General features: G+C 61.2%; 47 protein-coding genes, 4 tRNA genes, 2 pseudogenes and 1 CRISPR repeat array (2 of these 54 running past the window's edge). Of the genes and pseudogenes, 37 read left to right on the top strand and 16 right to left on the bottom strand.

Annotated features, from left to right (window positions below; translation table 11 throughout):
* Together NOV21_RS08630 and NOV21_RS08625 are read left to right on the top strand one after the other, a co-directional pair.
* Positions 1 to 208: the 3' end of a magnesium transporter CorA family protein gene (locus tag NOV21_RS08630; RefSeq protein ID WP_283170643.1), read on the top strand. 749 nt of this gene lie to the left of the window's left edge; only the last 208 of its 957 coding nucleotides appear in the window; the start codon falls outside the window, past its left edge; the stop codon is at positions 206 to 208.
* 106 nt (positions 209 to 314) lie between these two features.
* Positions 315 to 1,268, top strand: a complete 954-nt coding sequence (locus tag NOV21_RS08625) for an alcohol dehydrogenase catalytic domain-containing protein (protein WP_283170642.1) — start codon at positions 315 to 317, stop codon at positions 1,266 to 1,268.
* Positions 1,269 to 1,309: 41 nt separating this feature from the next.
* Here NOV21_RS08625 and NOV21_RS08620 read toward each other — a convergent pair whose 3' ends face one another.
* Positions 1,310 to 1,747, bottom strand: coding sequence for a universal stress protein (locus NOV21_RS08620; protein ID WP_283170641.1), 438 nt, complete (start codon positions 1,745 to 1,747; stop codon positions 1,310 to 1,312).
* 396 nt (positions 1,748 to 2,143) lie between these two features.
* On the opposite strand from NOV21_RS08620, the gene rpsL reads away from it, so the two are divergent.
* The 12 genes from rpsL to cas2 all read left to right on the top strand — a co-directional run bounded on the left by rpsL (position 2,144) and on the right by cas2 (position 15,419).
* The gene (gene rpsL, locus NOV21_RS08615; RefSeq protein ID WP_283170640.1) at positions 2,144 to 2,518 is read left to right on the top strand and encodes a 30S ribosomal protein S12; all 375 of its coding nucleotides are present in this window, start codon (positions 2,144 to 2,146) and stop codon (positions 2,516 to 2,518) included.
* A gap of 40 nt (positions 2,519 to 2,558) precedes the next feature.
* Positions 2,559 to 3,029: a 30S ribosomal protein S7 gene (gene rpsG, locus NOV21_RS08610; RefSeq protein ID WP_283170639.1), complete on the top strand. Its 471-nt coding sequence runs from the start codon at positions 2,559 to 2,561 to the stop codon at positions 3,027 to 3,029.
* Between the two features lie 12 nt (positions 3,030 to 3,041).
* The gene (fusA, locus tag NOV21_RS08605; RefSeq protein ID WP_283170638.1) at positions 3,042 to 5,150 is read left to right on the top strand and encodes an elongation factor G; all 2,109 of its coding nucleotides are present in this window, start codon (positions 3,042 to 3,044) and stop codon (positions 5,148 to 5,150) included.
* 43 nt (positions 5,151 to 5,193) lie between these two features.
* Entirely contained in the window at positions 5,194 to 5,502 is a 309-nt protein-coding gene (gene rpsJ, locus NOV21_RS08600) for a 30S ribosomal protein S10 (RefSeq protein WP_158049766.1), read from the top strand.
* A 15-nt stretch (positions 5,503 to 5,517) separates the two neighbouring features.
* Positions 5,518 to 6,138 (top strand): 50S ribosomal protein L3, encoded by a 621-nt coding sequence (gene rplC, locus NOV21_RS08595; RefSeq protein WP_283170637.1) that lies wholly within the window; start codon positions 5,518 to 5,520, stop codon positions 6,136 to 6,138.
* Positions 6,139 to 6,162: 24 nt separating this feature from the next.
* Complete coding sequence (gene rplD / locus NOV21_RS08590; RefSeq protein WP_283170636.1) at positions 6,163 to 6,786, top strand: 50S ribosomal protein L4; 624 nt, start codon at positions 6,163 to 6,165, stop codon at positions 6,784 to 6,786.
* Complete coding sequence (gene rplW / locus NOV21_RS08585; RefSeq protein ID WP_283170635.1) at positions 6,786 to 7,070, top strand: 50S ribosomal protein L23; 285 nt, start codon at positions 6,786 to 6,788, stop codon at positions 7,068 to 7,070. The genes rplD and rplW overlap by 1 nt, the downstream gene beginning before the upstream one ends.
* A 243-nt stretch (positions 7,071 to 7,313) precedes the next feature.
* On the top strand, positions 7,314 to 7,943 hold the full coding sequence (locus tag NOV21_RS08580) for an adenylate kinase (RefSeq protein WP_283170634.1): 630 nt from the start codon (positions 7,314 to 7,316) through the stop codon (positions 7,941 to 7,943).
* 925 nt (positions 7,944 to 8,868) lie between these two features.
* Positions 8,869 to 10,089, top strand: coding sequence for an IS110 family RNA-guided transposase (locus tag NOV21_RS08575; RefSeq protein WP_283170633.1), 1,221 nt, complete (start codon positions 8,869 to 8,871; stop codon positions 10,087 to 10,089).
* A 284-nt stretch (positions 10,090 to 10,373) separates the two neighbouring features.
* The gene (gene cas9, locus NOV21_RS08570) at positions 10,374 to 14,162 is read left to right on the top strand and encodes a type II CRISPR RNA-guided endonuclease Cas9 (protein WP_283170632.1); all 3,789 of its coding nucleotides are present in this window, start codon (positions 10,374 to 10,376) and stop codon (positions 14,160 to 14,162) included.
* An 11-nt stretch (positions 14,163 to 14,173) separates the two neighbouring features.
* Positions 14,174 to 15,100, top strand: coding sequence for a type II CRISPR-associated endonuclease Cas1 (gene cas1 / locus NOV21_RS08565; RefSeq protein WP_283170631.1), 927 nt, complete (start codon positions 14,174 to 14,176; stop codon positions 15,098 to 15,100).
* A complete protein-coding gene (gene cas2, locus NOV21_RS08560; protein ID WP_346428534.1) occupies positions 15,087 to 15,419 on the top strand; it encodes a CRISPR-associated endonuclease Cas2 in 333 nt (110 codons plus the stop codon). Before cas1 ends, cas2 begins: the two co-directional genes overlap by 14 nt.
* Before the next feature lie 281 nt (positions 15,420 to 15,700).
* Here cas2 and NOV21_RS08555 read toward each other — a convergent pair whose 3' ends face one another.
* The gene (locus tag NOV21_RS08555) at positions 15,701 to 16,987 is read right to left on the bottom strand and encodes an IS256 family transposase (RefSeq protein ID WP_283170630.1); all 1,287 of its coding nucleotides are present in this window, start codon (positions 16,985 to 16,987) and stop codon (positions 15,701 to 15,703) included.
* A 146-nt stretch (positions 16,988 to 17,133) separates the two neighbouring features.
* A CRISPR array of direct repeats spans positions 17,134 to 18,260; the repeat unit is 36 nt; unit sequence GTTGAGAATCAGTCTCCATTCATTGCGTTATACTTA.
* A gap of 587 nt (positions 18,261 to 18,847) precedes the next feature.
* On the opposite strand from NOV21_RS08555, the gene NOV21_RS08550 reads away from it, so the two are divergent.
* The 6 genes from NOV21_RS08550 (at position 18,848) to nifJ (ending at position 28,242) form a co-directional block, all read left to right on the top strand.
* Positions 18,848 to 19,987, top strand: a complete 1,140-nt coding sequence (locus tag NOV21_RS08550) for an ABC transporter substrate-binding protein (protein WP_283170629.1) — start codon at positions 18,848 to 18,850, stop codon at positions 19,985 to 19,987.
* A gap of 23 nt (positions 19,988 to 20,010) precedes the next feature.
* Complete coding sequence (locus NOV21_RS08545; RefSeq protein WP_283170628.1) at positions 20,011 to 21,033, top strand: FecCD family ABC transporter permease; 1,023 nt, start codon at positions 20,011 to 20,013, stop codon at positions 21,031 to 21,033.
* The gene (locus tag NOV21_RS08540; RefSeq protein ID WP_283170688.1) at positions 21,033 to 21,815 is read left to right on the top strand and encodes an ABC transporter ATP-binding protein; all 783 of its coding nucleotides are present in this window, start codon (positions 21,033 to 21,035) and stop codon (positions 21,813 to 21,815) included. The genes NOV21_RS08545 and NOV21_RS08540 overlap by 1 nt, the downstream gene beginning before the upstream one ends.
* A gap of 74 nt (positions 21,816 to 21,889) precedes the next feature.
* Positions 21,890 to 24,067 carry a cytochrome C oxidase Cbb3 gene (locus tag NOV21_RS08535; RefSeq protein WP_283170627.1) on the top strand — a complete coding sequence of 726 codons (2,178 nt, stop codon included), beginning with the start codon at positions 21,890 to 21,892 and terminating at the stop codon, positions 24,065 to 24,067.
* Between the two features lie 4 nt (positions 24,068 to 24,071).
* Positions 24,072 to 24,551, top strand: a complete 480-nt coding sequence (locus tag NOV21_RS08530) for a very short patch repair endonuclease (RefSeq protein WP_283170626.1) — start codon at positions 24,072 to 24,074, stop codon at positions 24,549 to 24,551.
* A 139-nt stretch (positions 24,552 to 24,690) separates the two neighbouring features.
* The gene (gene nifJ, locus NOV21_RS08525) at positions 24,691 to 28,242 is read left to right on the top strand and encodes a pyruvate:ferredoxin (flavodoxin) oxidoreductase (protein ID WP_283170625.1); all 3,552 of its coding nucleotides are present in this window, start codon (positions 24,691 to 24,693) and stop codon (positions 28,240 to 28,242) included.
* An 829-nt stretch (positions 28,243 to 29,071) separates the two neighbouring features.
* On the opposite strand, the gene NOV21_RS08520 is transcribed toward nifJ, so the two are convergent.
* Together NOV21_RS08520 and NOV21_RS08515 are read right to left on the bottom strand one after the other, a co-directional pair.
* Positions 29,072 to 30,304 (bottom strand): aspartate aminotransferase type Ic, encoded by a 1,233-nt coding sequence (locus tag NOV21_RS08520; RefSeq protein WP_283170624.1) that lies wholly within the window; start codon positions 30,302 to 30,304, stop codon positions 29,072 to 29,074.
* A 93-nt stretch (positions 30,305 to 30,397) separates the two neighbouring features.
* Positions 30,398 to 32,014, bottom strand: a complete 1,617-nt coding sequence (locus NOV21_RS08515; protein ID WP_283170623.1) for a sodium/proline symporter — start codon at positions 32,012 to 32,014, stop codon at positions 30,398 to 30,400.
* Between the two features lie 329 nt (positions 32,015 to 32,343).
* On the opposite strand from NOV21_RS08515, the gene NOV21_RS08510 reads away from it, so the two are divergent.
* The 10 genes from NOV21_RS08510 to rplA all read left to right on the top strand — a co-directional run bounded on the left by NOV21_RS08510 (position 32,344) and on the right by rplA (position 36,708).
* Positions 32,344 to 32,427 (top strand) — tRNA-Tyr (locus NOV21_RS08510).
* Between the two features lie 3 nt (positions 32,428 to 32,430).
* Positions 32,431 to 32,506, top strand: a tRNA-Thr gene (locus NOV21_RS08505).
* A 9-nt stretch (positions 32,507 to 32,515) separates the two neighbouring features.
* Positions 32,516 to 32,592: transfer RNA gene (locus tag NOV21_RS08500), tRNA-Met, on the top strand.
* Between the two features lie 119 nt (positions 32,593 to 32,711).
* Positions 32,712 to 33,914 (top strand): elongation factor Tu, encoded by a 1,203-nt coding sequence (gene tuf, locus NOV21_RS08495; protein WP_283170622.1) that lies wholly within the window; start codon positions 32,712 to 32,714, stop codon positions 33,912 to 33,914.
* Between the two features lie 116 nt (positions 33,915 to 34,030).
* Positions 34,031 to 34,180, top strand: a complete 150-nt coding sequence (gene rpmG / locus NOV21_RS08490) for a 50S ribosomal protein L33 (protein WP_283170621.1) — start codon at positions 34,031 to 34,033, stop codon at positions 34,178 to 34,180.
* Between the two features lie 12 nt (positions 34,181 to 34,192).
* Positions 34,193 to 34,268, top strand: a tRNA-Trp gene (locus NOV21_RS08485).
* A gap of 90 nt (positions 34,269 to 34,358) precedes the next feature.
* Positions 34,359 to 34,784, top strand: a complete 426-nt coding sequence (gene secE, locus NOV21_RS08480) for a preprotein translocase subunit SecE (protein WP_283170620.1) — start codon at positions 34,359 to 34,361, stop codon at positions 34,782 to 34,784.
* Positions 34,785 to 34,790: 6 nt separating this feature from the next.
* The gene (gene nusG, locus NOV21_RS08475) at positions 34,791 to 35,327 is read left to right on the top strand and encodes a transcription termination/antitermination protein NusG (protein WP_283170619.1); all 537 of its coding nucleotides are present in this window, start codon (positions 34,791 to 34,793) and stop codon (positions 35,325 to 35,327) included.
* A 111-nt stretch (positions 35,328 to 35,438) separates the two neighbouring features.
* Positions 35,439 to 35,936 (top strand): 50S ribosomal protein L11, encoded by a 498-nt coding sequence (gene rplK / locus NOV21_RS08470; protein ID WP_283170618.1) that lies wholly within the window; start codon positions 35,439 to 35,441, stop codon positions 35,934 to 35,936.
* A gap of 58 nt (positions 35,937 to 35,994) precedes the next feature.
* Entirely contained in the window at positions 35,995 to 36,708 is a 714-nt protein-coding gene (rplA, locus tag NOV21_RS08465; protein ID WP_283170617.1) for a 50S ribosomal protein L1, read from the top strand.
* Positions 36,709 to 37,139: 431 nt separating this feature from the next.
* Here rplA and NOV21_RS08460 read toward each other — a convergent pair whose 3' ends face one another.
* From NOV21_RS08460 to NOV21_RS08415, 10 genes and pseudogenes are all read right to left on the bottom strand, one after another.
* Entirely contained in the window at positions 37,140 to 38,213 is a 1,074-nt protein-coding gene (locus NOV21_RS08460) for a lysylphosphatidylglycerol synthase transmembrane domain-containing protein (protein ID WP_283170616.1), read from the bottom strand.
* Between the two features lie 47 nt (positions 38,214 to 38,260).
* Positions 38,261 to 39,283 (bottom strand): glycosyltransferase family 2 protein, encoded by a 1,023-nt coding sequence (locus NOV21_RS08455; protein ID WP_283170615.1) that lies wholly within the window; start codon positions 39,281 to 39,283, stop codon positions 38,261 to 38,263.
* A gap of 144 nt (positions 39,284 to 39,427) precedes the next feature.
* Positions 39,428 to 41,233, bottom strand: a complete 1,806-nt coding sequence (locus NOV21_RS08450) for a hypothetical protein (RefSeq protein ID WP_283170614.1) — start codon at positions 41,231 to 41,233, stop codon at positions 39,428 to 39,430.
* 248 nt (positions 41,234 to 41,481) lie between these two features.
* The gene (locus tag NOV21_RS08445; RefSeq protein WP_283170613.1) at positions 41,482 to 42,102 is read right to left on the bottom strand and encodes a 4Fe-4S binding protein; all 621 of its coding nucleotides are present in this window, start codon (positions 42,100 to 42,102) and stop codon (positions 41,482 to 41,484) included.
* A gap of 9 nt (positions 42,103 to 42,111) precedes the next feature.
* Positions 42,112 to 42,534 carry a 4Fe-4S dicluster domain-containing protein gene (locus NOV21_RS08440; protein WP_283171796.1) on the bottom strand — a complete coding sequence of 141 codons (423 nt, stop codon included), beginning with the start codon at positions 42,532 to 42,534 and terminating at the stop codon, positions 42,112 to 42,114.
* A gap of 18 nt (positions 42,535 to 42,552) precedes the next feature.
* A pseudogene (locus tag NOV21_RS08435) lies at positions 42,553 to 42,696 on the bottom strand (hypothetical protein); the annotation flags it as partial.
* Positions 42,697 to 42,807: 111 nt separating this feature from the next.
* Positions 42,808 to 43,515 (bottom strand): TorD/DmsD family molecular chaperone, encoded by a 708-nt coding sequence (locus NOV21_RS08430; RefSeq protein ID WP_283170611.1) that lies wholly within the window; start codon positions 43,513 to 43,515, stop codon positions 42,808 to 42,810.
* Between the two features lie 14 nt (positions 43,516 to 43,529).
* Positions 43,530 to 44,456 carry a hypothetical protein gene (locus tag NOV21_RS08425; RefSeq protein ID WP_283170610.1) on the bottom strand — a complete coding sequence of 309 codons (927 nt, stop codon included), beginning with the start codon at positions 44,454 to 44,456 and terminating at the stop codon, positions 43,530 to 43,532.
* A 19-nt stretch (positions 44,457 to 44,475) separates the two neighbouring features.
* A complete protein-coding gene (locus tag NOV21_RS08420) occupies positions 44,476 to 45,018 on the bottom strand; it encodes a hypothetical protein (protein ID WP_283170609.1) in 543 nt (180 codons plus the stop codon).
* Positions 45,019 to 45,049: 31 nt separating this feature from the next.
* Positions 45,050 to 45,925 (bottom strand): hypothetical protein, encoded by an 876-nt coding sequence (locus tag NOV21_RS08415; protein WP_283170608.1) that lies wholly within the window; start codon positions 45,923 to 45,925, stop codon positions 45,050 to 45,052.
* A gap of 146 nt (positions 45,926 to 46,071) precedes the next feature.
* Here NOV21_RS08415 and NOV21_RS08410 point away from each other — a divergent pair, with 146 nt between their 5' ends.
* Positions 46,072 to 47,268, top strand: coding sequence for a 4Fe-4S binding protein (locus tag NOV21_RS08410; RefSeq protein ID WP_283170607.1), 1,197 nt, complete (start codon positions 46,072 to 46,074; stop codon positions 47,266 to 47,268).
* Between the two features lie 29 nt (positions 47,269 to 47,297).
* Here NOV21_RS08410 and NOV21_RS08405 read toward each other — a convergent pair.
* Positions 47,298 to 47,483 (bottom strand): annotated as a pseudogene (locus NOV21_RS08405) (helix-turn-helix domain-containing protein); the annotation flags it as partial.
* Positions 47,484 to 47,540: 57 nt separating this feature from the next.
* A complete protein-coding gene (locus NOV21_RS08400) occupies positions 47,541 to 49,001 on the bottom strand; it encodes a hypothetical protein (protein WP_283170606.1) in 1,461 nt (486 codons plus the stop codon).
* Positions 49,002 to 49,245: 244 nt separating this feature from the next.
* On the opposite strand from NOV21_RS08400, the gene NOV21_RS08395 reads away from it, so the two are divergent.
* From NOV21_RS08395 to secA, 6 genes are all read left to right on the top strand, one after another.
* Positions 49,246 to 51,372: a molybdopterin-dependent oxidoreductase gene (locus tag NOV21_RS08395; protein ID WP_283171795.1), complete on the top strand. Its 2,127-nt coding sequence runs from the start codon at positions 49,246 to 49,248 to the stop codon at positions 51,370 to 51,372.
* A gap of 19 nt (positions 51,373 to 51,391) precedes the next feature.
* Positions 51,392 to 52,981, top strand: a complete 1,590-nt coding sequence (locus NOV21_RS11285) for a molybdopterin dinucleotide binding domain-containing protein (RefSeq protein ID WP_346428537.1) — start codon at positions 51,392 to 51,394, stop codon at positions 52,979 to 52,981.
* On the top strand, positions 52,982 to 53,644 hold the full coding sequence (locus tag NOV21_RS08385) for a 4Fe-4S dicluster domain-containing protein (protein ID WP_283170604.1): 663 nt from the start codon (positions 52,982 to 52,984) through the stop codon (positions 53,642 to 53,644).
* A gap of 3 nt (positions 53,645 to 53,647) precedes the next feature.
* Positions 53,648 to 54,652 carry a dimethyl sulfoxide reductase anchor subunit family protein gene (locus NOV21_RS08380; protein ID WP_283170603.1) on the top strand — a complete coding sequence of 335 codons (1,005 nt, stop codon included), beginning with the start codon at positions 53,648 to 53,650 and terminating at the stop codon, positions 54,650 to 54,652.
* Between the two features lie 47 nt (positions 54,653 to 54,699).
* Complete coding sequence (locus NOV21_RS08375) at positions 54,700 to 55,182, top strand: S-ribosylhomocysteine lyase (protein WP_283170602.1); 483 nt, start codon at positions 54,700 to 54,702, stop codon at positions 55,180 to 55,182.
* A gap of 233 nt (positions 55,183 to 55,415) precedes the next feature.
* Positions 55,416 to 57,671, top strand: the 5' portion of a protein-coding gene (gene secA / locus NOV21_RS08370; protein WP_283170601.1) for a preprotein translocase subunit SecA. It continues 579 nt past the right edge of the window; only the first 2,256 of its 2,835 coding nucleotides appear in the window; it begins with the start codon at positions 55,416 to 55,418; its stop codon lies beyond the right edge, outside the window.

Raw genomic sequence — 57,671 nt, 5'->3', positions numbered from 1 at the left:
CGTCATCAACAATAATCTGAACACCGTCATGCGGACCCTCACGGTGGTCACCATCGTGCTCGCCATTCCCACGATATTGTTCAGCTTCTACGGCATGAACGTCGAAGGGCTGCCGATAGCCTATACTTGGCTGTTCCCCCTGATCCTGTCGCTCGTGCTGATGGTGGTCGCCATCATCTTCTTCCGTCGCAACAAACTGTTCAGATAGCCTGGGGACGAGCGCGAGGAGGCGCCGTCCGGAAGGTGCCATGGGGCCTGCCATCCCCGCGGGCGCTTGCGGCCGGGCGGCGAATCCCCGATGAAAGGATGCAACTATGAAAGGGTGGCTGTTCACCGAGGCCGGAGTGGAGCCGAGGCTCATCGAGAAGGAGGACCCCCACGCCGTGCCGGGCGAGGTCGTCATCGACGTGAAGGCGGCAGGGCTGTGCCATTCCGACGCCGCGGCGCTCGAGGATGCAGGCTGGATGAGCAGCATCCAAGCGGCGCCGTGCATCTTCGGACGCGAATGCGCCGGCGTCATCGCCGAGGTGGGGGAGGGCGTCACCCGGTGGAATGTCGGGGATCGCGTGGGCGTCAATCCCACCAACGCAGCCACGGGGGAGGCCATAGGATACCATCGCGACGGCGGATACGCCACGAAATGCCTGGTGCCGCAGGAGCAGCTGGTCGCCCTGCCCGATTCGGTGAGTTTCGTGCAAGGCGCCGCGGGCGCCGACGCCGGCTGCACGAGCTACCATGCGCTCTTCACCGTCGGCGAGGCAAAGCCAGGCATGAAGGTCGGCATCATCGGCATCGGCGGCCTCGGGCAATTCGCCGCCCAGATGGCGGTCATCCGCGGATGCGAGGTCTACGCGGCCGATGTGAGTGGGGAGGCGCGCGACCTTGCGCGTAGGATCGAGTGCGCGAAGGTGTGCTCAGACGTGCGCGATATGGCCGGCGACGCTCCCGAGCTGATCATCGACTACGCGGGCTTCGGGAGCACCACGGCGGGCGCGATCGAGGCGGTAGCCGACATGGGCACCGTGGTCGTCGTCGGGATGGGCGTCCTCGAGAGCACGATCAACACGTATTTGCTCATCACCAAGCAGATACGCCTGCTCGGCTCGATGAGCGGCGATAACGTCGACCTCGAGGGCGTGTACAAGCTCTTCGGCACGGGACGGCTGCGGCCGCAGCTCACGGAGGTGGGCTTGGAAGAGGTGGGCGAGGGCCTGAAGAGGCTGAGGGCGGGCGAGGTCAAAGGCCGCCTCGTCGCAGTCATCGATTAGCGCCGGCGCGCGGCTGGCAGACGCCCGCGCGTTCGCCTACGTTACTTCACGACCAGCACGTCGCACTGCTGGGTGCGGATGAGGTGGGTGCTCACGCTGCCGACGAACGCGTAGCGGATGCTCGAAAGCCCGCGTGCGCCGCAAACCACCAAATCGGGGGAGAAGGGAGCGATGAGCAGGTTGTCCAATGTGTCGATGATGCTGCCCGCCTCGACGGCGACCTCGACGCTGGGGATGCCGTCGTTGCTCTTCGCCTCCTCGAGCATATCGCCGAGCTCCCGCGTGATGCGCTCCTTGGCGTGCTCGCACAGATCGTAGAAGTTCACGGCGCTCGCCTCGCTGGGAACGGCATCGACCACATGTCCGAAGCGCAGCGCCGCATGGTTGTCTGCGGCGAGGGCGATTGCCTTGCGGGCGATGTCTACCTGTGCGGCCGAGCCGTCAAGTGCTGCGAAGATCCGCTTGTATTCAGAGGACATGGCGTGCATCCCTTCTTCGATGTGGTGATATGCGTATTGTAGCAATTTCGCGGGGAAGTGGCGTGGAATGCGGCTTGACGGGCATTGCTTTTCGCCGACGGTCGAGGATGTGCCTCCCCGTTGTTTGAAGATTTCGGGGAGGACATGTCGCAGAAGCGTGTATGCTTGTCCATCCAATGCTCTGACCTGGGATCTCGTGATTGAAAGGGAATAGATACGCCCGGATGCGTGGCGTTTGACGCTCCCATATCGCGGTGCTAAAGTACCACTTCGCGTCCCGAGAGGGGCGCTTGCTTTCGCGTGCGCAGCAGCTGAACGCACTCGTAAGTGCCAAGGTTAAAGGCTGGAACCGCGGCGGGCCCGACCGCCTGCCGTTGAAACAAGAAGGAGTGAATCTTGCCTACTATTAACCAGCTGGTCCGCAAGGGCCGCCATTCCCATGTCGAGAACAAGAAGACCCCGGCGCTGAAGGGCAATTCCCAGAAGCGCGGCGTGTGCACGCGCGTGTACACCACCACCCCCAAGAAGCCGAACTCCGCGCTGCGCAAGGTCGCGCGCGTGCGTCTGGTCAACGGCATGGAAGTCACCGCCTACATCCCGGGCGAGGGGCACAACCTGCAGGAGCACAGCATGGTGCTCATCCGCGGCGGCCGCGTGAAGGACCTCCCCGGCGTGCGCTACAAGGTCATCCGCGGCGCCCTTGACTGCGCTGCCGTCAACGACCGCCGCCAGGCGCGTAGCCGCTATGGCGCGAAGAAGCCCAAGAACTAAGCAGTAGACCCGATCGAAGAGAAGTAAGGAAGGAAGCTTTATGCCGCGTCGTGCAGCAGCTACCCGCCGTGAAGTGCAGGCGGATGCCGTTTACAACAATCGGCTGGTCACCCAGCTCATCAACAAAATCCTGCTGAATGGCAAGAAATCCACCGCCGAAGGCATCGTCTACGGTGCGTTCGACATCGTCGCCCAGAAGACCGGCGACGATCCCCTGGCCGTCTTCAAGAAGGCAATGGACAACGTGCGCCCCACGCTGGAGGTGAAGCCCAAGCGCGTCGGCGGCGCCACCTACCAGGTGCCCATGGAGGTCAACTCCCGCCGCGCCCAGACGCTCGCCATCCGCTGGCTGGTCGATTTCAGCCGCAAGCGCAAGGAGCACACCATGAAGCAGCGCCTCGCCGCCGAGATCATGGACGCCGCCGAGAACCAGGGCGCTTCCGTGAAGCGCCGCGAGGATCTGTACAAGATGGCCGAGTCGAACCGTGCGTTCTCGCACTATCGCTTCTAAGGCAGGTTCGGAATGGCTAAAAAGCAAGACGTGCTGAAGGATACGCGCAACATCGGCATCATGGCCCACATCGACGCGGGCAAGACGACGACGACCGAGCGCATCCTTTATTACACGGGCAAGACCCATAAAGTCGGCGAGGTGCACGATGGCGCCGCGACGATGGACTGGATGGTTCAGGAGCAGGAGCGCGGCGTGACGATCACGTCCGCGGCCACCACGTGCTTCTGGAAGAAGGATGGCGAATCCTACCGCATCCAGATCATCGACACCCCGGGCCACGTCGACTTCACCGCCGAGGTCGAGCGCTCACTTCGCGTGCTCGATGGCGCTGTCGCCGTGTTCGACGCGGTCGCCGGCGTGCAGCCGCAGTCCGAGACCGTATGGCGCCAGGCTGTGCGCTACAACGTCCCCCGCATCGCCTTCATCAACAAGTACGACCGCGTGGGCGCGGACTTCATCCACGCCATCCAGACCATGCGCGAGCGCTTGGGCGCCAAGGCCGTCGCGGCGCAGCTGCCCATGGGCGCCGAGGACCAGTTCTGGGGCCTCATCGACCTGGTCACCATGGAGGCGTGGGACTTCAAGGCCGACGAGAAGGGCATGACCTACCCCGAGAAGATGGATGCCATCCCCGACGAGTTCAAAGACGATGCCGAGATGTACCGCACCGAGCTCCTCGAGGCTGCCGCCGACTACGACGACGATCTGATGGAAAAGCTCCTGATGGAAGAAGAGGTCACGGTCGACGAGGTCAAGGCCGCCATCCGCAAGGGCGTGCTCGCCAACGAGCTCAACCCCGTCTTCGTGGGCAGCGCCTACAAGAACAAGGGCGTGCAGGAGCTGCTGGACGCCGTGGTCGACTACCTGCCCAGCCCGCTTGACATCCCGGCCATCGCCGGCGTGAACCCGGACACCGGCGAAGAGGAAGACCGCAAGCCCGACTTCAACGAGCCGTTCAGCGCGCTGGCCTTCAAGATCATGACCGACCCGTTCGTGGGCAAGCTCACCTACCTGCGCGTGTACTCCGGCCAGCTCGATGCCGGCAGCTACGCCCTGAACGCCACGAAGGGCAAGAAGGAGCGCATCGGACGCCTGCTGCAGATGCATTCCAACCAGCGTCTCGACATCGATTCCTGCAAGGCGGGCGACATCATCGCCGTCGTCGGCCTGAAGAACACCACCACGGGCGACACGCTGTGCGACGAGGACCATCCGGTCATCCTGGAGTCCATGGACTTCCCCGATCCGGTTATCGACATCGCCGTGGAGCCCAAGACCAAGGCCGAGCAGGACAAGATGGGCGTCGCGTTGCAGAAGCTCGCGGAAGAGGATCCTACGTTCCAGGTCCACACGAACGAGGAGACGGGCCAGACGATCATCGCCGGCATGGGCGAGCTCCATCTGGAGATCATCGTCGATCGCCTGCTGCGCGAATTCAAGGTCGAGGCCAACGTCGGCAAGCCGCAGGTCGCCTATCGCGAGACGGCCACCACCGAGGCGGACAACGTGCAGGGCAAGTTCGTGCGCCAGTCCGGCGGTCGCGGCCAGTACGGCGACTGCGTCATCAACCTCATCCCGCAGGAGCCGGGCGCGGGCTACGAGTTCGAGAACAACATCGTGGGCGGGTCGATCCCCAAAGAGTACATCCCGTCGGTCGACAAGGGCATCCAGGAGGCGCTCAACAACGGCGTGCTCGCGGGCTACCCGGTCGTCGACGTGAAGGTCCAGCTCATCGACGGCAGCTACCACGAGGTCGACTCCTCCGAGGCTGCGTTCAAGGTCGCCGGTTCAATGGCCGTCAAGAACGCGCTGAAGAAGGCGAACCCCTGCATCCTCGAGCCCATGATGGCCGTGGAAGTGGAGACGCCGGAGGAGTACATGGGCGACGTGATGGGGAACCTCTCCAGCCGTCGCGGCCAGATCCAGGGCATGGGCGATCGCGGCAACGCGAAGATCATTTCCGCCAAGGTGCCGCTGAGCGAGATGTTCGGTTACGCGACCGACCTGCGCAGCGGAACCCAGGGTCGTGCGAGCTACACGATGCAGTTCGAGAGCTACGACCAGGTGCCCAAGAGTGTGGCAGATGAAATCATCGCGAAGGCTGGCGGCAACGCATAGGCCCCTTCGCCGTGCAACCGCTTCTAATTGGAGGTAACTTACAGTGGCTAATCAAAAGATTCGCATCCGCCTGAAGGGCTACGATCACGAGATCGTGGATCAGTCCACGAAGCTCATCGTCGACACCGCCCAGAAGACCGGTGCCAAGGTGTCCGGCCCCATCCCGCTGCCCACCGAGCGCAACATGTACTGCGTCGTGAAGGGCCCGCACGTTGACAAGGACTCCCGTGAACAGTTCGAAATGCGCACGCACAAGCGCCTGATCGACATCCTCGAGCCGACCCCCAACACGGTCGACTCCCTGATGCGTCTTGATCTCCCCGCCGGCGTCGATATCGAGATCAAGCTCTAGGAGGGTACGAAAAGCATGATTGATGCAATCTACGGAACCAAGCTGGGCATGACCCAGGTATTCACCGAGGACGACAAGGTCGTTCCCGTAACGGTCGTGCAGGCCGCTCCGAACACCGTCTGCCAGGTGAAGACCGCCGAGACCGACGGATACGATGCCGTGCAGCTCGGGTTCGGCGCCATCAAGGCCAAGAAGGTGAACCGGCCCATGGCCGGCCACTTCGGCAAGCTGGGCGTCGAGCCCGTGCGCCATCTGCGCGAGGTCCGCGTGGACGACGCGTCCGAGTACAAGGCCGGCGACACCGTGACCGTCGCCAACTTCGCCGATACGAAGCTGGTCGACGTCACCGGCACCAGCAAGGGCAAGGGCTTCGCCGGCGTCATGAAGCGCTACGGCTTCGCCGGCGGGCCGGGCGGCCATGGCGCGCACTTCCACCGCGCTCCCGGTTCGGTCGGCATGTGCGCCACCCCGTCCCGCGTGCTGAAGGGCCTCCGCCTTCCCGGTCGCATGGGCTGCGACACCGTCACGGTGAAGAACCTTGAGGTCGTGCGCGTCGACGAAGAACAGAACCTGATCCTGATCAAGGGTGCGCTGCCCGGTGGCAAGAACGCCACGGTCCGCGTCCGCCTGGTCTAGTAGCGCCCAAGGAGTTTTGAAACTATGGCAACCATTGAAATGAAGAACGCGAGCGGCGAGGCGGTCGAGAGCATCGACTTGAACGCCGCGGTGTTCGGCATCGAGCCGAACATTCCCGTCATGCACCAGGTCGTCCGCGCCCAGCGCGCCGGCTGGCGTCAGGGCACGCACGACACCAAGACGCGCGGCCAGGTCCGCGGCGGCGGCAGGAAACCGTGGCGCCAGAAGGGCACGGGCCATGCCCGCCAGGGCACGATTCGCGCCCCCCAGTGGGCCGGCGGCGGCGTCGTGTTCGGCCCGCATCCCCGCAGCTACGCGTTTCGCGTGAACAACAAGGAGATCAAGCTCTCCATGCGCAGTGCGCTTTCCGCCAAGCTCGCCGATGGCGAGCTGGTGGTGGTCGACGGGTTCGGCTTCGAAGAACCCAAGACCAAGGCCGCCGTGGCCGCCTTCAAGGCGCTCGGCATCGAGGGCCGCACCACGCTCATCATCGGCGATGAGGATGTGAACGCGTACCTGTCCTTCCGCAACCTGCCCAAGGTCACGGTCATTCCCGCGAGCATGATGAACACCTACGATTTCCTGGACAACAAGAACCTCGTCATCACCGTCGAGGCCCTGAAGCGCATCGAGGAGGTGCTCGCATAATGAAGGATCCCCGCGAAGTCATCATCCGCCCCGTCATCACGGAGCATAGCTACGACATGATGGAGAGCAACGTGTACACGTTCGAGGTGGCGAAGACCGCCAATAAGATCGAGATCGCCCAGGCGGTCGAGGCGATATTCAACGTGAAGGTCGTCAAGGTGAACACCCTGAACGTGAAGCCCAAGCCGAAGCGCGTCCGCGTTCAGCCGGGTTACACCCGCACCTGGAAGAAGGCCATGGTCACGCTCCAGGAAGGCGATTCCATCGAGCTGTTCAGCGCGTAGACGCATCCGTTTCCCCGCTTGAGGGAGGACCCCGGGACTGAACTGCACCCCAGTTCTTGGACAAACGAAACCAAGATTCGGAGGCGCGGTTCAGACGCATCTCCCCGGGGTCCTTTCCGTATTTTCGGGATGGTAGCCGCACTTAATTTTTTCCGTCCACTGGCTTACATTTCCGCATTGTCCTGCTTGGCTCGGGTAAGATGTTAAAAGGAGTTTTTTCGACATCTCGCGGAAGGAATGGATATGAATATCGTTTTGCTTGGCGCACCGGGTGCAGGGAAGGGCACGCAAGCAGCGAAGCTGGTTGAAAAAAACGGCCTGTGCCATATCAGCACGGGTGATATTCTGCGCGCCGCCGTCGCTAACCAGACCGAGCTCGGCCAGAAGGCCAAGCGCTACATGGATGCCGGCGAGCTTGTTCCCGACGAGTTGATCATCGACCTGATGAAGGAGCGGATCCAGCAGCCCGATACCCAGGCAGGCGTCATCTTCGACGGATTCCCCCGCACCACCACCCAGGCGGTTGCGCTTGACACCATGCTTTCCAGCCTGGATCGCCCGCTGGATGCGGCGCTGCTCATCGACGTGGCGCCGGAAGTCATCGTGGGGCGCCTGACCAGCCGCCGCACATGCCGCGTCTGCGGGTATATCGGATCCGTCGCCGACGGCCCCACCTGCCCCAAATGCGGTGGCGAGATGTACCAGCGCGGCGACGACGACGAGGCGACGGTGCGCAACCGTCTGGACGTGTACCAGAAGTCCACGGCACCGCTGGTCGATTACTACAAGGGCAGCGACAAGCTCGTTGCCATCGACGGCGATCGCGACGTCGAGGTCGTCTTCGCCGACGTGGAGAAGACCCTCGGGTTCTAATTTTTCGCGTTACGCCAACATGGCCCCCAAGCCCTCCGCCGTCCGCGCCGGAGGGCTTTTTGGTGAGGGAGGGTCATGCGGATCGAAGCCCCTTTTGGTGAGGGAGGGCCATGCGGATCGGACCTCCCCCTTGACTTACGGGCCGATTAGCCTCTAGCCAGTCGGTCGCCGCCGGAGGACGCTGAGGCCTCTTCGGGCGCTGAGGCCTCTTCGGGCGCTGAGGCCTCTTCGGGCGCTGAGGCCTCTTCGGGTGCTGAGACCTCTTCGGGCGAAAGGCGAATTCAAGCAGAGGCATCTGTTCAATGCAGATGTTCAGGCTGGATTTACCTGGTACGCGATAGAGTCAGTACCAAGGGAGAAGGTCACCATGCAATCCAAGTCGTGTGCGCCAGATATAGGGGATAATCGCATTTTCCCGAGAGCATCCCGCACATCTGCGCCATTTATAGAGGCAAATCGCATTTCGCGAATGCTGAACCAAATCGATCTGCTGATGTCCATGCCATTTTCGCTGGTTAGAAGCCAATTGGATGATTCGATTGCGGTTTCCCAGAGACGGCGTTTGCGATTATCCGATCTATTTGGCGCTGAGGGAAGTAACTGGGAGGGGAAAACGCGATTAGCCTTGTTGATTGGCCCTTGGCTTCCAAAGTTTCCTCCTATAGTTAGTTCATCGCATTTTGACCGCTTCAATCGAACCGTTCAGAATGTGCTGCATGACCGGCTAGGCAGGCACGTCCGTCTGTTTCCTGAGGCTTTCGACCTCGCGAGAAAGAATGACGGCCTGCCCCGCCCGGGGCGGTCCACGGATAAGCTGGATGACGGAGCCTTGAAGATTCTCGGCTACCTCGCATCTCTTGCAGGAGGTTGTGGGCCCGGGCGGTCGAGCAGGGTGCCTGCCGCGATTGGAACGGAGGCATCCGGGATGCTCTACGCTGGCATCGACATAGCCAAATACGACCACTGGGTCGGCTCGGTGGACGAGAAAGGCAGAACAGCCTCGAAGCCGATGGGGTTCAAGAACTCCTCCGCCGGCTTCGAGGGGTGCGTGTCCTACCTCGAGGGGCTTGCCGACGACAAATCCGACGTGCTCGTGGGCATGGAGGCGACCGGCCATTACTGGCTGGCGTGCTTCTGCGCGCTCACGGCCGCCGGCTACGACGTCGTGGTCATAAACCCCATACAGACTGACGCGATGCGCAAGTTCAAGAACCTCGGCAAGGTGAAGACCGACCGCGTCGACTGCGGCGTCATCGCCGACACGTTGCGCTGCGACGACTTCGAGCCCAGCAGGCTGGCCGACGAGAAGATGATGTCCCTGCGCCAGCTCACCCGCCTGCACCAGTCGCTGACCGGCGAGGTCTCCGACCTGAAGAGGCAGGTCGTGGTCGCTCTCGACCAGGTATTCCCCGAGTACGAGGGAATCTTCTGCGACATGTTCGGGGAGACCTCGAAGGCCTTCCTGGAGCGCTGCCCGACGGCCGGGGGGTGCGAGTCGATAGACATCCGCACTCTCACCAGGCTGCTCGAGAAGGCCAGCCACGGCAAGCTGGGCCGCGGCAGGGCCAAAGAGCTCAAGAGCGCCGCGAAGGGATCCTGCGGCATCCGCCTATGCTCCGACGCATTCTCTCTGCAGGTCAGGCTGCTCATCGAGCAGATGGGGTTCATCGAGGGCCAGATCGCCGAACTCGAGGCCGAGATCAGGCCCATGCTCGACGAGATGGAGCCGCTCATCCTCACCATCCCGGGCATCTCGTACAAGACCGGCGCCCAGATCGTCTCCGAGATCGGAGACGTCAAGAGGTTCAAGAACGCCGCCGCAATCGTGAAGTACGCCGGCATCAATCCGTCCAGAAACGACTCGGGCACCTTCGAGGGCGGAGCGAACCGCATCGCAAAGCAGGGGTCGCCGTACCTCCGTCGCGCCCTGTACCTCGCGGCAATGGCCCAGCTGAAGAACCGGGGGCCGCTCTACGACTACTACCTCAAGAAGCGCAAGGACGGCAAGGCGCACAGGGAGGCGCTCATAGCCGTCGCCAGGAAGCTCGTCCACATCATCTACGCAGTGCTGTCCAAGCGGGAACCCTACGACCCCGGATTCGAGAGCAGAAAGCTTCAGCAGCATGCTCTGAACGATTCGATATGAAGCTGTCAAAGTGCAAAGTTCCGATAATCCGATAAATCTCAAAAACTTGTCTTATGGTCCTTGACTCCTCATAGCTGGTCTTCCTCAGGTGCTAAACGCCCAACAACCTTATTCATCTGTGTTAAACTAAACCCACTGATTCTCAATAAGCATCGTCCTAGTTTGGCGATGTGACTTCTCAGCTCTTGAATCAGGGCCGGCCCCCGCAAGGGGGCTTTTCTTTAGGTTTATCCTCTTGCAATATATAATTGATTCATTGCATTCGATAGAGGAATAGGATTCGCATGGGAAGCAAGCACCTTAATTATCGTATCGGAATCGATGTCGGCTTGAACTCGGTAGGACTTGCCGCAATAGAAATCGACGATTCGAATCCGAATCCACTCGAGGCTTACCCCATTAAAATTCTCAACTCGATGAGCGTCATCCATGACGGTGGGGTCGATCCGAAGTCGAACAACAAGGCTGCTGATTCAAGAAAAAAGATTTCGGGGGCGGCGCGGCGGATTCGTCGGATGGGCAAACGCAGGCGCGAGCGGCTAGCGGCACTGGATCGTGTACTTGGCGAATATGGGTACCCGGTAGAAAGAGCTAGGGAAATCAAACAATGGGCGGACGAACGCGATGTCTACTTGCCCTGGCATGCGCGTGTGGAGGCTTCATCCGGCTATATCGAGAATGAAACCGAGCGTAAATTAGCGGTGGCGGTGGCCCTTCGTCACATCGCCCGCCATTGTGGATGGAGGAATCCGTATTCCCGATTCGAGACCCTGGATTCCGCATCTCAGACTCCCTCTCCCTTCTACGATGATTTTTTCTGTAATGTGCAACTGTGGAAACGGGAAAATGGCATTGAGGTTGATCCAAGGGTTAAGATCACTGTCGACTCAAAGGGAAAAACGAGAGTGGAACTTTCACGATGGGATTCGTCCGCAGCGACCGTTGAAAGGCCGACGGTGGCCGAATTGGCCGAAGTCCTGATGTCCGATCATCCTCAAGAGAAGAACCGATTGAGGAAAACGACTCCGGACGCTTCTGTTCAAACTGCCCAAATTGGCAAGCTTCATCAAAGCGATAGCTACTACGAAGCCAAGCTGATTCTTGAGAAACAGAAGGTTAACGAAGATGAAAAGCAGGAGCTGCTCAAGGCTGTTTTCGCGCAGGTAAACCCGCGTGATGTCGGTGCGGCTTCGGAAGCAACTGGCAAAGACCCATTGCAACCATCGCGGCAGCGAGCTTCACGGGCATCCCTTGCCTTCCAACGGTACCGGATCCTTGCAACGATCTCTAATTTGAGAATCAAGCTACATGGCTCTGAGCGCAAACTTGATCCGACGGAGCTGAATACTCTCTACGACTTCCTTTGCACCACCTCGGCAGCATTAGACTCTGATTTGTCATGGACGGACGTTGCGGAAGTTCTGGGCGTAGAACGCAACGAGTTACGTGGAGTTGGCGGTACGACTATGGACGGTGACCCCATTTCCGCGAAGAAGCCTCCGATTCTCGATACCCTTGCCTCAATCGAGAAAGCCGACGGAATAAAAAAAGAACTGAAACCCCTGAAAGACTGGTGGGATATCGCTCGCCCTTTGGAGAGAGAGTTCCTAATAAGTCTCTTGGGCAATGCGGGTGTGAATCTTGACGCTTTGACGGATGTCGAGCGAGCGGCTTATGAGTCCTCTGCAAATATGATCAGCTCGCTGGAAGGCACAGCGTTGGAAAAACTCGAATCTATCAAGCTGGTGGCTGGCAGAGCCGCATACAGCATTGATACGCTCTCACGGCTGTGCGAAAGGATGCTAGCGGGGGAGAATCTGCATGAAGCTCGAAAAACCGAGTTCGGCGTGGGGGACGACTGGCGTCCTGCGCCCGAACCGTTGGGGGCTCCAACCGGCAGCCCCTCAATCGACCGCACCATAATGATCGTGAGCCGCTGGATCGCTGCGTGCGTAACGAAATGGGGAGTTCCCCAAACAGTGAATATCGAGCATGTACGCGACGGATTCAAAAGCCCGCATGCGGTTCAAACTCTTCAACGCGAAATGAATTCCAAATACGAAGCTAACTTGCTCGCTCGCTACGAATGCGCGAAGGAGCTGTCAGATGCTCAAGGCATCGAAGTGCCTCCCATTGCCGTAAGCCGGTCCGACGTGCGACGGAACCAGGCAATACAACGACAGAACTGCCAATGTCTCTACTGCGGGAGGGAGATCAACGCATACACCGCGGAAATGGACCACATCGTTCCTCGAAAGGGGCAGGGAAGCTCTAACGACCGCGCGAATCTGGTGGCTGTTTGCCGGGATTGCAACAAGAGAAAAAGCAACCGGCTTTTCAGCTCCTGGGCCACCCCCGAGCAGAAGAAAGCTGCGCTAGAAAGGTTGAACGGTTGGATTCGCGACCCGCGGTACTTCACTGAGAAGCAGTTCAGGTCTTACAAAAAAGATGTTAGATCTAGGCTCCTCCAAAAGGAGGCTGACGAGCCGATAGATAATCGCTCGATTGAGTCCGTCGCCTGGATGGCGCGTGTTCTCGCCGACCAGGTAGAAGGTTATCTGTCTTCCGTGCAGGAATCCGACTGCGAGAATCAGCGCGTATTCGTCTTCCGCGGGCAGATCACCTCATCGGCGCGTCGAGCCTCCGGGCTAGAGAACGGCCTTCCCTGGTATGGCGGGGGAAGGAGCAAGACTCGTCTCGACCGGCGGCATCATGCCGTTGACGCAGCCGTTATTGCTTTCATGCGTCCAAGCGTGGCGCGGGTCCTTGCTATTCGCGATGAGATGAGGATTTCGGAGCGATATTCCAAAGACCCCGAATCCTGGGGCTCCTGGAAAGAGTACGAGGGGGATGCAACTGCCAAACGCGCTTATGTCAAATGGCGCGATGAGCAAATGCTTGTCCTTCGTAGGCTATTGAGCGAATCCATGTCTAGGGGGCGAGTATTGGTCACCTCGCCGCTACGTCTTCGCTACGGCTTTGGGGCCGCACATGAAGATACGGTCATGCCGCTATACAAGAAGCCCCTCTCCTCGGAGTTCTCCCGAATAGCAATAGACAAGGCTTCGACGCCTGCGCTTTGGACTGCTCTAACGTCCCTTCCCGATTTCGACCAGCAGAAGGGGTTGCCAGCGAATCAGCAGAGGACCATGCGCTTGCATGACAGGATTGTCGGACCGGATTTCTTGGTTCCCCTCATGTGCGCTGGCGAAGATGAGTCGAATACGGTTACGAGCGCGATCTACATGCCGGTAAACAAAGGTTACGCGAAAATCGGTAACGCACTGCATCATCTCCGGATATACCGAGTTCCAAAATTCAACTCGAAAGGCAAGCAGACGGGTTGGACTTTCGAGGGCATGCGCGTTTTCCAGTGTGATCTTGCATCCCAACAGGAAGGAGACTTATTCGCTGCCCACCTAAAGCCCTCATCGATCAGCGTACGATCAGTAAACGGCAACCTCCGCGATGCCCTTTTCGACGGCTCTGCCGAGTACCTAGGTTGGGTCGTAGTGGGGGATGAGATTGTCCTGGATTTGAAAAGCGCTGACTTCTCCCCTGAGAGAAAGGGCAAACTTAACAAACTGCTCAAAGCGTTCCCGGGATTGAAAAAATTCAAAGTGACTGGGATAAATGCCCAGAAGGGTACATCCAGGCTTGCTATTGTCCCAAGAGAGCTTTCTGCCGAAGGTCTGGAGCCCGCGCATATCCTCGATGAGATCGACCGAATTGAGAAGCGGGTGAAGATTCTGGAGGCCGATCCTGATAAGCTCAATCCCCGACATGATGGTGCCCCGACAGCGGAAGAGGCGATAGCGCTTGCCAGAGCGAAAATTGAGACGCTTAGGCGGCGAGAAGAGCTGATCCGACCCCAGGTGTACTCTGGCGAGAATTGGACTTTGGAGGATGTAAAGGAGATCAATGCTGCGATAGAGAAGTCCGTTACGCTAACAGTGCAGAGTCTCTTCTCTACGGACCCGACAATAGTGAGACGATCGACTTTGGGCTATGCGCGGTGGTCGTCCGACAATCATATGCCCGTTAGCTGGAAGCCTTCTCAACGAGCGAAATAAGGTGATGCGGAATGCCTGGGAATTGGCGAGTTCTTGATTTCACCGCCTTCAAGGGCGAGCTGAGATTCGATAAAAGCAGCCGCAAACTGCTTGTCTGCTCTTCCGATCCTCCAGGATGCACCCCCGTATCTCTTAGTGACGTAGCAATAGCCTTTATCGGCATCGGGGTTCGAATCGGTGCCGGAGTGATGTTCCACTTTGCACAGAACGACATCGTTGTTTTGCATTGCGATTGGAAAGGTATGCCGGTATCAGGCATGTATCCGTGGATAGATGCCCATGGTCGAGTTGCAGCAAGGCAGAGGGCTCAAGCCGGGTTAAGCCTTCCTCGCTCAAAGAATGCATGGATGCGCATTGTCAAAGCCAAGGTTGTTGGTCAATCGAATAACCTAGCACTCCTGCAAAGGGTGCATGCGGATGGCGTCGCGGTTATGGCGCGATCCGTAAAGTCCGGCGATGTCTCTAATGTTGAAGGTCGCGCAGCTCGTGCGTACTGGAGTTCCCTGTTCTTGTTCGAAAACTTTTCGAGAGCGCCGGGCGCTAGGTCCGATCCGCTAAACTCGATGCTCGATTACGCGTACACGATTCTCAGAGGCCACAGCGTTCGGGCTGTCCTCGCTGCAGGGCTTGCGCCTGCGTTAGGGTTGTACCATAGAAGCAGACAAAACGCATTCGCCTTAGCTGATGATCTTATTGAGCCTTTCAGGCCTGCGGTTGATCTTGCTGTCGCTGATTTAGAAGGATGCACGGCACTCGATTCTGATATTAAGCACCACCTTCACGATGCGACCGTGCGGAAATTCGATTCTGACGGGAAGACTATCCCGACTGTTATGACCGAATTTGCACAGGCGTACGGTCGATATGTAGAAGGGGAAGAGGCTTTTCTGGAGGTCCCGATTTGGAAGCCTCAAGAGGTGCTAGATGTCTGCAGATAGGAAGTATGATGCCGTGTGGTGCGTTGTGATGTTTGACCTTCCAACCGAAACGAAAGCTCAGCGGCACGATGCTACAAAGTTTAGAAAGCTTCTGGTGGACTCAGGGTTCGCAATGCTTCAATATAGCGTGTACGGGAAATATTCGCCCTCGATCCATACCAACAATTCCATTGAGAGAATTATCAGGGCCTCACTTCCCGCAAATGGCGAGGTCCGGATTTTCCATTTAACCGATTGCCAATGGGCGAACGCCACTCGCTTCGTATCAAAGAAGCCCACGCAACCTGAGTCTAGACCTGATCAGCTACAGTTGTTCTAGGTGTTGAATTCAATGCGTGTGATATCTCGCGACGGTCGTTGAATGGCACGTTAGGCGCAAGGTCGGCCCTCTATTCATTGCGTTATACTTAACCGCATCAAGCGGCAGGCGACGATCGAGTTGAGAATCAGTCTCCATTCATTGCGTTATACTTATTGATCGATGGCGGCTCGGTAGTGTCGCGAACGTTGGTGTAACCCTCGGTTTGGGAGGGCGGCCGAAGGCCGTCCGAGCAAACCGAGAATCATCTGGAACCGGCTTGTCTCTAAGACCTCGCCATCTTATGCGGCTCTCCTCCCCAAGTCAACGTCCGTCTTCAAGACCAGGTCTATGATCCTGGCAGCCTGCTCCGCGGCCGTGCCCTCGTACGTGGGCTCCGGGGTCGGCTTTCGGCGCTCCGGGTCCTCGTAAGCCTGCATGGTGGACGCCTCCGTGAACCAGCGCCTTCCCGCCCACTCCTCGTCCTTCTCCGCCAGCACGGCGCCGGCCATCCTGATGAGCGCCTTCCTGGACGGGAACACCTGCACGACCCGGGAGCGGCGCTTGATCTCGCGGTTGGTGCGCTCCTGCACGTTGTTTGTGCGCAGACGCCTGTGGTGCTCGTAGGGGAAGTCGAGGTACGCCAGCGCGTCCGGCTCGGCGTCCTCCAGGATGTCGGCCGCCTGCGCGCAGAACGAGCGGATCTCGTCGCACGCCAGGTGGTAGAGCTCGCGCACGAGCGCGGGGTCGGACTCCGCGAACACGGTATGCAGGATGCGGAAGATGGCGGCCCTCTGGGCCTGGTTGCCTGCGTGCTTTGCGGCGTTTCTCTCCAGATGCACGATGCACCTCTGCCACGCCGCCTTGGGCCACACGTCCGCGATGGCGGCCTTCAGCCCCTCGTGGGCGTCGCTGGTCACGCAGACCACGCCCTCGATGCCGCGGGCTTTGAGCGACTCGAGGAAGGAGAGCCACCCCGGGTACGACTCGGTGTCGATGGCGTCCAGGCCAACGAGCCTGCGGTAGCCGTCCTCGCCGCACGCGATTGCGGTGACCACCGCGGTGGACGAGACGTGGCCGGCGTCCCTGCACTTGATGTAGGTGGCGTCCAGCCACAGGTAGGGCCATCGCAGGCCGGACAGGTCGCGCCCCTGCAGGTCGGCCACCGTGTCGTCGAGTGACTCGCAGATCCTGGAAACCTGGCTGGCGCTCATCTGCGATATGCCCATGGTCTGCGCGACGCGCTCGACCTTGCGGGTGCTGACGCCGCTGGTCACCATCTCGCTCACGGCGGCCACCACGGCGCGGTCCACGCGCGAGTAGCGCACCAGCAGGTCCTCCGGGAAGTAGGTGCCCATGCGCAGCTTGGGGATGCGCAGCGTGATCGCGCCCACGCTGGTGACGAGCCTGCGCTCGCGGTAGCCGTTGCGCATGTTGCCCTCGGCGCAGGCGTCGTCGGCCTGAGCGTCCATGATCTCGTTGACGAGGGACTCCGCCATCGTGCGGATCAGCTCCCCCATGTCCACCATGCCGTCGTCGAATCCGGGAATCTCGGGCACGATGGTGCCGTCGTGAAGTAAACTGGCCATTGCGGTCATCGCCTTTCTCATGAATCTATCAACTTCAGCAATTGACGATTCTAGACGATGGCCGTTCCGCTTCATGCAATCAATGCATCCGCTGAACAGCCGTTACACCAACATTCGGCACGCGATCGGCGGCTCGGGAAATACCTGTTGAGAATCAGTCTCCATTCATTGCGTTATACTTAGCCACGGTCAAATCGCCCGCGTTGTAGTGTTGAGAATCAGTCTCCATTCATTGCGTTATACTTACAGGAATCGCTATCGATGAGACACAAGAGTTGAGAATCAGTCTCCATTCATTGCGTTATACTTACGATTCCGTCGTAAACGATATGGCGCATGTTGAGAATCAGTCTCCATTCATTGCGTTATACTTAGAGGGCGCGGACGGAACGGGGCGAAGTAGTTGAGAATCAGTCTCCATTCATTGCGTTATACTTACTGCGGAGGTGCGCAGCCATCTCCTTCAGTTGAGAATCAGTCTCCATTCATTGCGTTATACTTAAAGGCAGTTCACCAACGCTCAGTTCGAGGTTGAGAATCAGTCTCCATTCATTGCGTTATACTTATTCGCATGGCGTAGACGATGATTGACTTGTTGAGAATCAGTCTCCATTCATTGCGTTATACTTAATGATAAGGAAGAATACACGGGCCGCGAGTTGAGAATCAGTCTCCATTCATTGCGTTATACTTAGGAACCTACGCAAGGTCGATGAGGACACGTTGAGAATCAGTCTCCATTCATTGCGTTATACTTATTGACGTTAACGAGCCTGTCGGTGGGCAGTTGAGAATCAGTCTCCATTCATTGCGTTATACTTAGTTTCCCGTTGACGATGTTGCTCATCTGGTTGAGAATCAGTCTCCATTCATTGCGTTATACTTAAGGTGTGGTACTGGGACGGAAGCCAAGAGTTGAGAATCAGTCTCCATTCATTGCGTTATACTTAAAGGCAGTTCACCAACGCTCAGTTCGAGGTTGAGAATCAGTCTCCATTCATTGCGTTATACTTAGAGAGCGAATCAGGCTCACGTTCGAGAAGTTGAGAATCAGTCTCCATTCATTGCGTTATACTTATTGCAGAACGAGCTTCACGTGCCGAAAGAGTTGAGAATCAGTCTCCATTCATTGCGTTATACTTAAAGGAGGACGACCACGCCTGCGACGCAATGTTGAGAATCAGTCTCCATTCATTGCGTTATACTTATCGTGCGGGTTCGCGAACGCGTAGGTCTGGTTGAGAATCAGTCTCCATTCATTGCGTTATACTTACGCAGATTTGCGACTATGAACGCGATATTGGTTGTATTTTATAAATACCCAGGTAGCTCCACTGCTTAGGGTTTTTTTTCGGGTGCTTGCATTATTCTTTTGCATACGAATGCGAAGAGAAAAATTAGCTGGGTGGGCTATTTGTCTGCCAAATATTACGGGGCCGAATACAGAAATGGTTGTAGACGATATGCCCCACACTATCCCAACTGCTAGTTCAGACCCTCGGGCCTAGAGGCCCCTTCGTCTGATCGCGGGCTGGGTGGATACGCTGTCCATGGTGACGGGTATGGCGACGTGCCGTGCCGCAAGATGGCAATCGGGGTATGTTCCCCGCACACGAGGGGGCAATCCCAAATCGCAGTATTGCGGGTCAACGTCAACCCATCTTCCACGCTTGTTGCAAATTAGCGTACCCCCAACTGCGATTTCAATCCGGTGCTGGCAGGGTCGCGTCCGGCTTTCGTTCGATATCCTTAAGTAAATATAATTCTCGATAAATATATAGTCCACGAACTATAATTACGTATCGTCTCTAACCGGGCAAGGTGAGAGGCGCATTGCAACGCAGAAAGATGGGAGCGAATATGAGCAAGCCGAGCGGACCGACTAATTTCGATCGAAGGGGTTTTCTGAAGCTGTCAGCAGTCGGGGTGGGCTCGCTTGCGGTTTTCTCCTTGTTTGGCTGTTCTTCGGGTGCCTCTGATGCCGAGCCCGCCAAGGCGACAAGCTCGTCTTCAAAAGAGGAGTGGTCGTTTACCGATCAAAACGGCAACGATGTGAAGGTAAACGCTCCCTGCGATCGCATGGTCGTCCTGCAGCATCATTCGCTGGATATCCTGTGCCAATTGGGCGCGCAGGAACGCATCGTGGGTGTGGTCGATGGGTGGAGGAAGAATCTAGGCAACTACATGACCGACGTGTTCCCCGGTATTGAGAGCATGCCCACGCCCGGTGGCTTGAAGGAATGGAACGTCGAGAATATCGCTTCGCTCAAGCCGGATGTGGTCATCGCGGCATCGCAGGCGCCCGAAGATGCCATCAAGCAAGTTCGCGACTTGGGCATCCCCGTCGTGGTCGTCTCCCTGCGCGGCGAGGGCAAGCAGGCGGAGGCTCAGAATCCGCGCCTGGCCAACGCAGACGCCGCTTATACCGAGGGCTGCAAATGGGCCATCGAGACGCTCGGCAAGCTGGCTGGCGCGTCTGACAAGGCAAGCCGTTTGTGGGAATTCTGCAAGGAAAGCCGCGATATCGTCGAGAAGGCCGTCGGCGGGCTCGGTGATAACGAGCGTCCCGCTGCTGCGGTGTTGGCCGGCGGCATAGCATACGGCAACGACAAGTATGTCGGTTGCATGCTGCTTCGCGCGGGCGCCACGAATGCGGTGGCGGCAGCCGGCGTTCAGGGGAACACCGACTACAACGCCGAGTTGGTGGCATCGTGGTCGCCCGATATCATCATCACGCAAGATCGCTACGACGACTACACCACCATCACCACCGATGCCCAATATGCCGCGCTCGATGCCGTGAAGAACGGCAAGGTCGTGAACGCGCCATATTGGACGAAACCCTGGGGCAACCCCGATGCCGATTCCATTGCCCTGGGCGAGATGTGGATGGCTCATGTCCTGTATCCCAATCTCATTTCCGCCGCGCAGGTCAAGAGCCATGCGGACGAGTTCTACAAGACCTTCTATGGCATCGACTTCACGGGTACCGTGGAATAAGGAGCACATAGGCCATTCCCGTTATGGAGACCGCCGTTAAAACCAGGTTGTGGAGGACGGCCGCAGGCGCCGTGCTCGTCATCCTCCCCATCGCCATCTTCTTTTTCTCTCTCTCGATAGGGGCCTACCAAGTGCCCCTTGGGGATGTGTGGTCGATCGTCCTCGGTGCCATGGCAGGCACTTCAGGCGACATGGGCGACCTTACCACCAGCGTGGTCATGCAGACGCGGCTGCCCCGTGTGGTGGCTGCGTCGCTCGTCGGTGCGGGGCTCGCCGTCGCCGGCGCCGTGTTCCAGGGCATCTTCAAGAACCCGCTCGCCTCCCCCTATACCTTGGGCGTCTCCAACGGGGCGGGCTTCGGGGCGGGGCTTGCCATCATCATGTCGCTTGGCGCGGCGAGCATACAGCTTTTCGCCGTGTGCTTCGGGCTTTTGGCCGTGGGGCTCACGTTTCTGATCGCGGCCCGCGGGCGCAAGGACACCGTAACCCTGGTGCTTGCCGGCATGCTCATCGGTTCGCTTTTCGCGTCGCTCGTCTCGCTGCTCAAGTTCGTGGCCGATCCCACCGAGAAGCTGCCGCAGATAGTGTACTGGATCATGGGGACCCTTTCCGGAGTCGGCATCGATGAGATCGCGCGCATCTTGCCGCTTTACACCCTGTGCATGGTAGTGATCATCCTGTTTCGCTGGCGCATCAACGTGCTCTCCATGAGAGACCAGGAAGCGCGTTCCCTCGGCGTGAACGTGCGGGTCGACCGCACGGTCGTTATCGGCGCGAGCTCGATGCTCACGGCGCTCGTGGTGTCGATCTCGGGCATCATCGGATGGGTGGGCATCGTGATCCCCCATCTTTCACGCATGCTCGTCGGCCCTGATTTCCGGCGGCTCGTCCCCGCATCGGCATCGCTTGGCATATGCTATCTGCTGGTCATCGACGACATATGCCGCACGCTGACCGCGACCGAGATACCCATCGGCGTGATCACCGGCATCATCGGCGTCCCCATGTTCCTCTACTTCATCTATAAAAAGAAGGTGAACTGGTGATGCGGCTCGAAGTCGATGATGTCAACTTCTCATATGCCCCGGACGCGCGGAAGGTATTGGACGGCATCACCTTCTCATACGAATCCCCTGATGTCCTCTGCATTTTGGGCGGCAATGGGCAAGGCAAATCAACGCTGCTGCAATGCATCATAGGCGCCTATCGCACCTCCGGCGGGGAAGTGCTGGTCGATGGCGTTCCCGTGCAGAGCTGGAAGGCCCGCGACCTTGCCCGCAAGATCGCCTACATCCCCCAAAGCCATGCTTCCAGCTTCGGCTATCCGGTGCTCGACGTGGTTACCATGGGGTGCACGTCGCGCATGGGGCGGCTTGCCAACCCGGGGGCAGATGAGCGCACGTGCGCGATGGAGCAGCTCGAGTACCTGGGCATTGCGCATATCGCCGGCAAGCCCTATACCGATATCTCGGGCAGCGAGCGCCAGTTGGTCATGATCGCCTCGGCGTTGGCGCAAGATCCCGAGCTGCTCATCCTGGACGAGCCCACCGCGCATCTCGACTTCGGGAACCAGTATAAGTTCATCGAGTTGGTGGAGAAGTTGCGCGCCCGTGGCATGGGGGTGCTCATGACCACGCATTTCCCCGATCATGCGCTCTTGCTGCACGGCACGTGCGCCATTTTGGCGGATGGGAAGATCCGTGCGGTCGATTCGGCGCAGAACATCATCACAGACGAATCGATGGGGCGGCTTTACGATATCGAGGTCCATGTCGAGCGCATCGGGTTGCGCAAGGTGTGCGTCCCCGGCCCGCTTTGTCGTTCGTGAAGGGGGTGGGCGAGCGGCTGCCAGCCTCCTGCCCGCATGCGCCGGCACGGCGTTTTCCCCTATAATGAACCGATATGCAAACGACGTGGGAAAGATTCCGCCAGGCCATGCGTGCGTTCATGCACCATCATGGCATGCTCACCGTGCACTACGTGCGCGTCGCGCTCGCGTTGCTCCTCACGGCCGCCCTGCTCGAGATCTTCGCCTTCAACATGAACCACTGGGCCACGCGCGGCCTGGACTGCATCAACATGGAATCGCAGCTCGCCCTCGACCAGAACGCCGACGAGACGTACAAGCTGACCGAGGCGAACCACGTGATCGAGTTCTCGCGCCTGAACAAGGAGGTCAAGAACGTCCGCATCGATTTCGACGGCTCCCAGGCGGCGCAGAACGTGCAGGTGAAGATACAGTTCACCGACAGCGGCCACGAGACGTACTTCGATTCGACCGAATATTCCGCCGGCGTGCCCGAGCGCACGCTCACCACCAACGACGACGGCACCGAGTACATCAAGCTCGCCACGACCGGCATGACCCAGAACCTCCGCATCGAGGTGGTGGGGGACGAGGTCAGCTACCCTATCAAGATCAAGACGGTGTACCTGAACAACACCTTCCCGTTCCGCTTCGACCTCGGGCGCTTCGCCTTGGCGCTCGCGGTGATCGCCCTCATCTACATGTTCCGGCCCGGTTCGACCATCTACCACATCCACATGGTGCACCATCCGCACGTGGCGAAGACCTGCACCATCATCGCGAACCTCTTCGAGATATGGCTCATCAGCGCGATGCTGTTCACGGGCAGCAACATGGTGGGCGTCGCGACGCACAACTACAACTACGGATCCTGGAACAAGACGAGCGTGGTGACCACCTACGAGGTCGGCGGGCTGAATTCCCAGCAATACGCCATGCTCGCGGAGGCCATGGCGAACGGGCACCTGTACCTGGAGGTCGAACCGCCCGATTGGTTGAAGCAGATGGACAACCCCTACGACAAGGGCGCGCGCGACGAGCTTCAGAAGGAGACCGGCGAGGACTGCCTGTGGGATACCGCCTACTACAAGGGGCACTACTACGTCTATTTCGGCGTGGTGCCCGAAGTGGTGTTCTACCTGCCGTACTACCTCGCCACGGGCGGAAGTTTCCCGACGGCGGTGGGCGTGTGGCTTGCGGCGGTCGCCTTCATCCTCGGGTGCACGGCCCTGCTCGACCGTTTCGCCCGCTACCATTTCAAGCGAGTGAACCTGGGGCTGTACCTGCTGTTGCAGATCCCGCTCGTATTCTGCTGCGGCATTGTGTATCTGGTCAAATTCCCGACATTCTACAGCCTGCCGATCATGATGGCGCTCGCGTTCTCCATGTGGGGCCTGTACCTGTGGATGCGCGGCAGGAGCTCGGAGCGCCCCTGGGGCTGGTACCTGGGCGGTTCGCTGTGCATGGCGCTCGTCGTGGGGTGCCGTCCGCAGCTCGTCCTGCTCTCGCTGATCGCGTTCCCCCTGTTCTGGCGGCGCTACGTCACGGAGCGGCGCATGCTGACCAAGCGCGGCGCCATCGAATTCGCCTGCCTGATCGCGCCCTACGCCATCGTGGGTGCTGGCATCATGATGTACAACCACGCGCGGTTCGGCAGCTTCACCGATTTCGGCAGCAACTACAACCTCACCACCAACGATATGACGAAACGCGGATGGGACCTGGGCCGCCTGGCGCCGGCGCTGTTCGCGTTCTTCCTTCAGACGCCCACCACCACCGGCGTGTTCCCGTACCTGCAGCCTGCCATCTTCGACACCCTGTACATGGGCCAGACCATTAAGGAAGTCACCTTCGGCGGCATCTTCGCCTGCCTGCCGATCCTGTGGGTGCTGCCGTTCGTCGGGCGCGCCATGGCCATGCGCGTTCACACGCGCGCCACCCATACCACGGCCGGGGTCATGATGGTGCTGCTGTTCGGCGGCATCGCCATCGCCCTCATGGATGCGGAGATGGCGGGTATCCTGCAGCGCTACTACGCCGACTTCAGCGTGATGTTCCTGATGGTGAACGTCTTGACCCTGTTCATCCTCAACGAGAACATGGACCATGGGAGCTCGGGGTACCAGACGGGCATGAAGGTGCTCCCTGTGCTGGTCGCCTTGAGCATTGCGTACAGCTTCCTGCTGTTCTTCGTCGCGGAAACCGGTTGGTATTCAGATGCGTACCCCTGGGCATACACGGCCCTCATTCGTCCGTTCATGTTCTGGGCGTAACGGCATGGTCGGGGAAGCTGCCGGACGGCCGGATCGGGAAAGCGGGGAGCGCTCTCCGGTGAGCCCCGCCGTGCATAGGTCGATGCAGGGCAACAAGCGCGCCGACACCAAGCCCGAGCTGTTGATGCGCGCGCGCCTGCGGGAGGTGGGCCTGGGCGGCTACCGCCTGCAATGGAAGGCGCCGGGGCATCCCGATATCGCCTGGCCGGGCAAGAAGGTGGCCCTGTTCGTGAACGGCTGCTTCTGGCATCGGTGCCCATACTGCCGTCCGCGCGCCCCCCGATCGAACATCGAGTACTGGACGCTGAAATTCAACCGCAACCAGGAGCGCGACGTTGCCAACATACTCGCCTTGCAGCAGGCGGGGTGGAGGGTGCACGTGGTGTGGGAATGCCAGCTGAAGAAGGCCAAGCTGGACGAGACCTGCGCCGCCCTGTTCCCGCTGCTCGCGCGCGAACTCGGCAAGGAGCTGCGACAACAATAGCCGCCGGGATGTCCTTCTTCACCGTGCATCCACACATTAATCCGCTTGCCGAAAACTGATGCTCCTGACGATGCGGTAAAATCGTCTTGGACTCCGTCTTGATAGGATGCGAGGGTCATTTCGTCTAAGGAGAGGTTGTATGGCGAGAGAATTCAAGTCAATGGATGGCAACACCGCCGCCGCGCATGTTTCCTATGCGTTCACCGAGGTGGCGGGCATCTACCCCATTACCCCCAGCAGCCCCATGGCCGACTTCGTCGACCAGTGGGCGGCGAACGGCCGGAAGAACATCTTCGGCTCCACCGTCAACGTCGTCGAGATGCAGAGCGAAGGCGGCGCGTCGGGCACCGTGCACGGCTCTCTGACCGCGGGCGCCCTCACGTCCACCTACACCGCCTCCCAAGGCTTGCTCCTCATGATCCCCAACATGTACAAGATCGCCGCGGAGCAGCTTCCCGCCGTGTTCCACGTGTCGGCGCGCACCGTCGCCACGCAGAGCCTGAACATCTTCGGCGACCACTCCGACGTGATGACCTGCCGCCAGACCGGCTTCGCGCTCCTGGCCGAAGGCAACGTCCAGGAGGTGATGGACCTGTCGGCCGTCGCGCATCTTGCCGCCATCAAGGGTCGCGTGCCGTTCCTCAACTTCTTCGATGGCTTCCGCACCTCGCACGAGTATCAGAAGATCGCCGTGTGGGATTACGACGACCTTGCCGACATGTGCGACTTCGATGCCGTGAAGGCGTTCCGCGATCACGCGCTGAACCCGGAGCATCCCGCCATGCGCGGCACGCATGAGAACGGCGACATCTTCTTCCAGAACCGCGAGGCCTGCAACGGCGTCTACGATGCCCTGCCCGCCGTGGTGGAAGAATGCATGGGCAAGGTGAACGAGAAGCTCGGCACCGATTACGGCCTGTTCAATTACTACGGAGCGCCCGACGCCGACCGCGTGGTCGTGTGCATGGGCAGCTTCTGCGACGTGCTGGAAGAGGTCATCGACTACCTGAACGCCCACGGCGAGAAGGTGGGCCTGGTGAAGGTGCGCCTGTACCGCCCGTTCAGCATCGGGCATTTCGTGGGCGTGCTCCCCGAAACCGTGGAGAAGATCGCGGTCATGGACCGCACCAAGGAACCCGGCAGCATCGGCGAGCCCTTGTACCAGGATGTCATCAACGCCCTGTACGAGTCCGGCAAAACCGGCATCACCGTGGTGGGCGGCCGCTACGGCCTCGGCAGCAAGGACACACCTCCCTCCAGCGCCTTCGCCATTTTCGACGAGCTTGAGAAGGATCGGCCCGCACGCGAGTTCACCGTGGGCATCGTCGACGACGTGACCAACCTCAGCCTGCTTGAAGACCCGAACTGCCCCAACACTTCCGCCCCCGGCACCATCGAGTGCAAGTTCTGGGGCCTCGGCGGCGACGGCACCGTGGGCGCGAACAAAAACAGCGTCAAGATCATCGGCGACCATACCGACAAGTACGTGCAGGCGTACTTCCAGTACGATTCCAAGAAGACGGGCGGCGTGACCATCAGCCACCTGCGCTTCGGGGACAACCCCATCCGAAGCCCCTACTACGTGACCAAAGCCGATTTCGTGGCGTGCCATGTGCCCGCCTACCTGGTCAAGGGCTTCCGCATCGCCCAGGACGTGAAGCCGGGCGGCACGCTGCTCATCAACTGCCAGTGGAGCGCCGACGAGCTTTCGCAGCACCTGAACGCCGAAACCAAGCGTTACATCGCGCAGAACGACGTGCAGCTCTACATCATCGACGCCATCGACCTCGCGGCGAAGGTGGGCATGGGCAAGCGCACCAACACCACGCTGCAAAGCGCGTTCTTCGCGCTCGCCGGCGTGCTTCCGCAGGAAGAGGCCCTGCAGTACATGAAGGACGCCGCCACGAAGTCCTACCTGAAGAAGGGGCAGGACATCGTCGACATGAACCACAAGGCCATCGACGCCGGCGCCACCGCATTCGTGAAGGTCGACGTGCCCGCCGAGTGGGCGAACGCCGTCGACGATGCCGACGCCGAGCCTTTGGCGGGAGATCCCGCGCTGGTGAAGATGGTCACCGAGATCATGCAGCCAGTCGGCAAGATGGACGGCGACCGCCTGCCGGTGTCCGCCTTCGCGAACCATGCCGACGGCCAGTGGCCCTTGGGCGCGAGCGCATACGAGAAGCGCGGACTCGCCGTCAACGTCGCATCGTGGAACCCCGATACGTGCATCCAGTGCAACCAATGCTCGTTCGTGTGCCCGCATGCGACCATCCGCCCCTTCATCCTTTCCGCAGAGGAGGCGGCCGCCGCTCCTGCCGGGACGCCGCTGCTCGACGCGAAGGGCCCGAAAGTCAAGGGCAAGGGCTACCAGTACACCCTGGCCGTGAGCCCGCTGGACTGCATGGGCTGCGGCGTCTGCGTGAGCACCTGCCCCACGGATTCGCTCGTCATGAAGCCCACCGGCGGCGAGCTGCCGAAGCAGAAGATCTTCGATTACTGCGTGGCGGACGTCGTGGAGAAGCCGGAGACCACGGGCACCACGGTCAAGGACAGCCAGTTCAAGAAACCGCTGCTCGAATTCAGCGGGTCGTGCGCGGGCTGCGCCGAGACCAGCTACGCCCGCCTGGTCACTCAGCTGTTCGGCGACCGCATGTACATCGCCAACGCAACCGGCTGCTCGAGCATCTGGGGCAACCCCGCGGCGACGTCCCCGTACACCACCACGGCTGAGGGTCGCGGCCCTGCCTGGTGCAACAGCCTGTTCGAGGACAACGCCGAATTCGGCCTGGGCATGCGCGTCGGCCACGAGGCGGTGCGCCACGAGCTCGCCCTCGAGGCACGGCGGATCTTGGATGCCGACGTTCCCGCCGACGTGAGGGCCGCGGCCCAGGAATGGCTCGACACCCGCGAGGATAGCGCCGCGAGCGACGGGGCCTCCAAGGCGTTCGCCTCCGCGCTCGAGGGCATCGTCGGCGACGCCCAGGTGGGCGAGGCGGCCCGGGACATCATCGCCCGCAAGAAGTTCCTCTCCAAGAAGAGCTATTGGATCTTCGGCGGCGACGGCTGGGCGTACGACATCGGCTACGGCGGCTTGGACCACGTGCTGGCGAGCCGCGAGAACGTCAACGTCCTGGTGTTCGACACCGAGGTCTACTCCAACACGGGCGGGCAGGCATCCAAGGCTTCCAACATCGGCCAGGTGGCGCAGTTCGCCGCCGCCGGCAAGGAAGTGCAGAAGAAGAGCCTCGCCGAGCTGGCGATGAGCTACGGCTACGTGTACGTGGCGCAGATCGCCATGGGCGCGACCCAGGCCCAGACGGTCAAGGCCCTCACCGAGGCGGAGGCCTACGACGGCCCGTCGCTGATCATCGCATACAGCCCCTGCGAGATGCACTCCATCAAGGGCGGCATGAAGAATTGCCAGATCGAGATGAAGAAGGCCGTGGATTGCGGGTACTGGAACCTCTTCCGGTTCAACCCCGACGCGCCGGCCGGCAAGAAGTTCACGCTCGACTGCAAGGAGCCGAAGGGCGGGTACCGCGAGTTCCTCATGAACGAGGCGCGTTACAGCCGCCTGACCCGCGAGTTCCCGGATCGCGCCGAGACCCTGTTCGAGGAGAACGAGGACTTCGCGCTGAACCGCTACAAGCACCTGCTGAAGCTGAAGGACATGTACGCGGACGCATAGCCAAACGCGTTCCCCTAGCGTTCCCGCCGGGGGAACGAGGCGCCCTGTCGATCGACGCTCGCAACGACGCCCCGCCCGCGAAATGAACTGCGCCCCAAAAACTTGGACGCGATAAATAAAAGGCTAAGCCGCAAGGGACTGGTTCCGGAACTCCTCCGGAGTCAGTCCCTTTAGTCTAACCTGCCGTCTCTTCAAGCGTCCATTGGCGGTCGTTGTCCCTTTCTTCGAGCCGGAGCGTGACACCTATGATTCCAAGCGACGGACGCTTCGTTTGCATCAACGGCCTATAGCCCCTGATTCGGTACGCGATCGTCCATCGCGGAATCATGCGCGCGTGCCACAATCCGATGTCCGAAAAACCCGAGGCAATCGGAGCGCGCGGAGAAAATGAGTCGATTTGTGCATGGATTTTGGACTTAGGAGCACATGCACTCTCGTGCATTGCCGACGCGAATTCTGCGACCTGGGGGTTTGTATCCGGGATTTTTTTGGGAGTCTATTGACGGGTGAAAATGCCCGAAATACCGCGCGCTTTCACAAAAAAAAGGCTCCTAAGTCCAAATTCCACGCAGAAAATCGGTTATCTTCTCCGCGAATAATAATTTATCGGCATCGTGTAACCCAAACTGCTATTGGGGGCGCTCAAAAACCATGCGAGCCGGCCGATGATCGGTCAGCTCACATGTTGATGCCGAAACCGCTAGGGGCATCGTGAGTATCGGATCAAATGCCAGCTGATTCACAGCGCGGATGGTGGCGGTTGTCCCGCTGCCCCATGGATGCGGGGCAAAAGTCGACTAATTCGCGGATTGGGATGGATCGAGGATGCCTATCTTGCGTTGGATGCCTCCCCGCAGGCGAGCTTAACGCAGAGGCAGAAGATCTGAAGCGCCTGGCCCAAATCCTCGAGGGAGGGGAGGGTCGGGGCGATGCGGATGACGGAGTCGTCGGGGTCGCTATGGTAGGGGAACGGAGCGCCGGCTGCGGTCAGCGTCACGCCCGCCTCCTTGGCGAGCTCCACGATGCGCTTCGCCGTGCCCTCAGGTCCCGTGAAGGTGATGAAATACCCACCGCGGGGCGTCGTCCACCTGCATCCGAGACCCTGAAGCTGCTCGCCGAACGTCCTCTCGACCAACTCGAACTTCGGGCGGATGAGCTCGGCGTGCTTCGCCATGTGCGCGGCGATGCCCTCGGCGTCTTTCAGGAATCGCACGTGCCGGAGCTGGTTGAGCTTGTCGTGGCCGATGATCTGCACGTTCATCATTCGCGCCGCTTCGGCGATGTTCGTCTCGCTCGAGGCGAGGGCCGAGATGCCGGCGCCGGGGAACGTGATCTTGCTTGTGCTGGCGAACTTGAAGGCGCGGTCGGGGTTGCCGGCGGCCACGCAGGCGCGCGCGATATCCTTCACATGGTCCTGCCGAGGGGCGGGGTAGAGGTGGTGCACGCAATATGCGTTGTCCCAGAAGATGCGGAAGTCATCCGCGGCCCGCATGGACGCCAACCTGTCGACCACCTCGTCGGAATAGGTGCATCCGGTGGGGTTGCTGTACGTAGGGACGCACCATATCCCCTTCACGGCGGGATCCGCTGCCAGGGCCTCAACGGCGTCCATGTCGGGGCCGTCCTCGTTCAAGGGGACGTTGGCCATCTGGATGCCGAAGAGCTCGGTGATGCCGAAGTGCCGATCGTATCCGGGGATCGGGCAGATCCACCTCACGGTATCCAGCTTGCCCCACGGGGTCGATCCATGCGTGCCGAAGCACCACAGGCGCGCGATCGCATCGTACATCATGTTCAAGCTGGACTCACCGCCCACGATCACGTGCTCGGGGTCGTCATCGAGCATGCAGGCCATCAGCTCCCGCGCCTCGGGCAGGCCCGTGCCCACGCCGTAGTTGCGGCAGTCGGTCCCGTCGACCGCGGAGAGGTCGGAATCGCCCGCAAGGACATCGAGCATCGGGCGGCTCAGGTCGAGCTGCGCCGACGAGGGCTTGCCGCGCGCCATGTTCAGCGCCAATCCCCGGGCTTTCCAATCTTCGTATGCGGCGTGCAGCGTCCCCATCGTTCTCCCTTCCGAAAACCGCCCCGCTACCCATCGCGCGGGGTTTCTAGTTTGGCACGAAGCCGCGGGGCGGTCTACACCCGAGGCGGAGAATTAATCGTTCAGCGTCATGCCGTCCTCCAGCACGACCTCCATGTTCCGCTCCGCCACGATGTCATGGCTTTCATAGGCGGCGAAGTCATCGAGGATCTCCTGGCTCGGACCGGGGGAGAGCTTCGACACGACGAAGATCGCAAGGCACCCCAGCAGGAACGCGGGCAGAAGCTCGTAGATGCCGAAGATGCCGCCCAAGGGCTTGATGAAGTTGTGCCAGATGAGCACCGTGAGCGCGCCGGTGAGCATGCCCGCGATAGCGCCCTGTTTGGTCGTGCGCTTCCAGAACAGCGCGAAGAGCGTCAGAGGGCCGAAGCTGGCGCCCAGGCCCGCCCACGCATACGAGACGACGGTGAAGATGACGAAATTCTCGTCCCAGGCGATGAATATGCCCAGCAGCAGCACGGCGGCGAGCGTGATGCGGGAGACGATGAGCACCTGCTCGTCGGTCGCGTCCTTCTTGAAGATGCTTCGGTAGATGTTCTCAGCCACGCTGGAACCCGTGATGAGCAGGTAGGAGGATGCGGATGACATGCTGGCGGCCAGGATGCCCGACACGACGATGCCGCACATGAACGAGGGGAGCATGATCTGGGCAAGCACGATGAAGATGCTTTCCGCGGCCGAGTGGGAGAGCAGCTGGGTGGGGAGGACGGATCGCCCGATGATGCCTATCATGACGGCGCTGAACATGCTGATGACCACCCAGACGATGGCGATGCGGCGACTCGTCTTCACTTCCCTCTCGCCGCGTATGCCCATGAAGCGGACGAGCACCTGCGGCATGCCGAAATAGCCCAGGCCCCAGCTCAGGGTGGAGACGATGGTGAGGATGCCGTATTCGGAGGCGTCGCCGAAGAGCGGCCGGCCGTCCTCGACGAGCTGCGCCTTGGCGGCATCGAGGGCGGGGGTCGCCATCTGCGTCATGGAAAGGTAGCCGGGGATGTCGGTGAGAAACGCGACCGTGTTGCCGATGCCTCCCGCCATGGCGATGGATCCGATCACCACGACGGCGAGAGCGAAGAACATCAGGCATCCTTGCACGAAGTCCGTTGCCACCACGGAGAGGTAACCGCCGACCATGGTGTAGAGGAACACGATGATGGCGCCGAACGCCATCATCAGCGAATAATCCCAGCCGAACAGCGTGTTGAACAGCTTGCCCACGGTGACGAAGCAGCTGCCCGTATACACGCAGAAGAACACGAGGATGATGGCCGCCGCGATGGTGCCCACGGTGTTCTTCTCGTCATGGAAGCGGTTGCTGTAGAATCCGGGCAGCGTGATGGAGTCGTTCGCGACGACGGAATAGCGCCGCAGCCTCTTCGCGACGAGCAGCCAGTTCAGATACGTGCCGATGGCGAGGCCCACCGCCGTCCAGCCCGCGTCGGCGGCGCCGGTGAAGTAGGCGAGCCCGGGCAGCCCCATGAGAAGGTAGCCGGACATGTCGGACGCCTCCGCGGAAAGCGCCGTGAACCACGGGCCCACCTTGCGCCCCCCGAGGAAGTATTCGGATGCCGACGAGTTCGAGCGCTTCGCGTATATGAAGCCGATGGTGAGCACCACGATGAAGTAGATGAGAATCGCGATGATGACGAGGGTGTCGCCCGTTTTCATAGTTCCTCTTCCGAAAAGGCGGTCATTGCGTACGTAACTGCAGAAGTATAGCGCTTGCTTTATCCGAGTGGAGTAATCTTGGGGGAAGACCCGCCGGAAAAGCGGGAATGGGGGGATGAAAGGCGCTTCACGGACCAGCCGTCGAAAGGCCGTCAAAAAGTCCGAAAAAAGGCCGTCGGAGGGCCGAAGCGGAGGATTAATGAAGAAACGCCCGGGGGCGTGTCGGCTGTTGACAGCCCCCAATAGCTCGCGTATTATTCTCATGCTCGCTTGGGAGAAAGCGCTCGTATGCGGGCATGCAGCTTGAAAATCGCACAAGTTAAGCAAATGGGGATATGGCACAGCGGCAACTGCGGCGGACTGTAAATCCGCTCCCTCTGGGTTCCCTGGTTCGAGTCCAGGTATCCCCACCATTTGCCCGTGTAGCTCAGTCGGTAGAGCACTTCGTTGGTAACGAAGAGGTCACCGGTTCAAGTCCGGTCGCGGGCTCCATGCATCCATGGCGGTGTAGCTCAGTTGGTTAGAGCACACGGTTCATACCCGTGGCGTCACTGGTTCGAATCCAGTCACCGCTACCATTTCGAATATTCCACGACCCGATGCCCATGCTCGCATGCGCATAGGTCAGTGTCATTTCAAACTGTCTCATCATCATGTGCGTCCCGCCCGGGGCGCATTCCTTTGAAGGAGGATTTCAATGGCTAAGGAAAAGTTCGAGCGTACCAAGCCGCATGTTAACATCGGCACCATCGGCCACGTTGACCACGGCAAGACGACGCTCACCGCTGCCATTTCCAAGACCCTGTCCGAGAACGACGGGTCCCACGGTACCGCGCATGCCGACTTCACCGCATTCGACAAGATCGACAAGGCTCCCGAAGAGCGCGAGCGCGGCATCACCATCTCCATCGCCCACATCGAGTACGAGACGGACAAGCGCCATTACGCTCACGTCGACTGCCCGGGCCACGCCGACTACGTGAAGAACATGATCACCGGTGCTGCCCAGATGGACGGCGCCATCCTGGTCATCGCCGCCACCGACGGCCCCATGGCCCAGACCCGCGAGCACATCCTGCTCGCCCGCCAGGTGGGCGTGCCCTACATCGTCGTCTTCCTGAACAAGTGCGACATGGTCGACGACGAGGAGCTCCTCGAGCTCGTCGAGATGGAGGTTCGCGAGCTGCTCACCAGCTACGACTTCCCCGGAGACGACACCCCGATCATCCGCGGCTCCGCCCTGAAGGCCCTCGAAGGCGACAAGGATGCCCAGGAAGCCATCTGGCAGCTCATGGACGCGGTTGACGAGTGGATCCCCACCCCGGAGCGCGACAACGACAAGCCGTTCCTGATGGCCATCGAGGACGTCATGACCATCACCGGTCGCGGCACCGTCGTCACCGGCCGCGTCGAGCGCGGCGAGGTCAAGGTCGGCGACGAGCTTGAGATCGTCGGCATCCGCCCCACCGCCAAGACCACCTGCACCGGCGTCGAGATGTTCCGCAAGCTGCTCGACTACGCCGAAGCCGGCGACAACATCGGCGCTCTGCTCCGCGGCGTCAAGCGCGAGGACGTCGTCCGCGGCCAGGTTCTCTGCAAGCCCGGCAGCGTGACCCCGCACACCGAGTTCAAGGGCCAGATCTACGTTCTGACCAAGGAGGAGGGCGGACGCCACACCCCGTTCTTCGACGGCTACCGTCCGCAGTTCTACTTCCGCACCACCGACATCACCGGCGTTGTGCATCTGCCCGAGGGCACCGAGATGGTCATGCCCGGCGACAACGTTGAGATCAAGGGCGAGCTCATTCACCCGGTCGCGATGGAGCAGGGTCTGAAGTTCGCTATCCGCGAGGGCGGCCGCACGGTTGGTTCCGGTCGCGTCACCGAGATCATCAAATAACCTCGATTCTGCGAAATTCCGGCAAGGGGCTTGCATCGCGCAAGCCCCTTGCTTCCCGCTTAACTTGACCATGCGATCTTCCAGATGCTTTCAATTGTAACCATAAGGAGTTTTGAATGCGTACGTTGGTCACCTTGGCCTGCACCGAGTGCAAGCGCCGCAATTACACGACCAAAAAGAACAAGCAGAACACACCCGATCGCATGGAACTGAAGAAGTACTGCAAGTGGTGCGGGCACCATACCGTGCATCGCGAGACTCGCTAGGGGATTGCATACAGGCCAGTAGTTCAATTGGTAGAGCAGCGGTCTCCAAAACCGCAAGTTGAGGGTTCGAGTCCTTCCTGGCCTGCCAGCTTGTTTACGAGCAGCTTTGCATAAGCTGCTTGTTTGGCGTTAAGAGTGAATGAAATTTCGGGTTCGGAAGAACCACCGAAAGGTAGCCATGGCAAAAAAATCAAAGACGCAACGGGCCAAAGCCTCCGCTCGCCGTCAGGCCCGCAAGGCCGCTGAGGCGGTTCAGGAGAGCGAGGCGGTTCTCGAGGCGGAGGAAGAAAGCAAACCCGAGGAGAAGAAAAGCCTCCTCAAGCGTTTCTCGAAGCCCGAGGAGAAGGCTCCCGAAAAGAAAGCCGCGCCTGCGAAGGCTCCCTCCAAGGAGCCCAAGAAGCCCCGTTCCCTCTTCAAGAAGGACGGCTTCTTCATGAACGTTCGCAAGGAGATCGGCCGCGTCACGTGGCCCTCGCGGCAGGATGTGATCCGCTGGACGGGAGTGGTGGTCGCCGCCCTCGTCTTCTTCGGCGTCTACGTGTTCATTCTCGATAATCTTGTTGTCACCCCGCTGCTGCTGGGGATTTCCTCTCTGGGGGCGTAAGGGTACATGGCTAAGAAATGGTACGTGCTTCACACCTATTCCGGGTACGAGAACAAAGTGAAGCAGAATCTTGAAAGCCGCATCGAAACGATGGGGCTCGAAAACAACATCTTCGGCATCGAGATTCCGATGGAGACCGTCACCGAGATCAAAGAGGGCGGCAAGCGCGTCGAATCCGACAAGAAGGTCTTCCCGGGCTACGTGCTCGTCCGCATGGAGCTTGACGATCGCAGCTGGGCTGCAGTCCGCAACACTCCGGGCGTGACGGGGTTCGTCGGCAGCCAGGCTTCCCCGGCTCCGCTGACGCGGGAAGAATTCAACAAGATCATGAAGCGCTCCGATAAGAGCGTGGAGGCCCCCCGCAAGACCGAAACCAACTTGGAGGTCGGGCAGGCGGTCAAGGTCATCTCCGGTCCGCTCGCCGATTTCGACGGAACCGTATCGGAGGTCGCGCCCGAGGCGAACAAGGTCAAAGTCCTTGTCTCCATCTTCGGCCGCGAGACCCCGGTCGAGCTGAGCTTCGACCAGGTGGCGAGCATCTAAGCAGGAAACAACGCGTCGCGTGCGCGCCCAGGTGGACAGGGGCTTCTCGCGCAGGCAGGGCGCTTGTTGATAGATTGAACTATTCGAAACATGAGGTTAGGAAACTAAATCATGGCTGAAAAGAAGAAAACCGGCTTCGTCAAGCTTCAGATCCCGGCTGGCGCGGCAAACCCGGCTCCCCCGGTCGGCCCGGCCCTGGGCGCCCAGGGCGTCAACATCATGCAGTTCTGCCAGGCGTTCAACGCCCAGACGCAGGATCAGTCCGGTACCATCATCCCCGTCGAGATCACGATATACGAGGACAAGTCCTTCACCTTCGTGTGCAAGACCCCGCCGGCGGCCGTGCTCATCAAGGAGCGTCTCGGCATCAAAAGCGGCAGCGGCGTGCCCCAGATCCGCAAGGTCGGCGAGCTAAGCCTCGACCAACTCCGCGAGATCGCCGAGATCAAGCTCCCCGATCTGAACGCCAACGACATCGAGGCCGCGATGGAGATCGTCGCCGGCACCGCCCGCTCCATGGGCGTTTCGATCGAGGGCCGCGCTCCCAAGACCGAGTACAAGATCTCCCGCAAGCTCCAGGCTATCCTCGACGGCGCCCCCGCCGAGTAGCGCATAGGTAAACCAGTGGAAGGGCGATCGCCCGCTACTACCACGAAAGGAATTTCACATGGCTAAACCGACCAAGCGACAGAAAGCCGCAGCCGAGAAGATCGACGCTTCCAAGCTGTACGCCCCCATCAGCGCGTTCGAATTGGTGAAGGAGACTGCGACCGCCAAATTCGACGAGACGGTCGAGGTCCACATCCGCCTCGGCATCGACACGCGCAAGGCCGACCAGCAGCTCCGCGGCACCATCAGCCTGCCCAACGGCAGCGGCAAGACCGTCCGCGTCGCCGTGTTCGCCGAGGGCGCTGCGGCCGATGCCGCCCGCGAAGCCGGTGCCGACATCGTCGGATCCGACGACCTGGTCGCCGATGTGCAGGCCGGCAAGATCGACTTCGATGCAGCCGTCGCCACCCCGGACCAGATGGGCAAGGTCGGCCGTCTCGGCCGGGTTCTCGGCCCCCGCGGTTTGATGCCCAACCCCAAGCTGGGTACCGTCACCCCCGATGTGGCCAAGGCCATCGGCGAGCTCAAGGGCGGTCGCGTCGAGTACCGCGCCGATCGCTACGGCATCTGCCACGTCATCCTGGGCAAGGCGAGCTTCACCGCCGAGCAGCTGGCTGAAAACTACGGCGCGCTGTTCGACGAGATCCTCCGCCTGAAGCCCGCAGCCGCCAAAGGCCGCTACGTCAAGAGCGTCACCGTGGTGAGCACGATGGGCGCTCCCATCAAGGTCGATCCGTCGGTCAACCGCAATTATACGGTCGCCCCCGAATAGTTCTTCCTATCGACTGCCCAGAAGGGGCTATATCGAAAGCCCCTTCTGGAAGAGGGCCGGGTCCTGGCAGCGGGATCCGGCCCTCGCCTTCGCCACGCGCCCGCGCGCCGGCGTATGACGAAGGAAGAGGGCGCAACCCCATCGGGGTTCCATCTTCTCCGTAAAAGGCGTTTGATGCGGTCCCCTCTCTACCGAGAGGATACCTTGCGAACGACCTGGAACCATGCGATCTCGATCCTTGCGTTCCGCCTTGCTTGCCGCGACGGCGGTGTTCCTCGTGTACCTATCGAGGAGCTCCATCGTGCCCGCGGCGCACCTTCCCCCGAACGCCCTATGGGCCCGTCCTCCGCGAATCGCCGCACCGCTTGCTCGGCATCCTCGCTATCGCATCGACCCTCGGATCTTGCGTGGCGAGCGCGCGGCGAGGGCGCCTACCGGCGGGTCAGGCGCTTGCTGTGGTTGACCGCGACGGTGGCGAGCATGCCCACGACGATGGGGAAGTAGAACGTCAGCAGGCGCCAGATGAACGTGGACAGTGCCACGACCGTGCTGTTCGGGTAGATCGTGCTGAAGAAGAGCGCGTAGCTGCCCTCCGCCGCGCCCATGGCGCCCGGCGTGGGGACGAACGACGAGATCATGTACACGAATGCCTGGCAGGCGATCAGGTTGACCGGATCGACGGAGTTGTAGCCGAAGCCCCGGTAGATGACGTAGGAGATCGTGAAGTACTCGAGCAGCTGGATGAACGTCACGCCGGATGATTTGAGCAGCATCTTCGGCTCGCTCAGCAGGAACCGCACCTCGCTGTAGGCGTCCTCGATCTGCTTGTCGACGAAGGCGAGGCTCTCTTCCAGGTTCTTCACCAGGTGGACCCTGCTCCCCAACCGCAGCACCGCATGGATCCCGTGCGTGGTGCCGCTTCGCCAGAACGCGAGCAGCAAGAGCATCGTCATCAGCCCCAACCCTCCGATGAAGCCGATGATGACGAGCGTCATGAGCGCGGGGTTCTGCTCGGTGAAATAGCTGAAACGCAGGATCAGGACGAGCGCGCAGAACGTGGTGGTCGACAGCTGGTACGAGATGAACCGGCAGAGCAGCATCGGAATCGACTTCGCATACGGCATGCCGAAGCGACTGTAGTAATACGCCTGGAAAGGTTGCCCGCCGCTGGAAAGGGGGGTGATGCAATTGAAGTATTGCCCTATCACCGACACGACGTTCGTCTTCCAGAACTTGAATCCGGGGAACATCTTGTTGGCGAAGATCTGCATGCAGGCGCTTTCGAGGACCCAGTACAGGACCACCATGAACAGCGCGAGCGTCAGCCATGTCCATCGGATGGACTGGACGGCCTCGGAGAGCTCGTCCGCCTCGCCGACGATGAACAGGTAGATCAGCAGGACGGCGAAGGCCACCAGCACCAAAACGTAGTTGATGACCTTGCCCTTGATGTGAGGCTCTTCGGCTTCCTCTACGTCTTGTATTGAGTCTTGCGTGTCCCGCATGGGCACCTTCCCTAGACTGGCGCGCTCGGCCGTTGCCTCGTCCGCGCTTACGCGAACTTGAACACCTTGTTGATGAGCGTGTATGTGCCCCTGACACCCGCACGCCCGCCGCGAGTGCGCCGATAGGCCCAGCCCGCCAGCGACCATATTACTTTATGGTGCATCGGTCGGTCGTGGGTCTTGAGGTAATTCCAAATCTCATCTACTTGCCCGATCGATTCGGGCGTGTTGATCTTGAACAGGTACACCGTCGACACGGTCATCATGGTGGAGAGGTACCTCGCGATGCTGTCGGCCAGCTCCTGGCTCTGACGGCACAGCCGCAGGTAGTCGAAGTCATCGATCACCGTGCGCGTGGCAAGCAGCTGCTCGTCGATATGCTTCTTCAGCACATCGATCTCGATGGACTGCCCCTCGCGCCCGATCAGGTAGAAGTACAGGTCCTCGTCGAGGTAGTACAGATTCCGGACGAAGGGCAGGGGATGGAGCGCGAACACGCTGTCCATGTAGGCGGCGTGGCGGGGGAGATCCAGCCCGCTTTCGCGCAGGGTGTCCGTCCGGTAGGTCATGGCGTGGATCATGAAGTATTCGCTGATGCCCGGCTTGCTCGTATCGGACCAGGTGAACACTTTGCCGCGGGGCATCATCTTGCGGTAGCTGATCCGCTTGCGCGTATGGTCGGCCACGTGGTCGTACACGTAGTTCGTCACGAAGAGGTCGACTTCCGCATCGGCGGCCTCGAGCTCCTCGATCTTCGCGACCAAGTGGCGGAGCACGTCGGCATCGAGGCTGTCATCTGAGTCGAGCACCATGGTGAATGTGCCGCGCGCCTCGTCCACCGCGTGCATGATGGCGCCGCCCCAGCCGGAGTTCTCTTGATGGAAGACGCGGACGACTTCGGGATTGGCCTGCTCGTAGCGCTTCAGGATCGAAAGGGTGTCGTCGCTCGATCCGTCATCGACTGCGATGATCTCGATGCCCTCGACCTGGTCCACGAGCGAGTCGAAACTCTTCTCGAGATAGGCTTCGGTGTTGTAGCACGGCATCGCTATGGTGAGCGTGGGGTTCAAAGCCCAGGGTCCTCCTCGGTCAAGTGGGCATAACATGCCTATTCTAGCAATGGGGTCGGGATCTCGAGTGATAAACATGGTTCCCCCATGAACGGGGGCTATGCTTGCATTCTCGGATGGCTCTTCCTCTCGGTCGACGGTATGTCAGGTAAGGAGCGTGCTGGGCGAGAGCAAGGCGATGCGATGCCCCCTGCGCAGGACGATGCGATCGATTTTCAGCTGCAAGGTCTCCGCCATCTCCAGAGAGCAGGAGGTGAACCCGGTGAACACCAACCGCTTGGTCGCTCTGCTGGCGACGAGGGAGCAAGCGCGAGCATCGCGTTGGCGCGCGCGGACCCGCTCTTGCCCGACAAGGCCGCCTTGCTCCAGGTATGATCGCGAGGGGATCCACCCGTTCACGAATCCGCCGAATATGACCAAGCTCGCCTGCGCATTGCAGGCGCTTTCCGGCGGGCCTATCACGATCGAGGCGCCTTGGTGGCGGTCGGACCCTTCTTCGATCCCATCGCCGGCGGGGGATGCGGCAGCCTGCCGCACCCTGCGGGCCCGCGCCGCGGCTGACCCCGTGCGGTACAGCTCTGCGAGCGTTGCAAGCTGCGGATCGGCCGAACATGCGTCCGGAAGAACGCCCGCGGAAAGGTCGGATAGCGCGTGCGCGAGCGTGCGGTCGCCGGCAAGCTGGCACAGGGCGGCAATCTGCACGCTGCGGGCCAGGTAATCGCCGAAGCCGCACCAGGCGCGCCAGGCAACGGAATCTTCGGGGTCTTGCGCCAGCCGATCGATAGTGCGCTCCCGTGCTTTCGCCATGCGTTTCTCGTTGCGGAAGTCGTTCCTGATCCGCAGGCCGTTGGGGGAGGGCGCCGCCTGCACATCGAAGCCGATCCGTTCGAGGTAGCGCTGCAGATTGCGGCGCCAGACGGGATTGACCCCGGCTATGAAAATGCGCGCACGGGGGTCTTCTTCCAGCTCGCGCTCCGCAAGACCGGCGATGAGATTCAACTCCCCTTCGACGGTCTCCTCCATGAACGATTCCGCCCGAGGCCCCTTCCGGGCGGTCGTCCCCGATTCTCGTCCGGGGGTCGCGTTCTCCCATGCGTGCAGGTTCTCGATAACGGCTGCGAGGCGAGCGCTGCGATGGCAGCTCGCGAGTTCGATGCGGTCGGCATGAGGATTGGCCTTCAAGAACTCAACGATGCCCGCTTCGTACGGGAAGGGTTCGTGCACCTCCAACGTGGATTCCGGATCTGCGGCAACCACGATACTTTCTTTGGCGAGGGTGTTCGCCAGCACTTGAAGCGCGCGGTTGGCCAGGCAGTAATCGTCGAAGACCATATGGTCGATTCGATGGGATGCCAGAATCGATTTCCCGGACAGCAGGTAGCGGAGCGCCAGGTTGCCGATCTCGCAGGCGAGGATACCGTCGGTGAAATCCAAGTTGGAGCGCAGCAGGGCGAGGACGCGATCCTCCTCGTCGGTAACTGTCCAATTGGGGCTGAAGTCTGCTAGTTCCGAGAAGCCCCGTTGCATGAATCGCAGAAGGTTTCGCAAGCGCTTCTGCCGGATCCGGCTTGCGCGCATGTCTTCGAACAGAAACGTCTCTTCGAAATCTTCCAGCACCCTTGGCCGGCGGTTGGTGAAGGCGCGGGCGCCGGGTTCGTCCAGCACCTCAAGCGCAAGTTCCCGAACGGATCGGACGCGTACCGCAGCCCCGTCCGTGCAGGGATGGGGCTGCGGTACGCGGGTGCATACGGTGGGGATGCCGATCGACTCCAGCGCTTCGCGCAGCCGGGGGATTCCGGAGGGAGATGCTGTCACAGCGGCGACGGAGCCGGGGGCCGCTCCGCATCGGAGCAGGTCGTAAACGTGCTGCGCCAGCCTGCGCGTCTTCCCGCTGGCGGGGCCTCCGGTGATGCAGAGCGCGCGCGGTGTCGGGGGCACGCTGTTGTCCATACGAGCTCCTTTCGGTTCCGAGATGCCCGATTGCATCATCTTCATGTTGAAAAAATGTGCGGAAAGGCACGCATTCCTTTCCGCACCGGGTGCCTGAAAGCCCAGGGATTATGGGGAAACGGGGCTGAGCGGACATCCCTTCGCACGGATCACGCCATCGCTGCGGGATCCGTGCGAAGGGATGTCCCATCCGCCGCGCTCGAGGGGTGGGGCGCGGCGGATGAAGACGGACAACCAGAAGGCTGAGGCTAACCTGCGGCATCGGGATGCTGAGCCGACGCGGTGCGGTTCTCGCTTCCGCTCCGGCATTTTGCGAGAAAAGGCATGGAGATTGCATTGCCGGGGCAGTTTTCCAAGCAGGCGCGGCACTTGGTGCATTCGTTCCATCCGGATCCAAGGTCGGGGTGGCGCGGATCGATTCCAACCTCGCATACCTCGGCGCATCGTCCGCATGCGCGGCCCTTCGAGGTTTCGATGCATTTGGTATCGTCGATAGCGGGGAGGAAGGTCTTGTTTCCCTTGGATAGGAGGCTCATCAGGCTTGATATCGGGCAGATATGGCTGCACCACTTGCGGAAGAACACGACTTCGACCAGCAGGAGCGCAGGAATCAGCAGCACCGACCAGGTGACATCGCCCCCGCCGACCAGCAGCACGCCCACTGCGAAAAGCGCAAGGGAGATCAGAGCGCGCGGCACGAGGGACTTGCTCGCCAACATGGTTCCGAGCGCACCGATGGGGCACAGGACCGAGATGTCCTGCCAGCCCACCGCAGACAGCGTTCCCAAGCCGGTGTGGGCGACGAAGGTGATTCCCGCTAGCAGCAGGAACAGCAAGGGGATGATGGTTCGCAGACCGTTCCGTTTCATGACGTCCTCCTATTCCGCTATCGGACGCACGATGATCGCCCGCTCGGTGGCGCCTTCGGCGATTGAGCCCTCTTGCAGGGACACGCAGGCATTCTGGCATGCGCCGCAGCCGTTGCATGCATCCGGCACCACGACCGGGCGCTTATGGTCGTCCAGCACGATGGCCTCGTACGGGCAGGCGTCATAGCAGAAGCGGCAGCCGTTGTTGCGATTCCAGGCAAGGCACCAGTCCTTGGTGATGGACGCTTTGCCCAATATCACGCTCTGGGCTGTAGCTCCTTCCGGTAGCGTCAGCGCGCCGGTTGGGCAGTACGCCACGCATTGCGGCCTCCCCCCATGGGATTCGGTGCAGAAATCGCACCACCCCTCGTTGAAGTTGGCGGCGGGCGTGCGCACGGCAAGGATTCCATCTTCCACGTGCGAAGGGTGCAACGCGCCCTTCGGACAGGCTTCCACACATCGCTCGCAGCGAATGCAGGCGCCGATAACGTGGGCATCATCTTGCCCGCCGGGCGGACGCACCGATGCTTGCGCCGGGAGGGCCTTCAGCCCCCCAGTGCGAACAGCACCACGGTTCCGCCGGCGCCGATGCATAGCGTTCTGCGCGACATACCGGCATGGGCCTTCTCGTCATCCATGCTCTGCTCCTCTCGTCCTCCCACCGGCATCTCCTTCGATGCGATGGGGAAGCTTCTGAAACGCGGATCAATCGAACAGCATATCCTCCAGCAGATCCCGGTCGTTCTGCAGGAACCCATCCGTCAGGAAGGCCAGGGCCTGGTAAAAGCCCGTTTTCGCGAACTTCCTCATCTCCGCGGTCATCAAGGGAGTCCATGACAGCAGGTGATCCTCGAGGAAATTCAACTGGGTCCTCGCGAGGTGGAGGGCGCCATCGGCGTCGGAATCGCGCAAGGCATCCGCTTCGCGCTGGGTCAGCACCTCCATGAATTCCAGCTCCAAGGCGATGTGGTCTTCCCCTTCCTTCCAGCTCTTCTGCTTGTCCAGGCCCTCGGCGCGGTACAACGCCAGCACTTCGTCGCGCGCGCTCTGCATCAACAGGCGTTTCTCGCTTGTGTATACGCTTTCGAAGGGATAGGCGGCGGCGTGCCCGTTGTAGCCGTGGCCGTAGAACACGCGCATGTAGTCCGCCGCAAGTTCGGTGATGCTGTTCTCCCATAATCCGCTCAGGTATGTGGCGAGCAGACGATGCCCCGTGTCCACGTCGTCATTCCCCGTGCGCACGCGATAACGCAGGTTGTGGAGCTCGTCGAGCATATCGCGCGTGAGCTCCTTGCGGTACATGCGCGAAAGGAACCCGTAGGCTGCGGTGCGCTGGTCGCATAGCACCGCCATGTCCTCGTCGGTGACATCGATGCCCTGCTCGCCGATTTCCGCGGTGGCCATCCCATTCATCTTCCCGGCCTCCTCTACCAATTGATGCCGTCGGTTTCTGCGGCGGAATGCACCGCCGCCATGTCCTCGTCGGGGACGAATTCGTCATCGGGGACATCCGCCAGCATCTCGCGCAACGCCTTCCGCTCCACCTCGCTTATCCGCCAAACGCTTCCGTCCCAGTAAATCGCCTCGCACCGTTCGAGCGCCTCCACGAAATGCTGCACGAAATAACGGCGCGGTTCCGCTATGAGGGGATTGCGATCGATCGTCCCGGAGAGGTCCGACATGGTGGTTCCTTCTCCGGCTGCCATCCGCAGAACGCGCTTGTACAGGGGCAGCACATCGGAATCCCGGTCGAACTGATCGCGAAGGCGCTGTTCGGGGGCGTTCGCATCAAGCGCCATCATGCCCGCTGACGTGGTTCGCCAGTACACCGCAGGTGGCTTCGCCGGCTCCCAATACTCTTCTCCGTCTATCTTCACGATGTTGGGTTGGGGGCTGTGCGAAGAGAAGGGGGTGCCGTCCGCCGTCACGCGTTCCAGCGCCCCGGCGACCTCGAGCATCGTGCACAGATCGCTGGGGGAATACACGGTGAACTTGCGCTTGCGTTTCGGAAGGACGGTCTCGTCGATATCGCTTGCCGGTATGGGTTCGCGGGCAGCGTCGAGGATGTCCAACATGACAAGCCGATGGGGCCTCATCTGGTTGAACAGCTCCTCGGTGCGCTCTGCGGCAGGGCGTGCGGCATAGGAGGGCTCGTCGCGATGGGCCGCTTGCTCGATAACGGGCATATGCTCCACGTCGGGCGGCAGGAATTCGGAGCGTCCCTCGGTGTTTGGCTTGAAGACGCCAGGATCGCCGCCGACCACGTCATCCATTGATTCAGGTTCCGCCATCATTCCCTCGAGCTCGGGGTCGAAGGTGAATACGAAGGAATCGCGATCGTTCCTCGTTGCCATAGTCTGCCTCTCTCTCGTCTCAATTCAACCCGTAGCGGCGCAGCAGCGCCTGGCCGCCCAATGTGGTGGGGCGCTCCATGCCCTCTTCTTCGATGAACAGGCTGGGCCGCACCATGGCCATCCTGCGGCCGCCTTCCATCTTGGTCCGGGTGTATCTCGCGTGAATCGACTTCGCCATCGATTCATCCATACGGGTGAAGCATGAAAGGAATGTGCGACGCCGCGCCGCATCGCAGGAGGCGGTGAAAGCGGCGCGATCCCTCTCCATCGCCTCGCTGCGTGATCGGGGATCCGAGTCATCGAATGCCGCTGGACCCGGAATCAGGCCGTCTACGCATGCGACCATGAACACCTGGTCGAAATCCCCGCGGATATCGTGAATGTCCATGATGGGCATATCGCGCACGCCAAGCGCCTTGCACGCGCGCTTGACCTCGCGTGCCCAGGTGGCATTGGGCACTGCGAAGGCGATGTGCTTTGGAAGGGCGACCTGCCGCACGACCAGGTTGTCCGCCAAGCGCACGCAGCCGATCAGCTCCTGCGTGGGATCGTTCCACTTCACCAGTATATGGTTGCCTTCCTCTATCATCGCTTTACGGCCGATCTGCGAACCGCAGCGTACGGGAGTCGAATGCGCGTCGTGTGCCGTTTGCGTACACCACGGTCCACGGCGTGTAATCCACTGCGAAATCGAAGCGCTCAGGCTCTTCCGGCTCCGCTTGGCGCCTCACCGGCGGCAGCGTTTCGGAATCGGTGAGCGGCACCGCTGTGTTCTCGTAGCTTTTCGCAACGATGTCCTCATCCAACAACTCTTCGTGGGTTCGCACTTTCCCGGCGGGCGGCGTGGCCTCCTCCCGCTTCTCCGCCTCGGCTTTCTCCTCGGCCCGCGCAGCGGCGATGGCGTCGGGGTGTGCATCCGCCCAAGATCGGTACGCAGACGAACTCTGCGCTTCGTATGCCTCGTCGCTCGGGGCCTCCACCCGCACGGCGCCTTCGATCGTGCCGTCGTTCAGCAGTGTGCGGGCTTGCGTTACCAGGTTTTTCAAGCTTGGATCGACAAAGCCGATAGGATCGGTGCGGAGCGCCACGGTGAAGGCGCCGCCTTGAAGCACCACGTCGACGCGGTCGAAGAAAACCTTCGGAAGTCCGATTTTCCACTGCCTGACGTTGAATTGCCGCATGTTGTTGCCGATCTTATGCAGCATGTTCCCGATCCAATGCTCCACGACGTCGTCCCATAGCTCATCGGCGCCCTCCTCCGAGGAGTACAGGTAACGCCGCGCCCCCATGTTCACGATCATCCGCATCGAGTTATTGACCGGCTCATCCTTGCACGAGGGCGCGTGCGTGCGTACCACCGGCTGGGTGATGTACGTGTAATTCCGCTTAATCTCGAGGATGGTTTCCTCTCCCCCGGCTCGCTCGTCGAGATCGAGCACCAGCGTCAAGGAAGGCCGAAGCATGACCATGTCTCCTCCTCTAGTTCGTTTCCCCGTCCGGGAGCGAGTATAGATGAGGGTTTCATAGCGCGAATAATACCCGCCCTATGATTTGCTCTATGAATTGCCGCCTATAGTGGACTCGACAATCTGAAAAGCAATGTCAGGAGGATCGCATGCCGAGCGTTGGAAGCATGTTGGAGCTCATCGGCGATCTGGGAAGCTCCATGGTCACCGTTCATCAGGATCGCTGCGTGCTGGTGCGCAATCGCAATGCGGATTGCCTGCGGTGCGCCCAGGCATGCACGAGCGGATGCATCTCCTACGATGGAACCCGACTTGAGGTTTCCCCCGAGCGTTGCATCGGATGCGGGACATGCGCGACGGTCTGCCCCACATGCGCGCTCGAGGCCCATCATCCCAACGACGCAGCGTTACTTGCGCGGTGCCGTCAGGCGGCGGAGGAGTCGCAGGGCGTGGTGTGCGTTGCCTGCGCCGAGCTTCTGGAGAGGGCGCAGGGATTGTTCGATGAAGATAAGCTGGTGCGCGTCGAGTGCTTGGGTCGCGTTGACGAGAGCCTTCTCTCCACTTTGGCGGCAGAGGGGATTCGCGAGGTCGTGCTGGCGCATGGGTCATGCGAGACCTGCAACCATGCAACCGGTTACGATGTGTGCAAGCGCGTCTGCGCGACCCAGCGGGCGCTGCTGGACGCGTGGCATAGCCCAATGAAGCTGCGCCTGACGCGTAAGCTGCCCACAGTCGTGCAATCGAGCGGCCGGGCCTACGATATGTCCAAGCGATCCTCATTGAAGCTTTGCGGCGCCGAGGGCATGCGCATGGGCGCGGCGATCGCCGACCTAGCCGTGCGCGATGCCCTGCAGGACGGGCGAGAACCCGGGACGGGAGATGCCGCCCCCCGGTACGTGAAGGTGATGGATGACGGCACGCTTCCGCATTTTCTGCCCGATCGTCGGGAGCGCCTGCTCGACGCGCTCGCCGCCATCGGGGACCCCGAGGATGTGATGATCGATACGCGGCTATGGGGGCACGTGATCATCGACACCGACATCTGCACGTCGTGCCGCATGTGCGCCACCTTCTGCCCCACCGGCGCGCTCTCGAAATTCCAGGATGAGAACGGGAGCTTCGGGGTCGAGCATTATCCCGGAGACTGCGTGAAATGCCGCACCTGCGAAGTCATCTGCCCGGCCGGGGCTCTTTCGATATCCGAAGAGGTTTTCGCCGTGGACATGCTCGCGGGCGTGACCGACCGCTACAAGATGAAGCCGGTCGGCGTGAAGCGCGGGGATGCGCATACGATTTGGCATGTGGCGCAGACCATGATGAAAACCGACCAGGTCTACGAGCGCTAGGACGGTCGCGTCCCTCGCGCGGCGCGCACCTACTCGTCCCAGTCACGCACGTCGGTGCCCTCCACCAAGCGGATGAGCTCCTGCTGGCTGTGCACGTCGAGCTTGCGGTAGATATGGCGCATATGGGTGTTCGCAGTGCCGGCGCTGATGAACAGCGTCTCTTGGATCGCGGCCGCGTTGTGCCCCTTCGCCAGCAGGAACAGCACTTCGGTTTCCTTGCGCGATAGGAGGTACCTGTCCGCAACGGCGGCGCATTTGCGCTTGAAGCGGCCCTACTTGCGCTTTTCGCTTTCCCCATCCGCCGGGGGAGTCGGTCCGGTGGGGAGAGGGGAGGGGGATGCGGCCGATGGGCTCCGTTCCACGGCACCGCGTTCGGACGGATGTTCTGGCATGGAGGGAGCATGCCGCAAGGGAGACTCCCCGGAATCGAACGTGCGTCCTGCGGCGTCCTGCGGCGAGGATTCCCGGTTCACCACGCTGTATTCGTCGGGTGCGATAAACGCCGGACACCAACGCCCGCGCTTCAGGCAGCGGCGAAGCTCGGCATTGCTCGGCAGTAGCGCCGTGCCCAGCACGATGAGCGTGAAAATGAGCACCGAGAGCGTTCCCACGTCGGCGCCGGCGCCCGAGAAGGATGATGACGCTATGGCCATATGGCCGAAGAGGGCGCCGAGGGCCAGGGTCCCGCGCGAGAATCCGAAAACCGTGAACGCGCTGATGCGGAATCTCTGGGACAGATCCGCCGCCATGACCCACATGCAGGCTTCGAAGATCAGGTAAACCCCGAAATGCAGGGCCACGATCACGCCCGCATCCATCTGCCCGTCTAGGGCGATCAAGGCGATGCATGCGGCGGCGACGGGCATGAGCGTGCGGAACATGAAGTTGCTTGTGCCGCGCTGGAACAGCATGGCTCCCAAGATGAGCAGGCATACGGCCGCGCTGGCGGCGAATATGGCGATGAACGCGATGCCTCCCGCGGTTTGGCAGTCCGCGATGGAACGATCGCGCGCGATCCCCAGCACGAGGCCGAAGACCAGGCAGGGCAGGCTGATGCGCATGGCCAGCGGCGCGGTCCGCACGGGAATGGTGAGCGTGATGAACTCCAGCTTATCGACCAGCTGGCGCGAGCACCGGTTCAGACAGGCAAGTTCCCCGAACGGGATGAGGACTGCAATGAGGGCGGCGACCGGCGGCGCCGCGGTTCCGATGAGCATGAGGGAGGAGAACGCCAGGGTCGCGGCGAACAATCCCAGCGCCGTGCAGGTGCTGGCGGTGGCGATGTCGCATACGGAAAACGAAACCCCGTAGCTCATGAGCAGTACGGCGGAGCCTACCCCGGTGAGCACTCCCGCGACGATGGCGATGGGGCCGACATACGCCGGTGCGAAGCCTGCGAGCGCCATGAGAATGGTGCCGACCGAGGTGAGAATAGCAGCTGTGGTGCGGTTCCGCACGCGTTGCCACGGCGTGGCGAAGAGCGTCCGCACCGGTTCGAGGAAAAGCCCGTAGCACAGCGGAATAATGGCGAACACGATGAGCGAAGCGCTGAAAAACAGCTCGCGTTCGCCGGCGACTTCGGGGTACAGGAGATACGCACCGTTGAACTGCACGAGGTACACCCATGCCCAATGCAAGGCAAATCCCGCTATCAGAGGCCAGGACATGCTTCCAAGGCTCGAAGAGGGTTCTTCGCGGTATTCCACGTCGATGGATATGTGAGGCAGCTTCATCGGATGGCTCCTCCCCATGATCTACATCGAGTATCGCATGATGACCGCCCGGCTTCCCCGACGCGATGGCGATGCACCTTCTTAACCTCGAACCCCATGGTAACCGCTGGAGGCGATTTGCGCCATACCGTCGAACCTGTCCAAATTATGCGTGTGATCTGGGGAAACGTTTCATATCATACGATGCTGATGATGCCGTGCCAGTATTTCATCAATGAAATCATATCGCTGTTATGAAGACTTTGTGTACGTGATTTCTAAAATCTGCATCAGTTTTTGCGTGAAGTGCGCCTGTTCGTTTGGGGAAACGTTTGGGATGGACGCGCATCGCATGCAGCGCGGAGATGGGAGAAAAGAAGGAGAAGGCGAAAAGAAAGGTGGGGATTGTATGGCACACCTAACCATGTCGCGCCGCAGTTTCTTGAAGACTCTGGCTGTCACGGGCGCGGCGGCTGCGGTGAGCTCGTCGATCACGGCCCCTATGCAGGCTCTTGCCGAAAGCGAGTCGGCGACAGCCGGCGAACTCAAACACGTTCGCACCTGCTGCCGAGCATGCGGCAAGGTCGAATGCGGCGTGTGGGTAACGGTTCAGGATGGCAAGGCGATCAAGGTCGAAGGCGACGAATCCGCTCCCCAAAGCCGCGGGCATTGCTGCGCGAAGTCCCAGGCATCCATGCAAGCGGCGTATCATCCCGATCGCGTGCGCTATCCGGTGAAGCGCACGAACCCGAAGGGTTCGGACGACCCGGGCTGGGTGCGCATCACATTGGATGAGGCGTTCGAGCTGACCGCCCAGGGCCTGGGCGAGGTCGTCGACAAATACGGAGGCCAGTCGGTGTTCGTCATGTGCGGCACCAGCCGCGTGTGGTCCCTTGGCCCCTATCAGGGCATGAAGCAGCTGTTCGGCACCCCCAACGCACACTTGGCGTATCAAGTGTGCAAGGGTCCGCGCCACTGGGGCGGCATCATGACCGACGAGATGGGTTCGCCCTGGATGGAGGTCGAAGCCGAGCCGAAGGTGTACCTGCAGTGGGGTACCGCCGTGGAGTACTCGAACTATGACACCACGAACCGCACCATTTCCGATGTCGCGCCGCATGCGACCTGGCATATCGATGTGGATCCTCGCGTCACGCCGCTGGGCAAGGAGTGCGATACGTGGATCAACCTGCGCCCCGGCACCGACGGCGCGCTGGCGCTGGGCTGGTTCAATTGGATCATCGAAAACGAAGCTTACGATGACACGATGGTGCGCCGTTGGAGCAACGCGCCGTTCCTCTATTGCGACGACAAGCCGTGGCTGACCGCCGCTAAGTACGTGGAAGGCAACGGCGGCATCGACAGCCGCACCAAGCTGATCACCGAAGCAGATTTGAAGGAGGGAGGAAGCCCGTACCGCTTTATGGTGTGGGATGAGAACAATCAGCGCTTAACCTATTGGGACGTCGAGAGCGGCAAGTGGGAAGGGGAGACGCATAAGATCCCGACCACCGGGTCGTTCATCCACCATCCGTTGACGGGTCTGGTCGCCGACGCATGGCTGCCCGATGAGAGCACCTGGGCCGATCCCGCGGATTCGGCGTATGATGCGTACTGGGATGCCGACAACGCGAAAGGCGCCATAACGAACCCGCTAGGCCTGCCGAAGAAGCCTGCTCTATTCCCGGGCGAGGTGCCGGTGACGCTGCGCGACGGCGTCACCTACCAGTGCCGAACGGTCTGGGATGCCTTCCATGATCTGACCAGCCAGTACGACTGGGATACCGTGGAGGAGATCACAGGCGTCCCCCCGGGAAAAGAACATCGAGGCCTTGGAGAAGTGGACGACCCGCGTCGACCCGCGTCACGGCAACGGCGGCATCCATTTCCAGCTGGCGACCGACCAGAACGGCAACTCCATCCAGAACTGCCGCGTGCTGCAGATGATGAGCTGCGTGACCGGCAACTCAGACGAGCCCGCCGGCAATCGGGGCTCCTGCAAAAGCCAGTTCGACGGCAATCCCGGGCGCTCGAACATGCAAGCGGCCGCGCCCTACGGCGATTCCGCCATCACCTGGTCCGGTCGCGATTACAGCTTGGATCAGGTGGCCTCCTACATGCAGGATTTCGTGCAGTACCTCATCGATGCCGGCTCCCCGTTGGCCCAACGCTACGGAAACAAGGTTCCCTCCGCCGAGGAGGCCACCGTCATCGCCAAGCGCATGGGCGGCGCCATGAAGCCGAGCCAGTACTGGCCCAATCCCAAGACCGTCTTCACCCGCAATGCCGGCGAAGTCGATGCCGAGCGTTTCCCCCTAAACCGCTATTGGGCACGATGGGTCGACGCGAACTGCGTGTGGGACGCCTGCTTGCAGGATCCCGATTGGAGTAAGCCCCAACTGGGTCGCGATATGGAAACCGATAAGGAATGGGAGTACAAGGTCAAGAAGACCCCCTATGCCCTGCATGGCGGGCTGTGCCAATCGGGCGACATCATGAACATGGGCAACATCTCGCGCGCGTGGGACGGCATGACGCAGCTCGACTTCTTCGTCGATATCGATCTGTGGTTCTGCCCCACCAACGGCAACGCGGATGTAATCTTCCCCTGCCAGCATTGGATGGAAATTGATTCCACACGCGTGTCCCAGGGCGCGGGCGGCATGTTCGGCTGCTGCTGCAAGGCGATCGAGCCGCCGGGCGAGACCATCTACGACCCCGATTGGAACTGCGGCATGTACCGGGCCATGGGCGTGCCTTGGAACACCAGAGACAAGGATGCCTCTCCCAGCACCGAAGGCTATATCGTTGACGTGAAGCCTACGAGCCAGTCCAACATAGACAAGTGGACCGCCGCCATCGGCGAGGAGTACACCAACGCGATCAACGGCAAGCCCAGCTATCTGTGGCCCGACCACGATCGCATCCTCAAGGACAACGTCGATGCATGGAAGACCGCTGAATTCCCCGACGGCCCCACGTGGGAGCAAGCCAAGGAATGGTTCACGCAGCACGGTTGGATGGATTGCCGCGAATGGCATCCGGAACGCTGGGGGACGTACCGCCGCCACGAGATGGGCTGGCGTCGCCAGCAAGGCGGCTTCAACCTGTTCCCGCTGGTCGACCTGCACCCGGGGTTCATGACGCCTACTGGCTTGATCGAGATCTGGTCCATGGATTGCGAGGCGTACATCTGCAATGCCGGCAATACGCTCCCGATTCTGGACTGCGACAACGGACAGGCGATCGTGAACGACTACAACAGCGACGCCCGGTGGACCAAGAGCGACCTGGAGTACTTCCAGGGGAACGACGATCGGTTCCCGATCTACCGCGAGCCCACCGACTCGCCGGTCGCTAAGCCCGAGCTCTACGATGCCACCAAGATCGATAGCGCGGACGACACGTACTTCATGAACCACGCGTACGCGGATACCCTGAAGAAGTATCCCGACAACTGCTTCCTCATGACCACGGGCTCCCGCCAGCCGGTCTACTTCCACAGCGAGCATCGCCAGCTGCCGTGGTGCCGCGAGCTGTGGCCCAGCCCGCGCGTGGAGATGAATCCGAAGGACGCCGAGCGCCTGGGGTTGAAGCAGGGCGAATGGGTGTGGCTGGAGACCCCGTGGGGCAAGGTCCGGGAAGTGCTCGACCTGTACTACGGCATATCGCAGGGTGTGATCAACGCAAACCATGCGTGGTGGTTCCCCGAATTCGACACGGCAAGCCACGGGTTCGAGCTCGTGAGCATCAACGTGGTGAACGACCCCTACGGCCAATGCTGCATCGGCGGCTGCGCGACCATGCGCTCGACCCCGACCGTAGTGTACAAGGCCACTGCGGAGAATTCGCCCTTCGGAAACCCGGTTCCGTGCGATCCGAACGGCGTGGAGTGCATCCAAGATGCCAATGACGAGCGACTGAAGATGTGGCTGCCCGGCGGACCGGGCATGCGCGCCCGCGTCGAAGGAGAGCTCGAGTGGGATGGGAGCGTGTATTAAATGACTCGATATGCAATAGTCACCGACCTTAATCGCTGCGTGGGCTGCCTGGCATGCTCGACGGCATGCAAGACAGTCAACGGCGTGGCGCCGGGGGACTTCTGGATCAAAACGCTGCGCATCGGGCCCACGCCCAAACCGGGCGGGAGTGGGGACTGGCCGGATGTGGAGATGTACTTCCTCCCGCTTCAGTGTCAGCATTGCGAGGATCCCGAATGCGTGAAGGTATGCCCCACGCAGGCCAGCCACAAACTGGCCGACGGTACCGTGCAGGTTGACAAATCGAAGTGCATCGGTTGCCAGTTCTGCGTTATGGCCTGCCCCTACGGGGTGCGGTATTTGAACGAAGAGGAGCGCGTAGTGGAGAAATGCACGCTGTGCGAGCAGCGGATCTCCCAGGGGGAGCTGCCCCAATGCGTCATGGAATGCGGATCGCGCGCCCGCTTCTTCGGAGATCTGGACAAGGGCATCGAAACCTTCGAGGCCCCGTGCCCTACGCACGACCTGTCCACCCCCTACGATGACATGGTGCAGCAGCGCACCACGGCGAAAGAATGGCTGGAGCCGTGGGATGAGGGGGATGTCTACCATCTGACCGATGTGGGCAACGGGCCCTCCGTAGCCTATATCTTGCGAAACCGCACGTGGCAGGGGAAGGAGTAACCTATGGAATTACAGTGGCCCCTCATCCTCTTCACCGCCTTCATGGCATGGTCGGCGGGCGTGTTCGGCGCGCAGGGGATCTACGCTCTGCGCGGCGAGGCGAAGCAAGCCCAAATGCCGGCGCTTATCGTGTCGATTGTCCTGCTCGCCGTCGGCGGCATCGCGGTGTTTATGCATCTGCAGCACTGGGAGCGCATTTTCAACGGATTCGGCCATATCACGTCGGGGATCACCCAGGAACTCATCGCCATCGTCGCGATGTTCGTCATCATGGTCATTTTCTTCGTCATGCTGCGCCGCAGCGGCGAGGACGCTTCCGTTCCCCGCTGGGTCGCCATCCTGGCGATCGCCAGCGCGGCCGTGCTCGTCGTCATATGCGGCCATAGCTACATGATGGCAAGCCGGCCGGCGTGGAACTCGATCCTCCAAGTCGGAAGCATTCTTGGCGCGGCATGCGCTCTCGGCCCCGCGACCATGGCGCTCATCGCCAGCGTTAAGGGCGCGGATGGATCTCCCGAGAACGGCAAGGCCAACACCATCGGCCAGATCATCAATGCGGCCCTCGCGGTGCTCTTCGTCGGCGCCTTGTCGATGGTCGGCGGCGCATTTACGGACGTGGAGTATTACTTCGATCCGACCAGCCCCCTGAGCGGCCTCCGCGACGCCACGGCGCTTTCCCCGTTCGCGGCGACGCCCTCATGGTCACCCTGCTCACCATCGCGTGCGCGGCAGCGGGCGCCATCAGCGCTTTCATGGGTAAAAAGCAAGGCAACTGGAAGGTATGGGGCACCGTCGGCATCGCCGCCGCCTTCGCCGCCGCCATCTGCTTGCGGGTGCTGTTCTACCAGATGGGTGCAAGCGTGTACCCGTTCTACAACGCCTAATGCCGTCCGATTCGGTTCGAATCGGATGGCGCGGACGGCCCGCCTGAGCAATCGGGCGGGCCGTCTTCGCGCATGGCCGTTTCCTTGCGGAGGATCGCCGCGGTTTCGCAATCCGATGTCGTGAAGGCGGCGCGCCCGTGTATACTGCTCCCGAATGATAAGGGAGGCACCATGGAAAAGATCGCCAGTTTCTCAATCAACCATCTTGTGCTCGAGCCCGGCGTGTACGTGTCGCGCGTGGATCGGGACCCGGAGACCGGGGCGGCCGTCACGACGTTCGACCTGCGCATGACGGCTCCCAACCGCGAGCCGGTCATGAACACGGCGGAGGCCCACACGATCGAGCACCTTGCCGCCACCTACGTGCGCAACGACCCCGAATGGGGCCCGCGCGACGTGTACTTCGGGCCTATGGGATGCCGCACCGGCTTCTACCTGGTTCTCTTCGGCGAATGGACGAGCGCGCAGGTCGCGCCCCTTGTGGAGGCGATGTTCCGCTTCGTCGCCGAGTACGAGGGCGACATCCCCGGCGCCGCCGCCGCCGAATGCGGCAACTACCTCGACCAGAACCTTCCCATGGCCCGGTGGCGGGCCCGCCGCTATCTGGAGACGCTCGAAGGCATCGACGAAGCGCATCTGAATTACCCCGTATAGGGTCCCCCCGGGCGACCGGGACGCCGTGCCGGCCGCCGTCCGATCGCGGGAGGCGGCCGCGGCATCGTCCGCGCGGGGCGCTATGTCCGGCTGCTTGGGGCCCGCATCGGGCCCGCGTGCCGCGCGGTGCCGCATTTGGCAACGGCATGGTGGCGCGGGTGTGGAATTCCGCCCCGAGACGGGGGGCTATGTTAGAGTTTCCTCGAATTGGAACCGCCTACGAAGGGGCCTGCATGGGTTTTCTTTCCAAACTGCTCACCGCCGGCGAAGGACGCCAGGTGAAGAAGTACGAAGCCACCGTGAGCCGCATCAATGCGCTCGAACCGGATATGGAGCAGCTCTCCGACGAAGAGCTGCGCGCTCTGACGGCCCGGTTCCGCGAGCGGATCGCGAACGGGGAGGAGGCGGACGCGCTCCTTCCCGAGGCGTTCGCCGCCGTGCGCGAGGCGAGCAAGCGCACGTTGGGCATGCGCCACTTCGACGTGCAGCTGATCGGCGGCATGGCGCTGGACGCGGGGCAGATCGCCGAGATGAAGACGGGCGAGGGGAAGACCCTCGTCTCCACGCTGGCGGGCTATCTGAACGCCCTGGGCGGCAGCAACGTCCACATCGTCACCGTGAACGACTACCTCGCCAAGCGCGACAGCGAATGGATGGGCGAGGTCTACAAATTCATGGGCATGACCGTGGGGCTGATCCAGAACGGGATGCCCCCCGCCGACAAGATCCCCGCCTACCAGGCCGATGTCACCTACGGCACGAACAGCGAATTCGGCTTTGACTACCTGCGCGACAACATGGTCACGCGGGCCGACCGGCGCGTGCAGCGCGGGCATCATTTCGCCATCGTGGACGAGGTCGACTCCATCCTCATCGACGAGGCGCGCACGCCGCTCATCATCAGCGGCGCGGGCAGCCAGGCGGCGGACACCTACCGCAAGTTCGCGCGCGTGATGCCCGGTCTTGTCGAGGGCACGGACTTCGAGATGGACGAGGCGAAGCGCACCATCACCGCCACCGAGACCGGCCTCGTGAAGATCGAGAACCGCCTGGGTATCGACGATCTGTACAACGATCCCTCGGGGCAGCTTCCCAACCATCTGCAGCAGGCCTTGAAGGCCCAGTTCCTGTTCCACCGCGACAAGGATTACGTGGTGGTGAGCAAGGAAGTGAAGATCGTCGACGAGTTCACCGGCCGCATCATGGAAGGGCGCCGCTGGTCGGAGGGCCTGCACCAGGCCATCGAGGCCAAAGAGCACGTCAACGTGAAGGAGGAGAACCAGACGCTGGCCACCATCACGCTGCAGAACTACTTCCGCCTCTACGACAAGCTCTCCGGCATGACCGGCACCGCGATGACGGAGGACTCCGAGTTCCGCCAGATCTACAACCTGCCGGTCACGGCGATCCCGCCGAACAAGCCGGTGATCCGCAAGGACGAGAACGACCTCATCTACCGTACGGTCGACGCGAAGTACATCGCCGTGGCGAACGATGTCAAGCGGCGGCACGATGCGGGGCAGCCCTGCCTGATCGGAACCGTTTCCATCGAGAACTCCGAGCGGCTCTCGCGCCTGCTCGACAAGCGCGGCATCCCGCATGAGACGCTGAACGCCAAGAACCACGAGCGGGAGGCCGGCATCATCGCCCAGGCCGGGCGCGTGGGCGCGGTGACCATCGCCACCAACATGGCCGGTCGCGGCACCGACATCCTGTTGGGCGGCAACCCGTCGATCATGGCCGGCGACATGCTCGTGCAGCAGGGCTTCGACCCCGAGCGCGATCCCGCCTCCCCGCTGACGGAGGAGGAGGTCGAAGCGGGCGTCAAGCCGGCGCCCACCGCCGAGCAGCGCGCCCTCGCCCTCAAGCAGGCGAAGGCGATCACCGCGCGCGAGCACGACAAGGTGATCGAGGCGGGCGGCCTGTGCGTCATCGGCACCGAGCGCCACGAGAGCCGCCGTATCGACAACCAGCTGCGCGGCCGTTCGGGCCGTCAGGGCGATCCCGGCTCGACGCAGTTCTACCTCTCCCTCGAGGACGACCTGATGCGCCTGTTCGGCGGCGACCGCATGGACCGCATCGCGGCGATGATGGCGAAGAGCGACCCGGACGAGAACATGCCGATCCAAGCGTCGCTGGTGTCGAAATCGATCGAGAGCGCCCAGCGCCAGGTGGAGACGATGAACTTCGCCGCCCGCAAGAACGTGCTCGAGTACGACGACGTGATGAACCTGCAGCGCAAGGCCATCTACGAGGAGCGCAACGCGATCCTCGACGGCAAGGACATGACGGAGCGCATCCCCGAGATCGCGCGCGACTGCGTCGAGGCGGTCGTGGACGCCAACTGCCCCGATCGCACCCCGTCCGACGATTGGGATGTCAAAGCGGTCGACCGCTGGATGGCCGAGATGGACGGCCGCTCCGATTTCCACGTGGCCGAAATCGACCACGAGGACGATCCGGATGCGGTGATCGATGCCGCGACCGAC

It is taken from the genome of Curtanaerobium respiraculi (genome assembly GCF_024609215.1).
Taxonomy (GTDB): domain Bacteria; phylum Actinomycetota; class Coriobacteriia; order Coriobacteriales; family Eggerthellaceae; genus Curtanaerobium; species Curtanaerobium respiraculi.
This window is presented reverse-complemented; position numbering and strand designations above follow the sequence as displayed.

Excerpts from the sequence above, each read along its gene's own strand:
- NOV21_RS08580 (WP_283170634.1), top strand. The coding sequence starts at position 7,314 with ATGAATATCGTTTTGCTTGGCGCACCGGGTGCAGGGAAGGGCACGCAA.
- NOV21_RS08520 (WP_283170624.1), bottom strand. The coding sequence starts at position 30,304 with ATGGGGACGCTGCACGCCGCATACGAAGATTGGAAAGCCCGGGGATTG.
- NOV21_RS08425 (WP_283170610.1), bottom strand. The coding sequence starts at position 44,456 with ATGGCAACGAGGAACGATCGCGATTCCTTCGTATTCACCTTCGACCCC.
- NOV21_RS08575 (WP_283170633.1), top strand. The coding sequence starts at position 8,869 with ATGCTCTACGCTGGCATCGACATAGCCAAATACGACCACTGGGTCGGC.
- NOV21_RS08535 (WP_283170627.1), top strand. The coding sequence starts at position 21,890 with ATGCAAACGACGTGGGAAAGATTCCGCCAGGCCATGCGTGCGTTCATG.
- nusG (WP_283170619.1), top strand. The coding sequence starts at position 34,791 with ATGGCTAAGAAATGGTACGTGCTTCACACCTATTCCGGGTACGAGAAC.
- nifJ (WP_283170625.1), top strand. The coding sequence starts at position 24,691 with ATGGCGAGAGAATTCAAGTCAATGGATGGCAACACCGCCGCCGCGCAT.
- rplC (WP_283170637.1), top strand. The coding sequence starts at position 5,518 with ATGATTGATGCAATCTACGGAACCAAGCTGGGCATGACCCAGGTATTC.
- secE (WP_283170620.1), top strand. The coding sequence starts at position 34,359 with ATGGCAAAAAAATCAAAGACGCAACGGGCCAAAGCCTCCGCTCGCCGT.
- NOV21_RS08515 (WP_283170623.1), bottom strand. The coding sequence starts at position 32,014 with ATGAAAACGGGCGACACCCTCGTCATCATCGCGATTCTCATCTACTTC.
- rplW (WP_283170635.1), top strand. The coding sequence starts at position 6,786 with ATGAAGGATCCCCGCGAAGTCATCATCCGCCCCGTCATCACGGAGCAT.
- NOV21_RS08555 (WP_283170630.1), bottom strand. The coding sequence starts at position 16,987 with ATGGCCAGTTTACTTCACGACGGCACCATCGTGCCCGAGATTCCCGGA.
- rpmG (WP_283170621.1), top strand. The coding sequence starts at position 34,031 with ATGCGTACGTTGGTCACCTTGGCCTGCACCGAGTGCAAGCGCCGCAAT.
- NOV21_RS08540 (WP_283170688.1), top strand. The coding sequence starts at position 21,033 with ATGCGGCTCGAAGTCGATGATGTCAACTTCTCATATGCCCCGGACGCG.
- NOV21_RS08380 (WP_283170603.1), top strand. The coding sequence starts at position 53,648 with ATGGAATTACAGTGGCCCCTCATCCTCTTCACCGCCTTCATGGCATGG.
- NOV21_RS08530 (WP_283170626.1), top strand. The coding sequence starts at position 24,072 with ATGGTCGGGGAAGCTGCCGGACGGCCGGATCGGGAAAGCGGGGAGCGC.
- NOV21_RS11285 (WP_346428537.1), top strand. The coding sequence starts at position 51,392 with ATGGAAACCGATAAGGAATGGGAGTACAAGGTCAAGAAGACCCCCTAT.
- NOV21_RS08375 (WP_283170602.1), top strand. The coding sequence starts at position 54,700 with ATGGAAAAGATCGCCAGTTTCTCAATCAACCATCTTGTGCTCGAGCCC.
- NOV21_RS08430 (WP_283170611.1), bottom strand. The coding sequence starts at position 43,515 with ATGAATGGGATGGCCACCGCGGAAATCGGCGAGCAGGGCATCGATGTC.
- NOV21_RS08400 (WP_283170606.1), bottom strand. The coding sequence starts at position 49,001 with ATGAAGCTGCCTCACATATCCATCGACGTGGAATACCGCGAAGAACCC.
- NOV21_RS08625 (WP_283170642.1), top strand. The coding sequence starts at position 315 with ATGAAAGGGTGGCTGTTCACCGAGGCCGGAGTGGAGCCGAGGCTCATC.
- cas1 (WP_283170631.1), top strand. The coding sequence starts at position 14,174 with ATGCCTGGGAATTGGCGAGTTCTTGATTTCACCGCCTTCAAGGGCGAG.
- tuf (WP_283170622.1), top strand. The coding sequence starts at position 32,712 with ATGGCTAAGGAAAAGTTCGAGCGTACCAAGCCGCATGTTAACATCGGC.
- NOV21_RS08620 (WP_283170641.1), bottom strand. The coding sequence starts at position 1,747 with ATGTCCTCTGAATACAAGCGGATCTTCGCAGCACTTGACGGCTCGGCC.
- NOV21_RS08410 (WP_283170607.1), top strand. The coding sequence starts at position 46,072 with ATGCCGAGCGTTGGAAGCATGTTGGAGCTCATCGGCGATCTGGGAAGC.
- fusA (WP_283170638.1), top strand. The coding sequence starts at position 3,042 with ATGGCTAAAAAGCAAGACGTGCTGAAGGATACGCGCAACATCGGCATC.
- NOV21_RS08460 (WP_283170616.1), bottom strand. The coding sequence starts at position 38,213 with ATGCGGGACACGCAAGACTCAATACAAGACGTAGAGGAAGCCGAAGAG.
- rpsG (WP_283170639.1), top strand. The coding sequence starts at position 2,559 with ATGCCGCGTCGTGCAGCAGCTACCCGCCGTGAAGTGCAGGCGGATGCC.
- NOV21_RS08550 (WP_283170629.1), top strand. The coding sequence starts at position 18,848 with ATGAGCAAGCCGAGCGGACCGACTAATTTCGATCGAAGGGGTTTTCTG.
- NOV21_RS08415 (WP_283170608.1), bottom strand. The coding sequence starts at position 45,925 with ATGGTCATGCTTCGGCCTTCCTTGACGCTGGTGCTCGATCTCGACGAG.
- NOV21_RS08385 (WP_283170604.1), top strand. The coding sequence starts at position 52,982 with ATGACTCGATATGCAATAGTCACCGACCTTAATCGCTGCGTGGGCTGC.
- cas2 (WP_346428534.1), top strand. The coding sequence starts at position 15,087 with ATGTCTGCAGATAGGAAGTATGATGCCGTGTGGTGCGTTGTGATGTTT.
- rplA (WP_283170617.1), top strand. The coding sequence starts at position 35,995 with ATGGCTAAACCGACCAAGCGACAGAAAGCCGCAGCCGAGAAGATCGAC.
- rplK (WP_283170618.1), top strand. The coding sequence starts at position 35,439 with ATGGCTGAAAAGAAGAAAACCGGCTTCGTCAAGCTTCAGATCCCGGCT.
- cas9 (WP_283170632.1), top strand. The coding sequence starts at position 10,374 with ATGGGAAGCAAGCACCTTAATTATCGTATCGGAATCGATGTCGGCTTG.
- NOV21_RS08450 (WP_283170614.1), bottom strand. The coding sequence starts at position 41,233 with ATGGACAACAGCGTGCCCCCGACACCGCGCGCGCTCTGCATCACCGGA.
- NOV21_RS08545 (WP_283170628.1), top strand. The coding sequence starts at position 20,011 with ATGGAGACCGCCGTTAAAACCAGGTTGTGGAGGACGGCCGCAGGCGCC.
- NOV21_RS08445 (WP_283170613.1), bottom strand. The coding sequence starts at position 42,102 with ATGAAACGGAACGGTCTGCGAACCATCATCCCCTTGCTGTTCCTGCTG.
- rplD (WP_283170636.1), top strand. The coding sequence starts at position 6,163 with ATGGCAACCATTGAAATGAAGAACGCGAGCGGCGAGGCGGTCGAGAGC.